This is a genomic window from Polaromonas sp. (genome assembly GCF_029945925.1).
In the GTDB taxonomy this organism is placed as follows: domain Bacteria; phylum Pseudomonadota; class Gammaproteobacteria; order Burkholderiales; family Burkholderiaceae_C; genus Polaromonas.
Window position 1 is genome coordinate 56,012 of the sequence record NZ_JAQSDN010000044.1, and the last position, 57,019, is coordinate 113,030.

The window sequence follows — 57,019 nt, forward strand, 5'->3', positions numbered from 1 at the left end:
GCAAGCTGATCCTGACCAAGTAGCCGACAAGTTTCATCGTGGGACGATCCGGGGCCGGCAACGGTCCCACAGGTCGTTTTTGCCAGCCAGCCAGCCGCTTTCGGGCCGTTGCATTAGCCAGGCTTTTTTTCTCCCATACCCCATGCAAAAAGCCGACCTGCGGGTCGGCTTTTCTTATTGAAATCGGGCTCCAGCCCTTGTTCCACGGGCGCAGACAGCTATAAATTCAATAGCGTGAATACCCCCGAAAAAGGCAGTTACAGACCGATGGCGGCCATGCCGGCACGCGCGATCTGCGCGTCTTCGCTGGACTTGACGCCGCTGACGCCGACCGCGCCCAGGCACTGGCCGTCTTTCAGGATGGGCACGCCGCCTTCGAGCAGGCCCTTGAGTTCCGGCGCGCTCAGGAAGGAGAAGCGCCCGCCGTTGATCATGTCTTCGTAAATCTTGCTCTCGCGCCGGCCCATGGCCGCCGTGTGGGCCTTGGCCGGTGCAATGTGGGCGGAAATGGGGGCGGCGCCGTCCAGCCGCTGGAGGTGCAGCAGGTGGCCACCGTCGTCAACGATGGCAATCGTCACCGCCCAGCTGTTTTTTGTCGCTTCTGCGGCAGCGGCAGCGGCCATGGCCTGCACATCGGAAAATTCCAGCACTGTTTTTGATTTCATGGTGTTCCAGGGTTTGTTTCGGGAAAAACGTCAAGCATACGCAACTTTCCGGGCCGGACCGAGTCCCATTGCGTGGCTGAAACCTTATAGAACCCTGACAAAAAGTAGGCAGTGCGCAGGGTTACTCCTTGAAAACTGCCACAGTCCCCTAAAATGATCTTGCCCGCATATGCAGGCCTCTAATGGAGAAGACCGGATGAATGACAATGTTCAAACCTTGGACCATGGCTACGTTGGCTCTGCCGAGCAGCGCAACCGGGTCTTGCGCAACACTTACTGGCTGCTGGCACTGAGCCTGCTGCCCACGGTGCTGGGTGCCTGGGTGGGCGTGGCCACGGGCATCACTGCCTCCCTGAGCGGCGGGCTGGGCCTGATCGTGTTCCTGGGCGGCGCCTTCGGCTTCATGTACGCCATTGAAAAGACCAAAAACTCTGCCGCCGGCGTGCCGGTGCTGCTGGCCTTCACGTTCTTCATGGGCCTGATGCTGTCGCGCATGATCGGCATGATTCTCGGCTTCAGGAACGGCAGCGAACTGATCATGACCGCCATGGGCGGCACCGCCGGCGTGTTTTTTGTCATGGCCACCCTGGCCAGCGTCATCAAGCGCGACATCTCCGGCATGGGCAAATGGCTGTTTGTCGGCGCCCTGGTTGTGATGGTGGGCGCCATCATCAACGTGTTTGTCGGCTCCACCGCCGGCATGATGGCCATCTCGGTCGCCGTGATCGGCATCTTCAGCGCCTACATGCTGTATGACCTCAAGCGGATCCTCGACGGCGGCGAGACCAACTACATCAGCGCCACGCTGGCCTTGTACCTGGACCTGTTCAACGTGTTCCAGGCCCTGCTGGCCCTGCTGGGCATCGCGGGTGGCGAGCGCGATTAATCCTCTTCGCTCCGGAACGAAAAAAGGGGGCCTCTGGCCCCCTTTTCCTTTTTCCTTTTTCCTTTTCAGTCCCTGTTCAGGTCAAACACTGCAATGGATTCCACATGCGCGGTGTGCGGAAACATGTTGACCACACCGGCCGCGGTGCAGCGGTAACCCGCGTCATTGACCAGCACGCCCGCGTCACGCGCCAGCGTCGCCGGGTTGCAGCTGACATACACGATGCGCTGCGGCGGCGTCCAGTCGCCGATCTGCAGGTTTTGCTGCCCGCCAGCATCGTCGCAAGGCACACCGGTCACGGTTTGCTGGTGCAGCGCGGCCAGCGCCTTGAACAGCTCGAACGCGCCTTCGCGCGGCGGATCGACCAGCCACTTGTCGGCGGCGCCGTCCTTGACCAGCATGCCAGGGTTGATCTCGAACAGGTTGCGCGCTACAAATTTGGTAGCTGCCAGCGCCCGCCCCCTCCGGGCTGATGCCTTGTTTGACGCATAGTTTTCGCGCGAACGGGCAACCAGCACCTCGCTGCCCTCGATGCCCAGCACCTCGCGCGCCTGGGTGGCCAGCGGCAAGGTGAAATTGCCGAGCCCGCAAAACCAGTCGATCACGCGCTCGTGCGCCTGCACGTCGAGCAGGCGCAACGCGCGCGACACCAGCACCTGGTTGATGTGCGGGTTGACCTGTGTGAAGTCGGTCGGCTTGAAGGGCATGGTGATGCCGTAGTCGGGCAGGCCGTAGGCCAGCTGCTGCGACGGATCGCTCACCTCATCGAGCAGCTTGACAGTCTCCAGCCCGCCGGGTTGCAGCCACCATTGCAGGCCGGGATGGGCCAGTGCAAAGGCGCGCAGCTTCGCCAGGTCGCCGCCGGACAGCGGCTCCATGTGGCGCAGCACCATGGCCGTCACCGTGTCGCCGCAGGCCAGCTCGATCTGCGGCAGGGTTTCCTTGGCGTCCATGCCGGCGATCAGCGCGCGCAGCGGCAGCAGCAGGTCGCTGACATGCCGGGGCAACACGTGGCACTCGCGCATGTCGGCGACATAACCACTCTTGCGCTCATGAAAACCCACCAGCACCTCGCCCTTCTTGCGCACAAAACGCACCGACAGGCGGGCACGGTAGCGGTAGTTCCAGGCCGGGCCTTCAATCGGCCTGAGCACCATGTCGGGCTTGAGCTTGCCGATGTGCCAGAGGTTGTCTTCGAGCACGCGCTGCTTGACGGCCACCTGGGCGCTTACCTGCAGGTGCTGCATCTTGCAGCCGCCGCAGGCGCCGGTGTGCAGGCCGAAGTGCGGGCACTGCGGACGCACGCGCTGCGAGGACTCGTGCAGCACCGCCATCAGCGTGGCTTTTTCAAAACTCGGTTTCTTGCGGTACACGCTGGCGCTGACAGTCTCGAAGGGCAAGGCGCCTTCGATGAACACCACCTTGCCGTCGTCCCGGTGCGCAATGCCCTGGGCTTCAATGTCGAGCGACTCGACGGTGAGCACATCGGGCGGGTAGTCGGTTAACGCGGGGGCCGGCTTGTGCTGCGGCTGCTGGTGTTTTCTTCTGGACATCCCCCCATTGTCTCAGGCCTGTACTGCAGCCCGGAAGTAGCGAAACAAAATGAAAGTGATGACTTCGTGCCCAGGGCAAGGCGCAAGCCGCAGCGAAGGCTGTACGCCTTCGCAAGGATTGCAACGCCGCCATGGGTGCGAAGGCGCGCTTTCATGTTTCGATATTTTCGGGTTGCAGTACTAAGCTACCATTTTCGGAACCCCAACACCCGACAACAAGGAGTCAAGCATGGACATACGTATCTGCATCGACGTGGACGACATGGAACGCGCCGTCGCGTTTTACACGGGCGGGCTGGGCCTTCGCTGCGGCCGGCGGTTCCAGAATGCCTTTGTCGAACTGCTGGGCGCCAGCAGCCCGCTGGACCTGCTTTTGAACGCACCGGGAACACACCCTGTTGCCGGCAACGCCGCGACGCGCAGTTACGACCGCCACTGGACGCCGGTGCACCTGGACTTCGTGGTCGAAAACATCGACGCGGCCGTCGCCCGCCTGGTTCGGCACGGGGCCGTGCTGGAAATGCAGGTCAACCAACGCGCCTGGGGAAAGATAGCCGGGTTGGCCGATCCTTTCGGCCACGGCATCGATCTGTTGCAGTTCACGGGCCGCGGTTACGACGAGATCCTGCAGGCAGCTGATACGCTACCAGATTGATAGCTGTCGGCTCCCGCAGAATAAGGGCTGAAGGCCTATTTGATACATCAACGGCGCCACCGGGCCATGAAAAAAGCCCTGCATGCAGGGCTTTCTGGTTCGAAGCGAAGCGCCGGTTTATTTGGCGGGCAGGTACCTGGCCGGGTCCACCGGCTTGCCCTGCTTGCGGATTTCAAAATGCAGCTTCACGCGGTCGGTGTCGCTGGCGCCCATTTCGGCAATCTTCTGGCCCCTGCGCACCGACTGGTCTTCCTTGACCAGCAGGGTCTGGTTGTGCGCGTAGGCGGTCAGGAACGTGTTGTTGTGCTTGAGGATGATCAGGTTGCCGTAACCACGCAGGCCGGCACCGGCGTACACCACGCGGCCGTCGGCAGAGGCCATCACCGGGTCACCGGTTTTTCCCGCGATGTCCATGCCCTTGTTCTTGGCTTCGTCAAAGCCCGCCAGCACCGGACCCTGCGCCGGCCAGATCCAGGCAAGATCGTCGTCGCCGCCCGGCGTGGGGGCCGATGGCGCCGATGCCGCAGGTTTGGCGGGGCTGGCGCTCGCGGTCGCCGGGGCCGGGGCGCTGCTGGCAGATGCCGGGGGGGTCGGCGTGACCGAGCCGGACGTCACGGGCCGGGACACGGCCACCGAACTCTCGACCGGCGGCGTCACGCGCAAGACCTGGCCGACTTCGATCAGGTTGGGGTTTTCAAGATTGCTCCAGCGCCCGATGTCGCGCCAGTTCTGGCCGGTGTCCAGCCCGATGCGGATCAGGGTGTCGCCCGGCTTGACCGTGTAGTAGCCGGGCTTGCCGGCGTTCTCAAAACCCGGCAACGGCTTGACGCCCGCGGTGTCGACCGCGCCCACCGGCGCCCGCCCCATGCCGGCGCCGCGGTCCTCGACCGGTGCGCGGCCCAGGCTGCGCGTTCCGCAGGCAGACAGCAGCAGGACTGCGGCGGCCAGAAAACAGGTCGTCAGCAGGCGGCCAGCACGCTGTCCGCCGGGGTGGCTTTCAGGAGCCGTGTAAAGAGACGCTGTCATGGCCGATCCGGCTTGTTCATTCATTGCTTGATTCACCCTTTTTTGCAAAGCTGCTTGTCAATTCTGCGTTCGTGACGCGGGGAGACACCATGAACGTACTTGGGTTCATGCCTGCTCAGCTGGTTCCCGATTTTAAAGGTACAAAGTGCACAGCCTCCAGAACAGTCTGTGTAACACCGTTCGCCGTCCTGTCAAGCACTACCAGCGCCTGGGCACCGCCGGCCACATGCATGGGCGCCACCAGGCGCCCGCCGACCGCGAGCTGCTCGACCCAGGCAGGAGGAATTGCCTCGCCGCCAGCCGCCGCGATGATGGCCGCGTAGGGTGCCCCCTTGGCATAACCGGCCATGCCGTCACCAAACAGCAGATGCACATTGGCCAGGCGAAAGGCCCGCAGGTTCTCGCGCGCCTTGTCGTGCAGTCCGCGCAGGCGCTCGATGCTGTAGACCTCGGTGGCGAGCTGTCCCAGCAGGGCCGCCTGGTAGCCGCAGCCGGTGCCGATTTCCAGCACGCGCCCGAGCTTGCCCCCGGTGCTGCCGGCGCCCTGGCGCAGCAGCTCCAGCATGCGGGCCACCACATTGGGCTTGGAAATCGTCTGGCCCAGCCCGATCGGCAGGCTGGTGTCCTCATAGGCTTGGTTGACCAGCGCCGTGTCGACAAAGCGGTGGCGCTCGACATGGCCCATGGCGGCGAGCACCTGGGCGTCCGAAATGCCCTGTGCCGCAAGCTTGCTGACCATGCGCGTACGCACCGCCCTGGAGTCCAGGCCGACACCGCTGGTGAGCACCGTTTTGACCGGTTTCTTGGAGTCAAAAATGCCTGTATCCCTTTCCGGATGGGCGCGACCAGCTACTTTTTTGGTAGCAGATGGGGTGCCGGCATCGGGTTCCAGACGAACCGGAAAGCCCGGCCGCCGGGCCGGCGTGGCACCGGCCGCGCTGGCCGCCGGACCGGATGGCTTGAAGGGAGGCTTCAGCGCGGACTTCATGCCGCAGCCTGGGCGGGCTCTGCCACCGCTCCGCTGCGGACGGCCTGGCTCAGTTGGGCCGCTGTCTGCGCCCAGTAGGGCAGCCGCTCATGGTCCGTCAGGTCAACCTGCAGCGGTGTGATCGAGACAAAGCCGTGCCGGGTGGCAAAAAAGTCCGTGCCCTCGCCCTCTTCCTTGGCCGCGCCGGCACCGCCTATCCAGTACATGGTTTCGCCGCGCGGACTGGTCTGCATGATGACGCGCTCTGCCGCATGGCGCCGCCCCAGGCGGCAGACCTTGAAGCCCTGGATCTGCGCGTCCGGCAGATTCGGAATGTTGACATTGAGCAGCCACGGCGCCAGCGTCGGCTGCGCGCCTTCGGCAATCTTCTCGAGCGACGGCATCAGCTGCTGCACCAGGTCGCGCGCGCGCCGCCCGGCCACGTCGATGTGGGCCCAGCCCTTCTCGGTCTGCGAAAACGCAATCGAGGGAATGCCAAACAGATAACCCTCCATGGCGGCCCCCACGGTGCCCGAATAAATCGTGTCGTCGCCCATGTTGGCGCCGTTGTTGATGCCCGAGACCACCAGGTCCGGCCGGTAGCCGAGCAGCCCGGTCAGGGCAATGTGCACACAGTCGGCCGGCGTGCCGTTGATGTAGCGAAAACCGTTGGCCGCCGTCTGCACGTACATCGGCGAATGCAGGGTCAGCGCATTCGATTTGGCGCTGTTGTTCTGCTCGGGTGCAACGACCTCCACGTCGGCAATGTCCTTCAGGGCCTCGTACAGGGCGATGATGCCGGAGGCCTGGTAGCCGTCGTCGTTGCAGATCAGGATTTTCATGGACAGATTTTAGGGCCTCAGGTCTCACGGGTGACAAACTGCCGGCCGCCCCCTTCTCTTTGCCCGCAGAACCTGCCTATGATGCAGTTGAACCCTGAACGACAACGGAGACCCCTCATGCATGCCTGGCTTTGTGAAGACCCCACCGGCGTTGACGCCCTGATCTGGAAAGAATTGCCCACGCCCGAGCCCAAGGCCGGCGAGGTGCTGATAGCAATCAAGGCCGCCAGCCTGAATTTCCCCGACCTGCTGATCGTCCAGAACAAGTACCAGATGAAACCGCCACTGCCTTTTGTGCCGGGCTCTGAATATGCGGGCATCGTGCAGGCCGTCGGCGAAGGCGTCAAACACCTGAAGGTCGGCCAGAACGTCGCCTGCCTTTCCGGCACCGGCGGTTTTGCCACCCACACCATCGCACCGGCGGCCCTGTGCATGCCGCTGCCGGACGGCTTTCCGTATGTCGATGCCGCAGCCTTCATCATGATTTACGCGACCTCGCACCATGCGCTGGTGGACCGCGCACAGCTCAAGGCCGGTGAAACCGTGCTGGTGCTGGGTGCGGCCGGCGGCGTCGGCACCTCGGCCATCCAGATCGCCAAGGCCATGGGCGCCAAAGTGATTGCAGCCGCCTCCACCGACGAAAAATGCGCGCTGTGCAAATCCATAGGTGCCGATGCCACCATCAACTACAGCACCGAGAACCTGCGCGAGGCCATCAAGACACTGACCGACGGCAAGGGCCCCGACGTGATTTACGACCCTGTGGGCGGTGATTTTGCAGAGCCGGCCTTTCGCTCCATCGCCTGGCGCGGCCGCTACCTGGTGGTGGGCTTTGCGTCCGGCCCGATTCCTTCGCTGCCGCTGAACCTGACCCTGCTCAAGGGCGCGTCCATCGTCGGCGTGTTCTGGGGTGGCTTTGCCAAGAACGAACCGAAGGCCAGCGCGGCCGCCATGGCCGAACTGGCGCAGTGGTATGCGCAAGGCAAGATCAAGCCGGTCATCGACCGCACCATGCCCATGGCCGAACTCAAGGCGGCGTACGCCCACATGGGCTCACGCGGCGTCAAGGGCAAGCTGGTGATGGTGAACTGAGGAGGGTCCAACCGGGATCCCACGGAGACCCGGGAGCCCGGGGCTTGGTACTTTTGCGCAGCCATCGACGCGGCATATCCGCTGACACCGCATACTTTGGGGGTATATTGACAGTTCCTTAGCAATCAGGGGAGCGTATGGGCATACCAACCATGCTGGTGGTGGAAGACAATCCGGACCACCTTGAACTGACCCTGACGATCCTCGAGGAAAACGGGGCATCCCACCATATCGTGGTGGCCCGTGACGGTCTGGAAGCCTTGGACTACCTGTTCTGCCAGGGCCTCTACTGCGACCGCAACCCCGACGAACAGCCCGAACTCGTCCTGCTCGACCTCGGCCTGCCCAAAATGAACGGGCTGCAGGTGCTGCGGCACATGCGCGAGGATCCCCGTACGTTTTTTGTGCCTGTGATCATGCTGACCTCGGCAAGCGAGCAGTCCGACGCCATCCTGGCCCTGAAAGGCGGGCTCAACAGCTACGTCAGCAAACCCCTCGATTTCCGCGACTTCGAAGCCAGGCTCGAGGAAATCAGGGAGTACTGGCGCCTGTCCGGTCTCGCCCCTTTGAGCGCCTGAAGCACATTTGCGTTTCGCCCAAAGAAAAAGCCCCTTTGCAGGGGCTTTTTTCTTGAAATACTGGGGTGGCTGATGGGGAGCCACTGCCCATAACCCAACCCCAGTATCCATGCGGGTTTCAAGAGGTTGTTACACGACTCTGTGTGACAAGTAGTGTATCAATTTGGACCTGATTTTCCAAGCTCTTTGGCCAAAAAATTGCGTAATCGCGCGTAGCCGAAGATGCATCGGGTTTGCCGTTGTCGAACGAGCCTCGCCCTCGAGCAAATACGGTAGACGGGGGCCCGCGGCAGAATGCAGAATTCCAACTGAAAACCATGGACACCATCGTCGAACACAAACTTTTAGCCATCGTATCTGTTGACCATGCCGACCGCATCCAGTGTGGCCAGCCAGGCTGCGGTCATTCCGTATATCGCCAGATTCATGTCGTGAAAGACGGCGAAAAGCCTTTGGTCCTGGGCTCTACCTGCTTTGCCAAGCGCTACGGCTCCGCCGCGGCATTAGGTTCCCCACGCTTTGGTGGAGGTGGCGGGAGACCTTTGACAGCAGAGGAGCGCAGTCTCCTGGTAGATAACACCGCCCTACTGTTGACCCGCTTTGAAGAAGAGCGCGCACGGACGCTCATGCCGGAGCCTTCCGAACCCCTCACATTTAAACCACGGGTCCCCCTTCTCAGCCCCGAGTCCCGCTTGTCCCCCTTACCCGCATTCACTTCAGCAAAGGCCACTCCATGGAAATGGGCGAAGCCCCTGACCTCAATGGCTTACTTCAAGCTCAAAGACGGCACGGGATGGGTGAGGATACAGCGAACCGACGGCAAGCAGCTGCTGGTGCCGTGGCCCACATTCGAAGGCTGGGATGAGGCTCTACCGGCGAACATTGGGCTCGTCGATTCGGCTTGCGGCGGGTATGTTCTAGCCAACTTAGTTGCCACAGTGAAGTACCTGCGTAGCATAGGACAATGGGACATGGTCGGTGGGGTTTGGCGGGATATCGCTGCGGAGGTCGCAAAGCGGGCCACCGGGCGCTGAATTGGCCAAGAAACTCCGTTGAAGCAACCTTTTCGCCCAGGAACGGTCGTACAAAAACCTCCTTGGCGACCGATACAAAGTTCGGACCAACTCTACTTGTCCAACGACGCAATTCCCAGTACTGTCTCCGGCTATGACGCTATGTAAGAGCAAACAGGACAAGTGGGGCCACTTTTGGCTTGATGAAGTCGCACGGTTTGAATGTGACGGCGATGACTTGGTCACGGTCGAATGCGCTGAGCTGGCCGAAGAGCTATGGCATCACCGAGCCATGGCGGAGGAAGACCCGGACTTCCAGGACGAGCTCGACGAGTGGCACGACTACATTTATGAGAAGGACATTCTGCTGCCCCTGGAGCAATCGTGCTACCAAGGGGTGCTTCTGCCCTCCGGCCAGCGGGCAATTCGACTTGAGTCTTGCCCGGAGTTGATGCTGTCGCACTTGCGGTGGTTTTTTGAACTCTGCCCCAGTCACGTCAAATCCCATCTGGCCCTGCGCATCTCTGTTCTGGTCCGGCTGGACCGGGTCAGGCGCACGGGCAACCCAGACTGGCGACCTGGGACCGCATTACCTGAGCCCAACGAGCCCACGTTCTTTCGGCCAGCAACATTGAAATTCAGGAACTACAGCCGTTGAGAGCGGCCTGGACCTTGGCATGTGGTGGAGGAAGGATGCCGCGAAGGTGTTCAATTTTTGGGGAGGCGCTATGGATTCGATGGACAGCCTAGAGTACGCGGCAAAAAGGAACGCTGAATCAATCCGGCAATCGTCGTGGGTGCTGGGGGTCGTGGTGGTCGTCAACGTCGCCTACTGGACGTGGCACTTTTGGACGCCGCAGACATACGAGAAGTGCATGGTCAAAATGGCTGAGAAGGCCCAAGGTAATAGCACCATCTTCTCTGCTCTGGCGAATTCAAATTGTCGGAGTCTTCCGCGCAAAGCTCCTGAGGGGGCCAATTAGTCCATCACTGCAGTAGCGATACGATGGGAGGCAGTTCAGCTCGCACGGCCTACAGCACTGTTGTTTCGGTTGTAAAGCAGCCCTCTGGGGGATGCACCAGATTGACTTGCGAGTGCCACAAGCCGGCCCAGTATTCCATTTCATCGCGAGACTCTGCTGCCTTTGCTGCCGCACGCGAGTACCAGGCGGTCCTGCAAAGTGCCGCCTTGAGCCTTTGAGGCCCCAGAATACTCCGCATCAACACGTCATCGTCGTCCAGCTTGTCAAAGGGCACCGTCATCAGATGCTCGACGCGCTGGGTCTGTTCCAGGGTCAGTTGGACGTGAAGAATTTTGGTCGTCCCAAACAGCTCCAAGCACCGCATCGCGCGCAAACGCAAAAACTCCCGCATTAGTTTTGCGTCCCCTCCCTTTGTCGCTTGAAACGACTGCCTCCAGGCCTTCCCGGTCAATCGCAACGCCACTACGGTCGAAGATAGCTTCGGTTCTGGGGCAAAAGGTAGAGGTGGTGCTGGCGACATTGACAAAGAAGCAAGGGGCGTTTGGATTAAGGACTTGATGATATCGATGTCCTCCCGTAGAAGACAAAGGTTGTCACCGCTAGGGTTACTGCCTGGGACTCGTATCCCAAGGATTTAGTCCGTCAAACCTCTTTTTGCATTTGAGTGACCTCTTCCCGAAGCCTTTTGGTAATCTCATCGACATCACTTAAGCATGTCGCATGACCTGAGAAAAAAATCGAATTGGAACCTCGTTTTTCAGAAACGAATTGGAACTCGAACTTTCTGCCAAAACCTTCCCTCTCCTCGCGCGACTCACACGACTCGCCCCCCACACTCTCCAAAACAGACGTGACAATTCTTCGGTGAACATCTAAGTCCGGACCAAACCAATTATCCGGGTCGCGTATTTCTTCGCCTACCCATGACTCGGCCACCCGAATACGGTGAGAGTCAGCTTCTTCGAACCGAACGGCATAGCAATACACCCCTCTTAGATTGGGCCGCCAAACCTGTACCCACGGCTCTCGATAATAAATAGACCACTTCTCGTCCTGATTTTGAGAATCGTATCCATTCCGAATTGAAGGTAGGCTGGAGGCTGGGAAGCTTAGTTCCAGGCCGAGAGGGCTTGAATTTTCAGGCAAGACAGCCGAGTCGCACAGGCTCTGTCGCATGGACATCCTTTCACTGCATCATTCGAGGTATTTCAAATAGTATGTACTCCAGTAACGATTGATGCAACGTTGTGAGGCCAGACACACTGTCCACGGTCTGCCCAGGCTGTATCGGAGGACATTCCGAATACTCGGTGTGCGGCTGTCCTTCTCTGCCTGGCAGCAATGAAGTTCAGGGCCTCTGCTCGCAGAACGGCCGTAGACGCATATCCACTGCATTGAGGCAACGGTACCCAACGGCCGAGCATTTACTGACGAAAACGAGTCCCACAATCAACGCCCTCAGTCCCCGGCTGCTTGCGCCTGCACCCTCGCCAATCCCACGGCGCAACCTGGGTTCTTTCGTGCCAAAGGCCGACACGACCCGCCCGAGCCCCTGCTTCCGCTTGCGCATAGACCCCTCGGTCATCGATAGGCTGCTCACGTTCGTATTTCTTGTAATGCCACGCGTACCCAGCCCTCACCTGCTCAAGATTGGCATCAACGCCATCAACGATGACCTTCCCTACTGTGCGCCCGTAACGGTCGAACTTACCCGCATCGACCAGCACATGCTTTCCAAAAACGAGTCTCGATAGGTTCTCTTTGGAACTCTGACCAAACGGCTGCGCCTTCTCAGGAGCATCTATGCCTGAAAGACGGATTTTGTGCTGAGTTTTGGTCGCATCCAGGACGGTCACCGTGTCGCCATCTGCGACGCCAACGACCTTGCCGACAATAGTCTCGGCAAAGGCAAAACCAAGGCATAAGTGAAGCACCAGGGTCAGAAAAATTCGTTTTTTTGCGAGGGACATACAGAGAGCATACCGAGGTATGTCTGCGCCTCGCACTGCAACTTTTGAGCGCTGAAAGTTCTGCAGAATGACCATCCTACGAGATTTTTGGTCGTCTGACCATTGCCGGCATTCCGAAAATTCGCAAGGCGTAGCCCACATCACTCCCCCTCGACACCGCCGCTCCCTAACACTGCCCTTTTCCAACTTTAGTCCACGGCAAAGCAGTCAGGATACGGCAGCGGCTTTAAACGAGTTATGTCACTTAATCCAGAAGAATAGGCCAATGTACTGGGTGGAAAACGCATAGATTTCCGAGTTGTGCGAGCATGTGCAAAAGGTCCGAGCGAAACATTCTGGCGAGTTACGAAAAGATGCGGACGAAAAATATTCCCACGCGTTCCGAACTTCGATGAGGTAACAGCACTTTGTTTAAGCACGGTCCTCGCATTGCGAAGTTCACTCAGGGATGCCATTTAGTCGTCCCACCCCTTGTTCTTCGCTGCTGCATTTTTCATGAGCTGCGCCCTTTTGTCCTGTAACTCCGTCAAACGACTGATTTCCAAGCTCAAGGAGTCCGTGTCCAGATGTTCATCCATCAAGACTTTCTTGGTCGCTTTTTCATATAGCCTGACCAAACAATATTGACTGTCCATGGCGCACTGCCGAAGCTCAAGGGTTACAAGAGGCCCCCACTCTAGGTCTTGAACGATAAATGACATGGCATGCCTAATTTGGCAGGCCTTCATTTCGTTGCGTTCGAACATGTCTGACGGCGTAATTTTTCCAGCCATCATATAAATTGTCTGCCGCGGCACGCTCAAATACATGGCACATTCGAGAGCGAAATCGTCCGAAATACTGCTGATTAAACGCAAGCCAGAGCGCAGTTGATTTATGTAGCCATAAGTCCTGCCAAGTTCATGCGCCATTGCAGTCAGCGTCTGTCCGCGTTCATTCGCGCGATGCAAGAGTGCCCCCATGAGAAGTGCCCCTGGTCTGGCCATTTCTTCGTCGCTAATTCCTCCTGACCAGGCAACGAGGTTATCTTCTCTGATAGTGCTGACCATGCAACTTGCTAAGGTTGTCATGGTTGAAGGAATGCTTTCTACATGATTCTTTTTCATAATCTATCTCATACTTTTGTTTCATCGCGCATACATATGCAGCGAATTTATCGTTAATTTTTGAATGCCACGTCTTCAATATTTATGCTCCGCCAATGCGAAAGTCACAAGATAGAGATTGACCCGTCGATATGCTTTTGCAGCATGCTCATGACACCAAAGCGGGGGAAGCCGAGTTGAGACAACCTCGTCCGCATATGGGTCATCGGTATACCCCGTGGCCATAACCGTCGTTCTATCCGGGCTCGAGCGCGAGACGGAAACCAAAGTTGGTAATGGTAAGTTTTCGACGCGGTCCAAATGATGAGGCCCTTTCAGACGCTCGGCAACCATACGGCCGAATTTATGCGGGACTTTGGTGGCATCGATAAGCGGAGGGACGCCACCAGACATGGCGCCAATAAGTGCTTGGCTCAAAAAAGCCCTCGACATATGCACAACTGGGCCCAGCGAAACCGCGCACGAACGTGCCAATGCCACGCCGAAGGTCAAAACCGGACCGCCCTGAATGGCTCAATACGTGCCATCTCGCTCTCTCAAGAAGTTACTTGCCCACCATCCAGAGTGCGAACGCGAAGGCAAGACAGCGTTCAAAATCAGCTACCCACTGCATCATCTCTAAATAGTCCAGAACTTGCCCGCCCTGGCCGCCGTTGTCCATCGGCATGGCTGCAATCCACGGTTGTGACGGCGGCTGACTGGCAGTCGTTGCAGTAAGTCCACCGGCAGCCTCATGCATGGCCCGCCAGCAGTCCTGGCCCTTGGCTGCATCCAGCGCGACGGCCATCAAGACGGCTGTCCGTGGCTTCTGGCCGGCAAGGCACGGCAAACAAAGCCGACATGTCAGGTTATTGCCTTCAATCGTCATATGGACAGGATACTTTTTGCCCTCCAACACAAGTTCTGTCCACCCAGTGAGTTGCGCGTCTTCTATCAGACGCCGGATGAATTCCCTTGCAGGTGGTTCAACCATTTCGGCACGTTGAATGCATTGGTGCCCCGTGAGCAGGGTGAAATGCGCAAATTCCCGTACAACCGCTCTTTGTTCCGGTTCATACTCTCCCGTCGCTTCCCGCATCATGGGCTCGTTGGCAGCCGGCTCATCCTCACCCCCTCGGCACCGCACCACGGCCATACGTGCCATCTGCGATGCTGTGTAGCGCGAGAATGTTCCTTGGATTCGTGATTCATAGTCTTGTCGGGTTATCGGAACCGCCGATTGCATTTTGGCGACGGCAACGAGTCGCGCGGTCATCGCTTTGCTCAGAGTCACCAGGCGTGCACCATAGGTAGCATCTGAGCTTATATCCCGGAGCGTCACAGAGAGTCCAAAATGATGTATTCCTTCGACGTAGTCGACAGGCACGCCGGTCAAATGGGGCGGATTCATGGCCGCGTGAAACGGTGCCTCCATCCAGCCGTTATCTCCAAACTTGCTCAGAAAGTAAACCAACCCGTTGTTTTCATACAGGGCAAATTTTGCAGCGCCCCGTCGATATTGGGCAATCACCTCCTCGTTAGGCTCGCAACAGTAGATGTCGAGCTGCGACCCATTGACAGTCAGATTGAATTGGGTCGCGCTGCTGTCCTTGGAAAATTTGTAATCGTCATTTTTTGAATGTTTTGTGCTCATAATTTTTATTTGATATTGAAAAAAATGTCGCGCAGGTAATTGCGCTCTCTCTTGAGCTTCCCTTGCCTTGCGCACTTTTTGAGTTAATGGGAAAGACCTGGCCCCCAGGAGCAACGGGTCCACAGGGGCCGGATAGTTACCTATATCGCTCAATTGGAGAAGTAGGCCTTCGCGTGAAAATTGCGGTGACCTATGAAGAATCATCCAGTCGCAATTGGCGCCTTGTTAATATTTCGCATCGTTCGAAACCGATGCTGCCTTGCGGCTCAGGCCAGGGAATTGAGTGTTTACGCGCAGTGCTGGAGGGATGCGTTCCAAGACGGCTGGCAACCGCTCCTGGCTCCACCACTCGAGAACCTCGGCTATATCGCTTCTCTTGTCGAAGGCGTAATTCAAGGCCGTCCATGCGCGCTTCAAATACCAACCCTCCTCCATTGCCAGAGGGTTGATATCACCAGTGAGATTCCAGATATCCCTATCCGGATTGCGACTCGCCATGAGCTTTCGCTCGCATCCTGGGAACGTCGGGGTATGCAGACGAAGCGACCCTATATTCAGGACGAAACACGCTAAGCCGAGGGCGTTGCCATCCATGTCGCTGAAGATAAAGTCGTTGACGATAACTGTGCCATGGCAATAGTCAGTGAAGCTCTGGGAACGCCTTGAACGTTGCTCGTTCGGAACTACATAGAGAATGGAGCTCTCGCGCTTCGCTTGTCGGGGAGCCGCCTGATTGGTTGAGGTTGACATATTAAGTGTGGGTGCGCGGGGCCCCGTGTCAGGACCCTGCTTTAATTAGTGAATAACGGTCAGCGTGCTGGGCGCCGCCACCAACAATGACTCTCCGTCCGCTGACAGGCCGACGTCCTGACCCGAGCGCACCGGCCTTAGGAGGTCAAGCGCCAGCAGCTTAAGAACGCTCGCTTCAATACTGAAGAAATCCAGATAAAAGCCGTGGCTGCGCTGGGCGCAGTCGAACACGAAGTACCTGCGGTCATATCGCTTCAGGACGGGCAAGCGTCGAGACGCACTTCCGATGGAGCCGAGGACGAACACGTCAGTCCACTCGAGGAATTCAAAGCCTCGAATTTTCTTACGATTGACAGCGGCGCAGGCCAGCGCTGCCGCGGCAGCCTGGAGATTTTTTGAAAGGATTTTCATCTGAGATGTTTCTCTATAGATGGTTGATGCGGCCGACACAAAAAAAGCGCGGCCCTTCACAAATACAAATCCGAGGCTCTTGGCCTCAATTGAACGGACCAATGCCGAAGTCGGATTAACTGCAGCGCTTGCGCATGAGATGCTTGCCCGCTTACCGTGCAGGCCCAGACACCCGATGGGAGCATTCGGGCTTTCGGGGCAAGCTGTCAGTCACATTCAAGGGAACATGATTTCCCGTGTAGTGCTGCACCGGTGCGAGCGTCTCCGCGGCCAGCTTGCAGCCATCCATTGAGTCAATTAGCCACTGGAGCTCCCCCAAATCGGGCCCATCAGAGCGGACGGTGAACTCGAACAACACCGCGTCCAGCATCACCAACTCTCCGTTTCGGAGAATGGTGACTTGCTCGATTTGTACGCGAAGTAGCCATGGCTGCAGTACCGTCCGAATCAGGTTGACCTGGGACAGGTTCTCGGCACATAGCTTGTATTCGATATTGCTTTTTTTCATTTCTTTCACCTTGTGATGATGCCCTGCCAAGCAGGCAGGCGTTTGCCTCACGGGTCTGACCGCGAGTAGATTTCTTGGGGTGATTGCGCACAGCTCGGCAGAACCGCAAAATGCTTGGGAGCAAAGCTCGATACGGCAGCATTTCCGGGAATTCGTGTGCGCGCGTTGCAGATGACTACTGGGGCGAACTCCTGTTATGGGAGTGCCGAAGCGCCAGAGTCGGTCACATGACAACGCGAAGGTCATGTGGTGGAAGGCGGTCCTGTTACTTCGGACCAGCTCTAACTATCAATGGAATTGCAGGCTTCTCGCTGGACTGGACTACGTGAAATCAGTTCGTCATATTGCCCGCAGCCTTCTTTTTGGCCTTCTGAGCCTTGAGGAACTTGGCTGATGGGCACATTGGTGTCAGTCCAAGCCTCAGATAAACAGCTTCCGTGTCTTCCTCAGCCTTGGCAAGGATGTCTCTATATGCCGTCATAGCGCGGTCGTAGCGCTTAATTAACTCCGCCTTCTCTTTCGCCGACTTGGCTTGCTTGATGGCCTTTCCGATAGCCGCCTCTTCAGCCTTGCGGGCATCTGCAGCAGTGCCATTTAGTTTCCTCTGTTCTGCCTTCGCTTTATCGATTAAGCCTCGCGGGTCGGCCTTCTCAACAATGACAGCGTCGCAAATCAACTTCTCGAGTGCCGCCTTACTTCTCATGAATTCTCGGTCTTCTTGCTTGGCGATTGCGTACAAACGCTGCTGCTCCTTCACACTCTTTTTCACTCTGATTGAATTTTCTGCAAGCGTCCAGAAGAGGTCACTCTCTTTCGCATGTTCTAAAACAGGGATTAAATGGGAAACCGCGCGCCAAGCGGCTTCATGCGCCCGCTTCGACACGGGCGTCTCATTCTCCTCAGATGTGTCCCCCTTCTTTGCCCATCGATAAATAATCTTGCTGGCATCCAAGAGAGCTTTTGCCGCTTCTTCGTTAATCATTTTCTTTTTCCTTGTTTTGTGAATTTCACTAGATTTACTAGTGTGCAGTCCAGGTGCAACATCAAGCTGAAGCGACTTTGAACTTATTATTTGGGACTTTTTCTACGCCATAATTTGGCGCCATTCCTTCGCTTCACTGTTTAAATTGAAGCAGGGACCGTTGGCACGAGTGCCGGCAACCTATCGAGTCCGGAAGGGTCTTCTTTCCATCGCTCAGATACAGCTCACCCTGCTCTGTTAGCAAGGAAGAATTTTGTTTTTGTTTGAGGCCTTAGCCTCTTGAGTCACTCCAAAATTGCTTTGTGCAATTCTTTTCAGGGCGGGTTGATAGCCGCTTATCCGTTCAGATGACTCTACCGAAGTTGTTAAGGAACGAGTTCGACGGTTCGACGATGCGAAACGAAGTAGCCTGAAGGCCCGAGACAAACAGCAAAAATAGAAGAATTAAAAGCCCTCTGTCGAGGAACTTTGTCGTCCCGTAGTGAGCAAGTCACTTTGGGATTAGATGCGTACCAACCCTTTCGGATTACCAGCGAGTGATGAGGTGCCCAGAAAGCTAGGCACTCATTGATTGAGAAGTTCCAATGTAAGCGAAGTCCGGTGCTTTGACAATAGGTCTTGTCGCCTTTTAAGCAAAAGTATCAAAAAAGGTCACCTGCCGGCTACCAGGTGACGTCAGAGTGTTCATTCTCGGGCTGGTGGAAATCGAAGACCAGCCCGGGCGTGTTTCCCATGAGCTCTTTCGACATGGGATGAGACCTCTGCTCGATTCGGCCATCTTGAGGTACAGAACGGGCAAATCATCTCACCGGTTTCTGTTTGCATCACCAGGCGAGTGCCTTTTTTGGCCTCATCAACATGCTTCGCCTTCTTCATGTGCTTGGCCATGTCGCTAACCAGTGAGCCGCAAATAGTGCACTTCTGAAGAGTGAACAACAGATTGATAGGCGCACCTCCGTCTTCATTGATACGTGGCAGAGACTCTTTCACTCCTTCAGCGTGAACGCCGTGCACCTTGCTACGGTGCTTTTCCAAGTTTTTTACGACTACGTCGCAATCAGCGCAGACAACCCCAGAATCTTTGGCCAAATGGGTTTCTTCGACCCGCACGTACTTGGTTTGACCCTTCCCTTCTGCTCCAAAGCTCTGCGTCGCTTGGTGGACTACCTTCACACTTGGGACAGTTTTCGTCGGCTTGGGGGGTTTTACATTGCCAGCGACCAGACAACTGAAGCAGTTTTTCTTCCCACCACAAGTGCATGAAGCTGAACTGATTGACAAATGTTTCACCTTATTGGAACAAGCTGGAAGTGAACCAAGCTTACCAGCGAGTTAGGACGACGTAGACCGTGGAGCAGTTGTTGACGCAAGTGATGAAGATACATCTGCTCAGGCCAAATGTCGTTGGATGCTCTGAATTACAAAGGCCTGAGGAGCTTGACCCGGCACTCGCAAGACAACCATTTCACCGGCATTTGCGCCAATAAGGATGGCCCCCAACGGGGTGGTCTCCGCAATCAAGCCGGACTTCGGGTCGGTTTGACGCATAGTCAGCCGAACCTGAAGCGGGGAATCGGGTTCTCCCACAGGAGCGTACGTGATTAAGTCGCCAACTTGCACCTCTAAGTCTTCCTCGTCCTCATCGAAAACAAGTTCTTCGTTCGCAGTAGTCTCGATGTTCCCTTTTGAAGGCACTGGTAGGCTGCCGTAGTCAAACGCGGGCGCCTTCACGGGCTCCTGAACTACAAGTTCATCCGCAATAGGCTTGGCTCGCAGCTCGTCAAGGAATTGCAGCAGGCGTGCAGTCTCCGCCATAGGGTTGCGGAACCAGTCTGTCGACCAGATGCGCCAAATGCGGTCCTTCCAGCCAAGACTTTCCAGGATTTCCTGGCGAATCCGGTCCCGGTCACGAACCGAGACCCCTGAGTGGTACGAAGCCCCGTCACACTCAATGGCCGCCAGGTATCCCGAGCCGTGCACGGGGTGCTTGACTGCAAGGTCTATCCGAAAGCCCGCCACGCCCAGCTGCGGCGTCACTTCATACCCCCTATTTCGAAGCACGTCCATGACAGAAATCTCGAAGTCACTGTCTGGTGGAAGGCCTGTTTCGCTGTTCATCGGCAGCACGCCGTCTCGGGCGAACTCGAGATAGTCCCTAAGCGCGCGGGTTCCTTCCGGCGTACGGTTGTCAGAAACGATATCCTCAGGCCGCATCGAGCTGAACACCGTGACGGACTTCCGCGCGCGGGTGAACAGCACATTGAGCCGGCGCCAGCCCCCTTCCCTGCTGATGGGACCAAAGTTTTGGCGAACGACGTCAGTGTCCTTGGCCTTGCCGAAGGTGGTGGAAATAAAGATGCAGTCCCGCTCGTCGCCCTGAACGTTTTCCAGGTTCTTGATGAACAGGCCCATGGCTTCTGCGTCCCACTTTTCCTTGAATTTCGCTGCCTCGGGCAAACTGGGGAGGCGCGCCTCAAGAAGCTCAGCAACCAGGTCGCGCTGCTTGATGTTCAAGGTCACTATGCCCAAGGAGTCATGAGGGCGCTGAAGAATGTGTTCTACAGCGGCGTCCACCACCCGTCGAGCCTCCACGTGGTTCATCTGGTTCTCATACACGCCGTCGGCCACGTACTGATAGTTCAGGCCCAGGGACTTGCTCTTTGGGTATGGTGACGGGAACACCACCAAGTCCCCGCGGTAGAAGCGCTGGTTGGAAAAGGCAATCAGGGAGTCGTGGCGCGACCGATAGTGCCAGCGCAGCGTTCGAACAGGCTGAAAGTGACTGATGCAGACATCCAGAATGCTTTCCGCCTCCAGCGTAGCCAGCTGGCCCAGTCCCGAGTCATCTTCCTCTGCAGAGGCCATCCTGGAAAAGAAGGAGGTTGGAGGTAACTGCTTGGGGTCCCCAACCACAACTAGCTGTGTGCCCCGGGCAATGGCTCCAATAGCCTGCTCTGGTCTTAGCTGAGACGCTTCATCCATCACAATAATGTCAAAGTGCAAAAGCCCCGGCACCAGATATTGCGCTACTGCCTGGGGGCCCATCATGAAGCAGGGCTTGAGCTCTTGAATTGCAACTCCAGCCCGCCTCATTAACTGGCGCACTGGAACTCGAGGTCTTTGCTGGGGAATAAGGTGCTCCAGCAGCTTCATCTCAGTCTTCTCGTCAACCCGAGCGCTATGCCTTCCCACCGGCGGCTTGCTTTTTGCCCGGCACTCACGTGCGACCTCCTGCCCGCGCAACTTGATAACCTGCTTGTCGAGCTCCGCATAGTCCCTGCGCACTGCGCTGTGCCTGGCCCCGCTAAACTGCTTGAGGGCAGGAACACTGTCAAAAACACCCTTGGCGAGGGTTGCGAAGAACCTGTAGATGAAGGCGTGCTCCAGTTCGGTGCCTTTGACTGCACCGCTTTCAAGCCCCTCGACAAAGCCATCGAGGCCTTGTGCCCTGACGTCTGTGCGCGCCCCAATGTATTGGGTCCAGGCCAAAAGGCCTCCCAGGCTATCTGCTGCGAGTTGGGTCTTTTTAGCCAGTTGAGCCGCATACTCAGAAGCAGGCTTGTCTGCAAGGTCGACCCAGGCTGAGGCCTCGAACCGTCCCAGTCGAGACATTGCTTCCGAAAAATCAGCCAAAGCTTGCCAGCCCTTGTTGATGCCATCGGTGTAAGTCATCAAGCGTCGATGGTTCTCGACACAGTCCCCAGAAATCAAAACACTTTCGATTCGGGGAGGCAACTTTGTCTTCTTGATGAGGGCCCCATAGGAATGAGCGCCAAATGCCGAGTCCAGCTGGGAATCCCGGCCTTTAAGCCTCTCGCCAAGCAGGGCCGCCCCATCCTCGTGCGCTGCCAATCTCTCGTCCAGCGAGGCTAGGTCCCGGCTTGCACAAAGGGCGGCCAGGCCCGAGTCGGCAGACGCCTCCGGGTGGAGGTGCTCGACCATGAACTGAAGCGCCCCTCGCATGAAAGTTACAGCGTAGTCCACGGTCTGCAGCCTGTCCGACCATAGGGAGCCCTCCGTCCGACTCCAAGGTAGCGCCCCCTGCATCTGCTCATCGTTCGTGGCCTCCAGCAGAGACAGCGCGTTAACCGCTTCGTCGACCCCCACGCTCTGGCTCGCTAACCGGGTAACTATCGCGCGCTCCACCGTCACTGGGTCAAACATGGACTTGGGTACATCCGCGCCCTCCAGCACATCACGCGACTGGCTTAACCAATCGGCGCATTCAAGAAGCGCGTCCAGCGGAGTTTCCGTGGCCTTGAAGTGGGGTCCTGCCGCCGATTGAAGCGCCATGTCCGAATTCCAGGCAACCACTGCATGATTCAACTCCAGCAGAAACTCGAGCTCACGCAACCGTTCAGCTCCCGGTTTCTTGGACTTGTTCCTTTCGAGGCGCTTATGCAGGCTCACGGCCTGTCGCCAACGGCCTTGGAAGACTCGGTACCAGGTCTCGCCTTCCCGAAGGGTCCGGATGGCTGCCGCTATTTCCCCCTCAGGGGGCATGGCGTCCAAGTAGAACAGGCCCTCCAGCTGGTTTTGCCTCTCCTGAATGTGGTTCAGTTCCGCCTTGGCCTGGCGCAGCTTTGTCTGGGCCCCTGGTTGGCACAGGCCTACGTGGCGATAGTCAAGAAGTTCCGCCCGGGCCGCGGCCGCGACCGTTACGATGGCGTGCAGGGCCTGAACATGCGCGAGGCTGGAGTCAAATGGCAATGAACTCCGACGCGCTACCGACGCCAGCCGTTCCAAGGACAAGCGCCCGTTGGCGGCAGCGCCAGACAAGGCATCCGTCAATGTCCGCAGGTCGTTCTGCCCCGTGCCGCCCACCCCTAAGGTGGCCAGCTCCTTCAACGCGCTTGAGGCCTGGTTGCAAAGCTCAGCAGAAGCTGGCGCTACGGCCAGCAGATTCGCCCGAATCAGGGCCTCGGCCTTCTCAATTTCATCAATGCAAGCCTGGACATCCTGCAATACCGCCAGACTGGCGTGGCCTTGGGGGTCCACGTCGGAAAACAGGGCTGGCAGCAATCCAAAGTCGACGTCATTGGCGTCGGCCGGCGCAATGCTGGCCAGGAGGGAGAGGAGCTGCTCCGAGCCCTGCGCGCGCAAGTTGATGGTCGAGCTGCCCAGCAAAGATGCCGCGCTGGACGCCGCTGTCGAAAACTCGGCAAAGTGCCCAGCGTAGTCCCGGAGCACTCGTTGGACGGCGATATCGTCTTCCGGTCTCAGCTCTTCAGGGAAAAACCCCCACAGCGAGTGTGCTGGCCCGTAGACGCCAATGAGCTCCTGCTGCTTGGCCAAATACCGAAGCTTGTCGCCGAGGGCAGAGAGCTGTGTCGGTGTCGTCCGGCTGGCCGCGATGTAGTCGAGGTGCTGAACCGCAGTTGCCCCCCCTTTCGCTTTGAGCCGGTGCCGCTCGGAACGCCACATTACCTGATGCAAGGAGAGGCCCAGGGCGTTGCCAATCTGGGTATTCACCAAATCCGCATAGGCCTTGAGCTCGGCCCGCTTTTCTTCCTGACGCGCCAGGAGGTCCGGTAAGTCGTAAGCACCAGAAGGCCGCATGTTGATGCGCGTAGCGATGTCCTCAAGAACACGTTTTTTGCTGGTTTTGTTGCTGTGCAGCTCCAGGACGAAAAAGTCCAAGCCGGCCAAGGTAAGCCGGGACTTCACTACTTCAAGGGCGGCCATCTTCTCGGCCACGAAGAGAATTTTCTTACCTGAGCGCAGTCCTGCAGCAATCAGATTGGTGATGGTCTGGGACTTGCCAGTGCCTGGAGGGCCCTCGATAACACGGTTTTGTCCCTCCATGACGTCGATAAGCGCGCTGTGCTGGGAGCTATCCGCGTCGTAGATGAGGGGAAGGTTGCCTTTGGGGTGTTCGTCAATCGAATACTCTTCAGCGTACTGGGACTCCCCGCTGGCCGGCTTGCCTTCGAATACTTGCTTGACCAGAGGATGGTCCAGCAGGGACGATAAGCCCTCTTTACTGGGCCAGAGCGCGGGGTCCAGGTCCCGAACAAGAAGCATGTTGGCAAACGACAGCAGTGTGAGCGACATCATCCGGCGAACATGCCACTCTGGCTGGCTGGCAAAGGCCTTGCTCACGGCTTCCAGATAGTCCACCACGGAATTGCCGGACTCTTCGTTGTACTCAGGCAGGTTGAGGCCAAAGTCTCTTTTGAGCTTTTCTCGCAGAGACAAGTTGTCAGCCAGCTCTTCCCCGGTGTAGGTCAGGTGAAAGGTCGAGTACTGCCCATCGTCCGTTCGGGACATCGCCACTGGAACGCAAAGAAGCGGCGCCAAGTACATCTTGTCGCTACCAGGGGCTTCCGGAAACTCCAGGAAACCCAACACCAGATAGAGCATGTTGGAGCCGGTCTCCTCGATGGCCAGCTTGGCCTCCCGCTCAAGCTTGCGGCAGTGTTTGCCGAGGTCTTCTGCGTAGAACAGGGTCTGCACTTCTGCAGGCGAGATGGGTGTCTTCGAGGACTCAGGGTCCTGGAGGTTCAGGGAGTAAGACGTGTTTATGCCCAACTGGACCGCAAAGTCCTTGGACTCCGGCCGGGCCGAACGGCCGTTCTTCAGGACCCATTCAACGCGACCTGGCTCAGGCACGGCCGCAATGGTGACCCGTCCGCTCTGCTCGGTGAGTCGGCGAAACACGCCCTCAATGGTGCTGTGCACAAATTGCAGGGACTTGCCGGGACTGTGCTTGAAGTTGACCAGTCGGTTACGCCCAGACAGGTCGAGCAAACGAAGACGCAACTCATTTAGTGCAACTTGAGCGGGCACCTTTCCCGAAAATAGACTGGGTGCTCCTTGGGGTTGTATGTCTTCAGTGCTCTCGTAGGTGCTGGGCATTGCTGTTCAGCTTTCTTCTTAGTTTCTTGATGATTAACCGTGGTTACCCGGCGATGCGGTACTCTGGGCGCAGCGGGGAAAGAGTCGGGCGGTAAGGCAGCGTTCGGAGTAGTCGAGTGTGGCTTCTTCTAACATGCCGCTACTAACAAGTGCAGGTCATATTGACTTGTAACACAAAGCAACTCGTGATAACGTATTTCCGTTTGGAATATAAAAATTCACCCTCCAGCATCTTTCATGCCTCGTCCAAAAAGCAAAACCGTAGCAACCACACTCAAGATGACGCCGGTGGTACGCGACCTTTGGGAGAGGTGCGCCGAAGCGGAAAGCCGAAGCCTCACCAACATGTTCGAGGTGATGGTGCGCGAGCACGCCAAAAAGCTGAAGCTCGCTCCCGCATCCATTCCTGCAGTACCAGCCAAGACCACCGACAAATCCAATCAAAAGACCTAATGGCCCAAAACTTCTCCGAACTCGCCAACTTCCTCTGGTCCGTCGCCGACCTCCTCCGTGGCGACTACAAGCAATCTGATTACGGCAAAGTCATCCTTCCCTTCACGCTCCTCAGGCGCCTTGACTGCGTGCTGGAGAACACGAAGCCGGAGGTCCTGGCTGAGTTCAAGAAACGCAAAGAGAGCGGCGTCAACCTGGACCCGTTCCTCAAGCGCAAGAGCAAGCAAGCCTTCTACAACACGAGCGAATTCACGCTCCCGGGCCTGCTGGCCGACCAGAAGCACATTCGCCAGAACTTGGTCGCCTACCTGGGTGACTTCTCTGAAGACGCCCGCGACGTGTTCGAGCGCTTCAAGTTCACCGACCGCATTGCAGAGCTTGAAGACAAGGACTTACTGTTCCAGCTTGTGCAGAAGTTCGCCAACATCGACCTGCATCCGGATGTCTTTCCCAACGAAACCATGGGTCTCGTGTTCGAGGAGCTGATTCGGAAGTTCGCAGAGGCCTCCAATGAGACCGCCGGCGAGCACTTCACCCCTCGCGAGGTCATCCAACTCATCGTGCATTGCCTGTTTGCTGGCGATGACGAGGCCCTGTCCAAGCCCGGCGTGGTCCGCTCCATGTACGACCCCACTGCCGGTACCGGCGGCATTCTGTCCGTGGGCGAAGCAGTGGCCCGGTCCATCAACAGCTCCGCGGTTATCCGCCTTTTTGGACAGGAGCTCAACGACGAGTCCTACGCCATCTGCAAGGCGGACATGCTCATCAAGGGGCAGGACCCCAAGAACATCGTGCGCGGCAATACCCTGTCCGCAGACGGCTTCCCCAATGAGAAGTTCGACTACGGGGCTTCGAATCCCCCATTCGGTGTCGACTGGAAGAAGGTCCTGGACATCGTCAAGTCCGAGCATGACAAGAAGGGCTTCGCCGGTCGCTTCGGCCCTGGCCTGCCGCGCATCTCGGACGGTTCGCTGCTGTTCCTGATGCACTTGATTTCCAAGATGCGCCCGGCAGCGGAAGGCGGCGGCCGCATCGGCATCGTCTTGAATGGCTCGCCACTGTTCACAGGTGACGCCGGCTCTGGCGAGTCGGAAATACGTCGCTGGGTGCTCGAGAACGACATGCTCGATGCCATCATCGCGCTGCCGAACGACCTGTTCTACAACACCGGCATTGCCACCTACATCTGGATTCTTGACAACGACAAGAGAGCGGACCGTAAGGGCAAGGTCCAGCTGATTGACGCCACCCGCATGTACGGCAAGATGAAAAAGTCTCTCGGCAACAAGCGCGTGCAAATCTCGGACGAGCAAATTGCCGAAATCGTCAAGGTGTATTCAACGGTTGCCGAGGACGCGACGTTCTCCCTGGAGTTCAAGGAGCCGGTCAAGAACGGTAACGGCGCAGCGCCAACGGAGGTCGAGCCGCCACGCATTGTGTCCAAGTTGTTTGAAAACAAGTTCTTTGGCTATCGCAAAGTCACCGTTGACCGCCCCTTAGCCGAAGGCAAGACTGGCAAGTTCAAGAAGGGCGAGAAGCCCTACGACAAGGACCTGCGCGACACCGAGAGCATCCCGCTCACGGAGTCCATTGACGCCTATTTCAAGCGCGAGGTGCTGCCCCACGTACCGGATGCCAGGGTAAACAAGGACATCAAGGACGAGGCCGACGGCCAAGTCGGGAAGGTCGGCTATGAAATCAACTTCAATCGGTACTTCTACGTCTACAAGGCTCCGCGCAAGCCGAAGGTGATTGCGGATGAGCTTCTGGAGATGGAGAAGCGGTTCCTGGAGCTTATGAAGGGGGTGGTGGCGTGACCCCGTCGGCGGTCCAACTGAGACATCGCGTTGTCGAATTGAAGACGGGGCCTTTTGGCTCCGCTCTTTCGGCAGATGAGTACGTGGATAACGGAATTCCGCTAGTGAACCCATCAGACCTTCGTGGTGGCAAGATTCTGACCGAAAGTGCGGTGAAGGTACCGGAGAATGTGGCGATTCGAATGGTCGCGTATCGCGCAAAAGTAGGTGACTTGATTTTGGCCCGCCGAGGGGAACTCGGGCGCTATGGTCTGGTGACTAGTGCCGAAGATGGCGTTCTTTGCGGTACCGGTAGCCTTCTCGTTCGCGTGAGTAGTGTGTTGGTAGCCAGGTTTCTTGGCTACTTTCTGCAAACCAGGGAAGCCCTTGACTGGTTGAGCCTTCACAGTGTTGGCTCAACAATGGAGAACCTTAGTGAAGCCATCCTGGCCCGCTTACCGATACCAGATATTCCTACTGCCCAGCAGGAAAGAATCGCCAACTTTCTTGACGACAAAACGGCGCGGATTGATGCGCTGATTGCGGAGAAAGAGCAGTTGGTTGAACGGCTCAAGGAGTACCAATACAGCTATTCCTCGAACTTGATGACGCGCGGGCTCGATTTCCAAGCTGAACTTGTTGAAAGCAGCTTTCCTGAAATTGGCAATATTCCAAAAAGTTGGACAGTCAAGAGGCTCAAATTCCTCGGTGAAGTACGGTCCGGAGTCGCCAAGGGCAAAGATTTAGGGGAGCGGGACACTGTCACGCTGCCTTACCTGCGTGTGGCCAATGTGCAAGACGGCTACGTGGACTTGACGGAGGTTTACGACATCGAAGTGGCGGCGAGCGAAGCTCCACGATACTTTCTTCACAAGAATGACGTCTTAATGAATGAAGGTGGCGACAACGACAAGCTCGGTCGCGGCGCAGTATGGCGAGGCCAGATAGAGCCCTGCATTCATCAGAATCACGTATTCGCCGTCCGCTTGGAGGACCCTGGCCTTGCGGAATGGGTTTCATGCTTCACTTCGACGGCCGCTGCACGAGCTTATTTTTATCTCCGCTCAAAGCAGAGTACCAACCTAGCTTCCATTAACCAGTCGAATGTGCGTGAATTGCCCATACCCATGCCTCCGGCGAATGAGCGTAAGGCACTACTTGCCGAACTGCAGAGGTCATCGATGGCCACGAGTATGCTGATTGAACACGCCGTAGAGCACATCGCCCGCCTCCGCGAGTACCGCTCCTCATTGATTTCAGCGGCCGTCACCAGTCAACTTGAACTCCAACAATAGTCAAGGTAAATATTACCAATGAGTCAAAAAACGATTAAAAGCTCAGGTGGCATTACCGTTAGGTTCGTCGAAGCGCTCAACGGTTTCAAAACCAAATTTGGCTACTGGCCCGAAGTACTCGAGGCAGAGGCTGCAACCATTGCCGTTTTAGCGACGGAATGCCTCACACCCTTGGGGTTTTTTCTGCTTCAGTCGAAAGTGGATGTGGTCGCAGGAGTCGAGGGCCGCATTCTTGCTAAAGGTAGGAATGGCGATATTTTTGACTACGGTGAAGAAGGCTGGAAAACCCCGGACGGACACAGGCAGGACGCCCGCTCCTGGCTGGGCCTCGATGACGACTGAAGGAGCGTGGAGGTCCTCGCAGCACCTATTTCTTCCACCCATCCGGAAACTCTCGAGGCCTCCGAATTGGTGCCGTACTCACTGTCGAAACCACCTACCAGAATAATTTTCAGGGACAGCAACAATGACATCGAAAACAATCAAAGGCGCCGCGGTCGCAGCTGTCCTGACCATCGCCGGCTACTGGTACTGGTCACCGTTCCTGGCCGTGCGGCAGCTCCAATCGGCCGCCCAGAAGAAGGATGCCGACGCTTTCAATGAGCGGGTGGACTATCCCAAGCTGCGCGAAAGCCTCAAAGGTCAGTTTGCAGCCATCATGGGGGAACGGCTGGTCAAGCCTGAGGATGCCGGTAATGGTTTTGCGGCGTTGGGGGCCATGTTAGGCCTGGCCATGGTGAATCAATTCGTTGACGCCATGGTTCGTCCTGAAGCAGTGATGCGGGCGATGCAAGATGGCCAACTGGCTCCGAAAGCCAACTCTCCAAGCGATTCCCCAGCCCCGACACCGCCTGCAGGCAAGCCCGACGTCACAGCCAAAGCCGAACCGCAGGAAGACAAGCCCAAGTGGGCTTACGAACGCAAAGGCGTGGACAAGCTCATCGCCTATGCCTCGGACCCCATGAAGCCAGAGGTCCCGAACCAGGAGAAGCTCGGCCTGGTGTTCCAACGCAGCGGGTTCGCAGACTGGAAACTGACCGAATTCAGGCTTCCGGCGTTGAAAGAATAGAGATTTCCGGAGCGAATAAAGCCGAGGCCTATAGAGCAACAACAAATAAAGGGAGCCATGCCAACTACTTCTAACGTGCACACCGAGCGGGTCTTCGAAGACGAGCTCTGCGCCCAACTCGAAGCCAGCGGCTGGGCCATCAAGACCCACCCTAAGAACGCCCCGAGCTACAACCGGGAGCTCGCCATTTACGGCGACGACTTGCTCGCGTTTGTGCAAGAAACTCAGCCCGTCGAATGGGCCAAGTTCAAGCGTTGGCACAACGGCCAGTCCGAGGCTATGTTCCTCAAACGTGTGGCCAAGCAGCTCGACACCCACGGCACCCTGCATGTCCTTCGGCACGGCTTCAAAGACGTTGATGCAAAGTTCTTCCTCTGCCAGTTCAAGCCCGCCCATGGCAAGAACCCGAAGCTGCTCGAGAATTACAAGAAGAACCGCCTGACGGCCATTCGCCAGCTGCACTACAGCCTGCACAACGAAAAAAGCATCGACATCGTGCTTTTCGTCAACGGGCTGCCTGTGGCCACCGCCGAGCTCAAGACCGACCTGACCCAGAGTTCGCGCGACGCCATCAACCAGTACAAGCGCGACCGTCTACCGAAGGACCCCAAGGCCAAGGAACCGGAAGCGCTCTTGCAATTCAAGACCCGGGCCCTGGTGCACTTCGCTGTGTCAACCGACCTGGTGTTCATGACCACCAAGCTGGCCGGCGACGAAACCTACTTCCTGCCCTTCAACATGGGTAAACCGGACGGCGTGGACCTGTTCAGCGCCGGTGCCGGAAACCCACCCGCGCCCCCTGGCAAGGGCTACCCCACCTACTACCTCTGGGAGTACGTCTGGAAGCCGGACGTCTGGCTCGAAATCCTGGGCGAATTCATGCACCTGGAGGTCAAGGAGGTCGAGGGGCTCGGTGGCAAAAAGGTCACCAAAGAAACCCTCATTTTCCCGCGCTTCCATCAGTTGGTAGTCGTCCAGGAGCTGGTCCGGTTTGCCGCGGCAGAGGGGCCAGGCAAGGACTACCTGATTCAGCACTCCGCGGGCTCAGGCAAATCCAACTCCATTGCCTGGACTGGTCACCGGTTGTCCAACCTGCATGACGCAAACGGTAAGAAGGTATTTGACACGGTGGTGGTAGTCACCGACCGCCGCGTCCTGGACAAGCAGTTGCAGGAGACCATCAGTCAGTTCGAGCACAAGGCCGGGGTAGTTCAGACCATTAGCGAAAACAGCGCCCAGCTGGCCAAGGCTCTGAACGACGGAGTACCCATCGTGGTGACAACCTTGCAGAAGTTCGGGTTCATCCTCAATGAGGTCGGCAACCTGGGCAAACGCAATTTCGCTCTGATAGTGGACGAAGCCCATTCCAGTCAATCCGGCACCGCTGCTCGCAAGCTCCGGGAGACCTTGACAAAGGGTAAGCCCGCGAAGATGCTTCTGGAAGTAATTGAGGGTGAGTCGATTCACGTCGAGGCGGGCGTCGAGATTGACCCGGAAGACCTCACTTCCGAAGACGTCATCAACCTTGCCATCGCGGCTCGCAAGCGCCCGGAAAACGTCAGCTACTTCGCATTCACGGCTACCCCCAAGAACAAGACCCTCGAGCTTTTCGGCCGCAAGGATGCCGACGGCAAGCCGGTACCGTTTCACGTCTATTCAATGCGCCAGGCTATCGAGGAGGAGTTCATCCTGGACGTCCTCAAACATTACGCGAGCTACGGCATGTTTTACAACCTGGGGGCCATCGCCAACGAGAAGTTGTTACCCCAGAAGAAGGCCAAGATGGCCCTTGCCCAGTACGCCAAGCTGCACCCGCACAACATCGCCCAGAAGGTGGTTGTTGTGGTGGAGCACTTCCGCGAGCACGTAGCCGCCAAGATTGGCGGCAAAGCCAAAGCCATGCTGGTTACTGACAGCCGCAAGGCCGCCGTGCGCTACAAGCTGGCCATCGACAAGTACATCAAGGACCGGAAGTACCTGGACCTGCACACCCTGGTGGCCTTCTCTGGTGCCGTCGATGACCCGGATTCTGGTCCTGATGAGTTCACGGAATCGAACCTCAACCCAGAAATCAAGGGCCAGGAGCCGTCAGAAGCATTCAAGCGAGACGAATACCGCATCCTGCTGGTGGCCAACAAGTACCAGACGGGCTTTGACCAGCCACTGCTCCACACCATGTACGTGGACAAGCGCCTCTCTGGCGTGCTAGCCGTGCAGACCCTCTCGCGCCTGAACCGGATGTACCCCGGCAAAGAGGACACCTTTGTCCTCGACTTCGTGAACAAGCCAGCTGAAATCCTGGCCAGCTTCCAGCCCTACTACCGGACTGCTCAAATCGAGGAAGTGACCGACCCGAACCTGGTGCACGAGCTGATGACCAAGCTCAACAAGGCCAGCGTGTACTTCTGGAGCGAGGTGGAGACCTTCGCTGAAGCGTTCTTCAACCCCAAGGTAAAGACCCAAGGTGCCCTGCATGGTGTACTCAAGCCGGCCTTCGACCGGTACGTCGAGCTTGAGGATGAGCCGAGGGAGTTGTTCCGAAAAGACCTGGGCTCGTTTCTCCGTCTGTACGAGTTTCTGTCCCAAATCATTCCCTACGACGACCCCGAGCTGGAAAAGCTGTTCGTCTTCGGCAAAAACCTCATGCCCCGGCTGGCCGAGGAAGGTCGCAAAGGGCAGCTGACGCTCGATTCGGACGTGAAGCTGACCCACTACCGCCTGCAGAAGCTTGGAGAGCAGCAGCTTGACTTGGAAAAGGCTGAGGTGGTGAAGCTCCCCGGCATCGGCGAGGCCGGCACGGGCTCTGCCCCGGAGGACATCCGCGTTGCGCTGAAGGAGATTGTCAACAAGATGAACGACCTGTTCTCCGGGCACATCACGGAGTCCGACTTTATCGGCGCCGTGACAACCTGGCAGGGGCGGCTGGCAACGAACGACAAGTTGGCCGCTCAGGCGCGAAACAACAGCGAAGAGCAGTTCGCAATGGGGGACTTCAAGGAGGCCTTCACCGACATCGTCATCGAGGCCCAAGATGCTCACAACACCATTGCCGACCAGCTAATGAAAGACGAGCGCATCTTCGGCGTTATGCAGAAGATGGTCGCGAAGATGGTTTGGAAGCAGTTTCAGCAGACTGCAGGCACCTCCGCGAGATGAAAGTCGTAGCTGCCACAAAGTTGCGATTCATGAAAACAGTAAGACTAGAACAATCGGGAGGAGCGGACCATGTGGCACGACAATGAAACAACGGTCGATTACTTGAACTTTGGCGTCGTTGCGGACGCTTGTGCAAACCTCCTTCAGCAAGCGAACGGCGCGCCCCTCTCCATCGGGGTTTCTGGGGGTTGGGGAATGGGCAAGTCGTCGCTTGTCAGGATGATTGCGGAGCGGCTGAGCAAGGCCGCTGTGCCGGGGGAAAACACGTATGTGGTTGTCACCTTCAATCCCTGGCTCTATCAGGATTTTGAAGGTGCCCGAAGCGCGCTTTTACAGCTCGTTGGCGATGAGGTGCTAAGTCAAACGGCCTCAAACGAAGTCCTACTAAAAAAGGCCAAGCGACTCCTGCAGCGTATCAACTTGCTTCGATTGGTGCAGATGGGTGGCGAGGCCTCTGCGACTATCGTGACCGGCATCCCGATTGGTGCCATCGGGCGGGCTATTAGTATGGCCGGGAGCCTTTTTACGCCTGACAAGGGCGACGACAAGAAGGACGATGCTGCGCTGCTCAGGCCCGCTGAGCCGGTTTCTTTGCCCAGCGAGATTCAAGCCTTTCGTAATGCTCTCGAGGAACTCCTGGACGAGTTGAAAATCACCTTGGTGGTCTTCGTAGACGACCTCGACCGGTGTTTGCCTAAGACGGCTATCTCAACCTTGGAGTCCATTCGCCTTCTGCTCTTCCTCAAGCGCAGCGCTTTTGTCGTGGCAGCAGACAACGAATTCATCCGGGGCGCTGTGCGCGTCCATTTCGAGGGAACTGGAATTACCAGCGACATAGCTACGAACTACTTCGATAAGCTCATCCAAGTTCCGCTGCATGTTCCTCGACTCGGAGTCAATGAAGCCAAGGCGTATTTGGCTCTGCTACTGATGCAGCGAGCACACGAAGACGGGCATTTTGACAAGGCCCGGTTTGAGGCCGCGTTACTGGCAGTTCCGGAGCGCCTCCGAACTAGCTGGAAGGGTGATGCCGTCACGACTGAATTCCTCCAAGCGCAGGTTGGTGTCGGCGATGCACGCATGCTCGTCTTAATGGAGCTGGCTGAGGGCTTGGCTCCGTTGCTGACCCAGTCCAGCAGTGTCAATGCGAACCCGCGTCTGATGAAGCGTTTTCTCAACACGGTATATCTCAGGTCCGCTCTCGCAAAACCCCAGGGCATCGAATTGGACATACGCGCGCTGGCCAAGTGGCACCTGGTGGAGCGCTGCGACGAACTGCTGGCCAATACCCTTGCAGCTATGGTCACCTCCGCGCTGGATGGCCGCATCGATGCCCTCCGCACGGCAGAGACCGCGGCCAGAGAAGGTACCGTTCTACCAGACCCATTCAAGGACACCGTCTTCATAAAGGAATGGCTTCAGTTGCAACCTGCGCTCGGTGAAACCGACCTCCGGCCCTTACTGCATTTAAGTCGGGATACAGCTACACGAGACTTTGGCTCCGACAACATGACTCCGGAAGGTAGAGTGCTACGCGACGCGCTTGCGATTGCCACAGGTGCAAACGAACCCCTCGCACAAGCGATTCGCTCTGCTGGCCCACTTCAAGCTGAGTCGGCCATGACTAGAGCTTGGCTGCTGAAGGCGCCGAAACGAACGTGGCGGCAATTTGAGGATGTTGTGCCCCTGGTGGAGCCGTGCAAGATTTTTCCCGAACTCGGAGCGAAGGCAGCATCGCTTCTGAGTCAAGCGCCGCTAGGAGATGTCGGACCCGGAATCGTCCCAACCTTGTATGCGCAGATTTGGGCTCGCCCGGTCCTTGACAAGTGGGAGGAGTCACCAGCCTTGGCTAAGCCTGTAAAGAACGCCATCCAACAAGCAAAAAGGAACACCCACTGATGGGAACGTCTACATCAAGCAAGGGCGGAAGGGCGGGCTCACCCTTTGACCCGGAGTGGCTCTCAGGAGAGTCCGATGCCGCCGGTGGTAACTCCAGCGCTGAGGCCTCAGGCGCCGGCGAATCCGGAGCTGCTGCGGACCAAGCGGACGGCAGCACTGAAGCGCCAGAGCCTTCCGAGCCGGGCGCAGGCTCACCTGCCGACCCAGAACTCGCCCCAGACAGGCGCTTCGCTGAAGCGCGAACCAAGATGTCTGCCTACCTTTCCGGCGGTGGACGCGACTCGTTGCGTTCTGCGACAAAGAGTATGGTCAACAAAGGCATGGGGGGACCGGCGCGTGCCGCGTCCACGATGCGTCGTACAGCTCAAGGTGCTGGTCAGTTGGGCCAGTTCCTCGCTTCGGCTCGCGATGGAACCGACCCCAAAGTTGTCGACTGGGTCGCACGAGTCAGGGCGGAGAACCTGTCTGCGAGCGACCTTGCTCTGGAGCTGGTGAAGGAGGTTCTTCCAGATACCGGCAGCATTGACGACGAGTCCCTGCGAAATGCGGCCGCTGAAGCACTAGGAAGGCTGTATGAATCCAACCCGGACATCGACATCTTCGCTCTTACAGACCAACAAATCGCAGAAGTCATAGCGTTCACCATCGCCAACGAGGTGTGCAACCGCATGGACCTGCAGCTCGGCCAAACCTACGAGCGCCTCAAGTACGACCCCCATCAAGTACAGATGTACCGCAACGACATCAAGGAGTACGTGCACGCGGAAGTCCGCGTTGTCATGGAGCGGCACAGCGCTGCACACCAGGACCCGCAGCGCCTGGCCCGCGCGGTCTTGGCCTCAGCTTTGGAGGTATTCACGGAATGATGAAAGTTATCTGTACAGGGGTTGACCACCTTCCAGCGCACCTGGCAAACGGCGAGCTGGCGTTTGCCCTATTCAAAAGCGCCAAACGGGAAGGTGTCGGCACAATCGCTAAAGGGTGGAGAGGGTCGCTTAAGCGAAAGGGTTTCGCGCCAAGCCCGCAAGCATGGGACTTCACTCAGTTCTGTCTAGCAGTTTGCGCTGCCGACCTGGCTTGTCTTCGCAGCACCAGCGCTGACGGCTGGACACGTACCATAGAGCTCACAGTCGGATTGCACGAACCCCTCCTGTGGGCACCTTGGAAGCAGCACGCCGAGAGCATGCTCAAGGTGCTTACCGGTGACTACTGGACGCTCCACTTCGTTGAGGGCGGAGTTTCGCCGCCCGACGGTAAGGCCCCGCCCCTTGAACGCGATTGTGTGTCGTTGCTTTCAGGAGGTCTAGATAGTCTCATTGGTGGAATCGACTTGTTAGCGCAGGGCCGTCGGCCGATGTTCGTGTCGCAACTTGCGCATGAGGATTCCCAGCGACAGCGCGACTACGCAGCGATGCTCGGAGGCGGCGAGACGCACCAGCAATGGAGCCACGGCATAAGTTTCAGCGGCCAGCGCGAGCCCTCGACACGCGGACGTTCTTTGGCTTTCTATGGCTTTGCGGTACTCGCCGCCTCCAGGGTCGCAGCTGTACCTGTTCAAGTATTCGTGCCAGAGAACGGCTTCATTTGCGTCAATCCCCCTTTAGTGCCGGGACGTGTTGCCAGTCTGAGCACTCGGACAGCGCACCCGCTGTTCATCGGAATGCTCCAGGAACTCCTGACAGGACTGGGCGTTCCTGTTCAGTTCGAACTGCCCTATCGCTTCAAGACAAAGGGTCAAATGCTGCAGGAGTGCCTAAACCAAGAGCTGCTTCGCACTTGGGCGGCCGACTCCACGAGCTGCGGCAGATTCCGGACCTACAACCGCGTGCACTGTGGGCGCTGTGTGCCATGCATGATTCGGAAGAGTGCGTTTCTGGCCTGGGGCCGTCAGACGGACACCACTAGGTACGTCTACCCGTCCCTCGCCCAATCTGACAAGTCCAGTGGCCCCGATGACCCGATGGCGGCTGCGCTGGCTGTCCTTACGGTTCGTACCCATGGCCTAGACAGATTCCTTGGGGCGACACTGGCTTTTGCGTCGCCTGATGACCGACGGGCGTACAGAAATATGCTTGCGGCAGGCGTCACTGAGCTTGAAACACTGCTTCACGCAGACGGGCTGTTGTGATGGACTTTCACTGCCACCTTGACCTTTATCCAAACGCCAGAGAGGTCTACAAAGAAGCGTGTCGGCGCAACGCGTTTACTTGGCTGGTAACAACCAGTCCTAAGGCCTTCGAGGCAACTTCACGTATATTGGGGTCTTCGTCAAATGTCCTTATCACTCCGGGGTTGCACCCTGAGATTGCCCATGAGAGATTCGGGGAACTAGACCTGCTGCTTAAGCAGATAGCCACCGTGCGCGCAGTCGGGGAAGTTGGACTCGACGGGTCCTCGCGGTTTCGAGCTACATACGAGGTTCAGCACAAGGTCTTCAGCGCGGTCGTCGCGAGGTGCGAGGAACTCGGAGGCCGCACGCTCAGCATCCACTCCAGACAGGCGGTCACGTATGTATTGGCAGAATTGAGCATGCACCCGCGGTTTGGTACGGCCGTCCTTCATTGGTTCTCGGGTACAGCAGCGGAGTTGAAGGCTGCCGACGCACAGGGCTGCTGGTTCAGCGTCGGGCCCGCAATGTTCAATTCGAAAAGCGGTCGAGCATTAGCGGCGAGGCTTCCGAGAGACCGAGTAGTTCCAGAGAGCGATGGCCCCTTTGCGCAGCTAGGCGGGAAGCCGATAATGCCGTGGAGTATGCCGGAAACGGCACGGTACCTCGCGGAGGCTTGGTCTGTACCTATAGATAACGCCATGCATGTTTTAGAAAATAACTCTCTTCGCCTTCTAGACCTAATGCAGCTGTCTTAGGGCACTGAACCACGCAATTGGGGCGCCGATTAACAACTGGATTTAGGGGGTAATACGTGGTTTCTGCCTTTAAAAAAAAGAACACCATTGAGGAAACTGGATTCAATCTGGCGGCTGATGGTTTTACATATCGAAATCGGCAGTACAAGTTCGAAGATGTGATTGAAACACGGATTTTTCGCAGCGTCCTTGAGCACAAAGTAGTCTTGGTGGGCTCTGATTACCATCACTCCATCTCCGTAATGTTCATTACGAAGTCAGGTGAGGAACTGCAGGTCTCTGAGCAACCCACCTGGCTCTCTAACAGCAAGATTTCTAGCGTAGAGCACGTTGAAAAAATCTTCTCGATAATCTCCCAACAGACGTGGGATGCTCGGGTCAAAAAATACACGTCACAGGTCGCAGAGTTGGGTTTCTTCGTCTATGAGGGTGGCGCATACATCCGAAAGAGAGCCGGTTAATGCTGCTGAAGAACAGTAAGCTCTTTGATTTTTCAGCGGTCAGTTTGGGGAAAAAATACGGCTTTATCACTGTCGAGGAAAAGAACCGCGGACTGGGCGCCCTGCTACTCGGCAAGCTTGTGAATACTGAAGTTGGAATTTCCACCTTAGTAGACACTGATGTCTTCTTTGGCTTGCTTAAGCACTACTTCAACATCAGTTGGAGTACCTAAGCTCTTTTAATCGACTCCATTTAAAAAGCCTTGACAGCGATGTTGCGAACCTTTGGCGATGGTGGCGGGGCCTCCTACTCAATCGCGCACCGCAAGGCCTAAACTCAACAATCGGACGCTACAACTCCGCCAGTTTCGCTCGTGCCTCACGTTTGCCGAGCTTACGAATAGCGGCAATAGCCTGAATGTGGTTATTGCGCGGAGTCGCCTTGCCGGACTCCCATTTGTAGACCGACAAGCTAGAGACGCCCAAAAGTTTGGCCATCTCTTGTGCTGACAACCCGAGCTTCTTCCGTAGAGAGCCGAAGCCCTTGGCCTGGAACCGAAGCTGGCCACCCCCATCCGTCTCCCCCTCCGGAGATGGCGTTTTTGTCTTGCTCACCTTCATGAGCTGACGGGTCAGTCGCTCCAGCTCCGCTGTCTTCCGCTTCAATGCGGCAATCTCGGAACGCTGGTGCGAGACAGCTTTTCGCAGCGAGTCCATGTCACCCCTCAACTCCTTGCGGGCTACACGGGAAATCTCAGCTTTAAGCGTTGTGGCGAGGTTGGTCATGAGTCGCATTATTACTCATACCCCAACTGCTTCATTCGATAGTTAGCAACAGCATGCGTGCGTGGCCGGTCAGGTGTATGTTTTCATTCGTACCAGCCCGTTCCGGCAGGAAGCTCAGTATTCCCGTGGCATATCCGTGCCTTTGCGCCGCCCATCCTCCGACACTGGAGCTCTTGTCGCTGCGGCTTTGGCAGGCCTGCGCTCCGTCTTTCAGCCCGGCTTCAAGCTGGCTAAGGCCGGGGTGATGTTGATGGACCTGGCGCCGGACGCGCTGCACCAACATGAGCTCGACTTTGAGAATGATGACGTTGCGCCTGACAGGCGGGGGTTGATGAGTGCGCTGGACGGCATCAATCAGAAATACGGCCGCGGCATGGTCTTGATGGCGAGCGCTGGGCTTGCGGGTGATGCGCGAGCTTGGTCAATGAAGCAGGAAAGGCGAACTCCCGCCTATATGACGTGCTGGGAAGACATGCCTGTGGCGCGAGCCTAGAAACCGCTGTTTGACGGCGCTTTCGCGCGCTCGGTAGCTGGGCGGGTTGCGACAGACACCGACCTCAACACAAAAAACAGAACCGAAAATGTAGTTTAAAGGATTGCTCAAGACCTGGAGCGATACAAATGGCAGCTACTGCCCTCGCCCAAGCAGCTTTACGAGGTGCGCGGTCTTGGGCCTCGAGCGGCTCGTCCCAGCCTTGCCTATCTGCGTTTGAAGACTGCTGGCCTGCGCTCCTTGAACGCCGTTCGACCTTCTGCAGCGTCCTCCGTTGCGAAACAAATTGTCTGCAAATCGCGCTCGTACTGAATCGCTGCTTCAAGCGGCAGGGTGTAAGCCGCACGCATGTTGGCCTTAGCAGTTTCGACCGCGATGGGTGGCCGTGACGCGATGGTCGTTGCAATCTGCTGCGCGCGCGCATGCAAATCGGCCAGTGGATGCAATTCGCTCACCAGGCCCCACTGCAGTGCCTGTTGTGCGGAAATGAAATCACCAGTCATGAGCATCATCGATGCGTTGGAAGCACCGACACTGTGCGCCAGCATATAGGCCATGCCGCCGCCGCCAATCCATCCAAGTTTTACCTCTGGTGAGCCCAGCACAGCGGTATCCGCTGCGATGCGGATATCGCAAGACATTGCGGTTTCTAGACCGCCTCCCAATGCGTAGCCGTTGATGGCGCAAACCACCGGCTTTACCAGGCTACGAATAGCGTCGCAATAGTCCGGACGATTTCGAAATTCCCACGGCGTCTTGTACTTGTCCAGTTCCTTCACGTCGCTTCCGGCACAAAAGGCCTTTGCGCCTTCGGCCACTAAAACTAGGACACGAATATCGTCGCGCCGATTCCATTCAGTTACATGCGCCACAAGGGCGTCAGACATTTCTGGGGTGACAGCGTTCAGCTTCTCTGGACGATTTAGAGTGATGGTACCGACGTGGTCTCGGACCTCAAATTTGATGTGTTCCACTTCTAGCCTCTTTAATGTTGCAAAGGGATGGGGGCGGTCAGACTTCGCTGTTTGGAGGTCGGTGTTGCTCGTATAGAGCCTGCAGGGCCCCCAGAATCTGGGCTGCCGAATGATGGTCTTCGAGCGCCTGGCGCACAAGGGCAGACGCTTGGGTCTGGAACGGCACGTACCCGGGGTGGCGCGGCCGTACAAGGGCTTTCTCCAGCGTGGCACTTGTTCCAGCGAAGAAGTCGTTCCAGGCGGTATTGACCGCCGTATCAGCCCAAGCATTTCGAGCGCTTGGCTGCCCGTCGGCAAACGGAATGTACTGAGCTTGGGTACGCAGACTCAGCAGGTCGACCAAGTGAGCCTTCAACTGGTCGTTGACTTTAGTGCGACGGCTGATGCCTATACCAGTTCCTCCCAGCGTTGACCCGAGCAGTCCGCCGGGACCCGCAGGGACGTCGACAAACTGCAGACGATGGCTCCCATCGGAGGGTGCGGCATAGGTCACATACCCAAAAACCAAGGGGCAGTAGACGGCTTCAGTGTTCTGCGACATCGCCTGCAAAAGGCCGATGGGATTTTTGCCCAGCCAGCCTTTGAAGCTCCTGCCGTACAACTCGCTCAGGACATCCCATGCTTGAACCGCGCCATCGCCGACCAACAGGGTCTCCGGCCCACGGGAGACTGGCGCTTCCCCGAAGGCTGCACTGATGCTAAACAATGTAAGAAGCGCGTGGGGCCCTGCCAGTGAAAGGCATACATCATGACGACCCGCCAACTCACCCACCTGCACCCAAGATTTCGGTGCCGGTTCCTCAATCAGGTCCGGTCGCATGACGGCGACCTGTGACGCTGCATCCAGCGGTAACGCCCAGTGCTGGCCGGCATAGCCGTAGCTGGCGAAAGCTTGGCCAATGCTCTGCGCGCGCCACTGCGCTATGTCGGTGGCATCAAAAATGGACTCCAGTGGCTGCAGGCATTGGCCGTGCACGGCGTCTCCCAGATGCGGATGGTCGAGCACGATGACGTCGTATCGCTCCGCGAGCTTTTCGATGGGATGGGATTCGAAGCCTTCCAGCGGCTGGCGCTCCCAACGCAGGCTCAGGCCTTTAGCCTGGGCTTGCGCAGCCGCGCGCTCGAGCGCCACATAGCCACGCGGATGGTCCCACGTCAGCCCGACATAGGAGTTGATTCGGCTCACAGCGTCTGTTCACCGAGCGTTTGGGATTTCAAGAGTGCGTTGACACGGTCGTCGCTCCAGCCCAACTCTCCGAGGATTTCACGGGTGTGTTGCCCTGCCAGCGGTGCGCCGCGTGTCACGCGGGATGGGGTCTTCGAGAACTTGATGGGAAAGCCCGGGGTCTTGACCTTGCCTTCGGTCGGATGCTCGTACTCTACGAATGTTCCGTTGTGCTTGATTTGGGGGTCGTTGACGACGTCTTCGTAGCCCAACACTGGACCCGCCCAGGCGTCTGTCGCACCGAATTTATCCAGCCATTGCACCGACGTTTTATGGAGAAGCTTCTCCCTAGTGGTGGCAAATATGTAATCCCGGCGGGTAAAAGTATCGACTTCGTCATCCAGTTCGGCCAGCTCCGGCGCGTCAATGACCTGTGAGAGCGTTTTCATGCTCGGGAAAGCAAGGGCGATATAACCGTCGCTGGTGGCGAAGATGCCATAAGGCGCTCGGATGTAGACGTGGGCATGCGGCTCGGCACCGCGCTGTTGCGGCTTATTGGCCACGGTGTATATGGAGAACTCCTGCATTTGCAGCGCCACGATTGCGTCGAGCATGTTGACCTGAACCAACTGACCCTCGCCGGTGCGCTCGCGGTAAAGCAAAGCGGCCAATACTGCTTCGAATGCCGTGGAGGCAGTGACGGCGTCGACCACATACTGGCCAGCGGGTACCGGAGGTTCGCCGGCTCGGCCGGTGGACAACATCGCGCCACTCATTGCCTGAAGCAGCAAGTCCTGCCCCGGTCGCTGTTTGTACGGGCCGTCTTCCCCATACCCCGACATCGACACATACACCAGCTTTGGATTGATAGCGGAGAGCGTCTCGTAGTCGACGCCCAGCCGCTTCGCTACACCTGGGCGGTAGTTCTGTAAAAATACGTCCGAGGTGCGCACCAACTCGTAAAGCGCGTCCTTGCCTTCCTCCTGCTTCAGGTCAACCGCCAAGCTGCGCTTGTTGCGGTTCAATGAGAGGAACGAGACGTTGATGCGGTTACCCTTGGCTCCTCCCGCAGAAATGTGGCGTTGCCATTCGCCGTTGACCGGCTCGACTTTGATGACATCGGCACCGAGGTCACCCAGGCGCTGAGCTGCAAACGGGCCAGCCATTGCAATCGAACAGTCGAGGACGCGGTAGCCTTGAAGGATGTTGGTAAGGGGTGCAGTCATGATGATTCTTCGTTAAGAAACGGTTTTTGGAGAAGAAGTCAGGTCCAGGTTTTCACCTGTCTTGGCCGAGAAGAGGACTGCTTCGTGAAGACTCACTTGCAGCGATACCGGCTGGCGATTTGTCAAAGGCGTGTAGCCGGGGAAGGTCACCATGACCTCGTGTGGGGTGGATGCATCTTCATCGTGCGCGGTCTTCACGCCATGAAGCGTGATTGCGACCACCGACTCGGCGCCGACATGCTCCACCAAGGACACCAGTCCGGGCATGCCGGCCGTGTCAGCAGCGATGCTGAACTGATTGGGGCGTACGCCAATCACGATGGGGCCCTCGTACGGTCCAGGTAACACGGCACGAAGATGCGAGGGCAGAGGCAAAACGTAATTCCCGATGTGCACCATGTCACTGCGGATTTCGGCATGTAACAGGTTCATCGGTGGCGTACCGATGAAGCGTGCCACATAGACATTCGTTGGTGACTCGTAGATTTCCCGCGGCGTCCCAAGTTGCTGGACAACGCCGTCCTTCAGTAGCGCAATCCGAGTGCCCATGGTCATGGCTTCGACCTGGTCATGGGTCACATAAACAAAGGTGCCGCCCACGCGTTCGTGCAGTTTGGAAATCTCCGAACGCATGGAGGTTCGCAGCTTCGCATCTAGGTTGGACAGCGGTTCATCCATCAAAAACACTTGCGGCTGGCGCACCATGGCACGGCCCAAAGCCACGCGTTGGCGTTGACCGCCCGACAAGGTCCGCGGGAACTTGTCCAGCCAATCGGTCAGCGCGAGAGTCTTGGCTGTCTTCTCCACAAGTTGAGCAACCTCCGCCGAGCGCTCAATGCGCCGCCTGGCCATACCGCCGATGATGGGCAAATGAAACCACCAACGATGTTCCCGCATGATGAGTGGAAACGAAATGTTCCGACGGACCGTCATATGGGGGTACAACGCGTACGACTGAAACACAAACGCAATGTCCCGGTCCGTCGGAGGAAGCTGGTCCACCCGGCGGTCGTTGATGTGGATTTCACCGCCGGTGATGGTTTCCAGCCCTGCGAGCATGCGCAGCAAAGTGGACTTGCCGCAGCCCGATGGGCCCAGAAGGACGAGAAACTCTCCGTCTTTCACGTCAATCGAAATATCCTTGACCACTGGCCGGTCACCAAAGGTTTTGAGGACGCTTTTGAGTTGTATCGAAGCCATTTTTCTCCTTGAATCTTTACTCGTGAGGTCAGCCCTTGACGCTGCCTGCGGTCATACCTGCGACGACGTGCTTCTGAACCATGAGGTAGAACACGACGGCGGGCAGCGTGTAAATCACTGCGACGGCCATAACGGCGTCAATTGGGGTGCTGAGTTCGCCGACAAAGCTGGCGAGGCCAACAGATGTCACATGCAACCGTTCTTCGTTGATGAAGGTTTGGGCGAAGATGTACTCGTTCCAACCATGGAAGAAGGCGATGACCGAAGCGGCAGCCAGAGTGGGTGCAATCAGCGGAACGACTACCGTCAAGATGACCCCGAGGCGGGAGCAGCCATCGATGCGCGCGGCCTCTTCGATTTCCAGTGGCACTCCATCGATGGCTCCTTTCAGAATCCAGATGATGACCGGCACGGTGAAGGCCGTGTTGGCAAGAATCAGGCCGCTCAAGGTATTGAGCAGGGCCAGCTGACCGAAGATGGCGTAAAGCGGCACCAGAAGCATGGCCTCGGGTAGCATCTGGGTCGTAAACAAGCCAAAGCTCAATGAGCCCTTCCCCTTGAAGCGAAACCGTGAAAGTGCGTATGCCGGAAAGACAGCCAGTGCAATGCTGAAGACGGTCGTGCCAAGAGCGACGATGGCACTATTTAAAAGCCAAGTCCCAACAGGCTTGATGGAGAAAACGTCTTTGTAAACATGCCACTGGGGAAACTGGGGCACCAATCGCGGACTGTCGGTGAACAGCTGACTGGAGGGCGTCAGGGATGTCACGAGCATCCAATAGATGGGGAAGGCGGCTGCACCAAGAAGTGCAATGACCAGTAGCATTCGAATTGAATGTCGGGTAGCGTAGTTCATCAGCGTTCTCCCGCCTTTTCCACATTAGCCGTATAGCGAAAGTAGATGACAGTCACCACAAGCGCAATAGCCACACCAACCATGCCAACGGTAGCTGCTTGGCCCAGTTGTTGGTTAACGAAGGCTCGCCGATACACATCAATCACCAACGTGTTGGTCGAGCCCACGGGACCACCTTGAGTTAGCAGCCAAATCAGGTCGAACCTTCGTAGCGACCAGATGGTGGAAAACAATGCCAGCAACATGACGGACGGCTTGATAGTCGGCCATACGACGGCTTTGAATACGCTCAGTCGGTCCGCGCGGTCGATGATGGCGGCCTCGCGCTGCTCATGGGACACGCCCTGTAGGGCGGCCAGCAACACGACTGACGCGAACGGAAAAATTTGCCAGACAGTTGTCAACAGAACCGCCACCAGCGCAAGCTCGGGGCTGTCCAGCCAGTTGACTGTTCCGGCTTGGATTCCGAAGAAGCGCAGGATATGGCCAAAGATGCCGTACTGGGCGTTGTAAATCCAGATTGCAACGAGCGCCACGGCAACCGGCGGGGCTGCCCAGGGAATGGTGACGACGGCCCGAGCAAATCCACGTCCGAAGAATGGCGAGTCCAGCAGCAGTGCCGATAGGAGCCCCAAAGTCACGGCGGAGAATACGCAGGTGATGGTATAGACAAGCGTAATGAGAATGGATTTTCGAAAATCCGGGTCGCTGAACAACTCCCTGTAGTTTTCGAGACCTATCCACTGGCTTTGGCTGGAATTCAACAGCGATGTCGCTGTGAAGCTGAGCCAGAGCTCCTGAAACAGGGGATAAACTTGAAAGACAATCAGGTATAGCGTCGCGGGAGCCACGAGCAAATAGGGCATCAGCGGATGTCCGTCGAGCTTCGCCTTGCTCTTTCCATGCGAAGGCTCGGTTGTGACCGGCACCGCGCCGGAGAGGGCGGATTGGTTGGTATTCATGGGAATTCCAGTGGGGACGGGCCAGCGCCTAGCCCGCCGGGGCATCGAGGTAGGGTCGCGATTCTGTTAGCGCTTGAGGACGCGAGACAGCACAATGTTCTGCGCGTCGTTCATCGCCTTTGTTGGGTCGACCCCGCCCTGAAGGACCTTGATGACCTGTTCAATCACAATCTGCTGGATTTCAGGCGCTTTTGTCTCAAGGCCTTGAGGCAGTGCTGGAACGCTATTTTCGGTCTGGTCGTCATATACCTGAATCCATGGCCATTTGGCAATTTCTTCAGGGCTGCGCTGTACAGCAACTGCCACGCTCGATGCTCCATGAATTTGCTGCAGTTCCCGTTGCGCTTCAGGCGTCAGCATCCATTTGAGGAACACCGCCGCGGCAGCCTTGTTCTTGGAGTTGGCGTTGATAGTGATTGGCGCCAGTATCATTCCCTGGGCGCGCGTCGGGAACGGTGACGGGGCTGCGGCCATCTGCATTTCCTTGCCTTGGGAAGCCAGATTCGCAGCGACACCACCGTTGTCAATTTGCATGCCAATCTTGCCTTCCGCGAACATGCGGCGGTAGGTGGATGCGTCAGCCCCCCTGGGAATCACACCGGCGTCATAAACCTTCTTGTATGCGACGACACCTTCAATGACCTTGGGGCTGTTCAGCGTTGGATTTCCCTTTGCATCGCTCCAGCGACCGCCGAACCCGTAAACGTAGTTGGTCAGGTCGTACCAGAACCCTCCCCGCTCGGCCATTGTTGCGCGGTAGGCGTAGCCGAAATTGCCATTGGCTGTCGCGGTCTTTGCCGATGCCAGGAACTCGTCAAAGTTGGCGGGCGCCTTTTTCACCAGCGCTGTGTTATACACCATCGAGTAGTTGCTGACCTCGAAAACGACGCCATAACGCTTACCGGCAATCTTCATGTACTTGTCGGGGGACGAGAACTTGAAATCACCGTCTTTGATGTATTCGTCCATAGGCGCTATGCGCTTGGCATCTGCTGCAGCGTAGAACTCAGGTAAGTCAAAACGGACCAAGTCGGGGCCAGCGTTGCCGCCCATCTGCGTGAAGATAGTGCTGACAAAGGACGAGAAGGGAATCGTCACGGGCTGTATTTCGACTTTTTCCTGACTCTGATTGAACTTCGCAATCCAGGCTCGCATTTTCTCGCCACGGGCTGGTTCAGCAAAGCTGGCTGCCGCGAACGTGACGACTTGCTTGGGGTCAGCGGCGTTGGCTGCGTTCCCAAGCGGCGCGATAGCGAGCAAGAGGAGTAGGGTCCGACGCGGCACAGGGAAGGATGTCTTCATGAGGGTTGTCTCCTATATTCGAGCGCCGTGTGAAGCAGCGCAGGTTAAGTTAGCGCTAACGATTAGCGCTAATGATAGTATCAACATGAATCCCAACAGATACAAGATGGTGAGTGCGCGTTGTTCTGATGGTTTACCCTGAAACGGCAAGAATGGCGCCTTGACCGGGCTGGAATCCGTTTTAGTAAGCGTCGAAGGAACGCTGTTGCGCCGGCCCTTCCACTAAAAATTAGCGCTAACTTTGCGTTATATTGCTGCCATGACTAGCCTTGGAAGCGCTGAGCCGAATAACACAATGAAAGTACAAGCTGTGAAACCCTACAGTCGCTCACGTCCAGGCACAAACACCGTGACCATGGCCGACGTGGCGAAGGTCGCAGGCTTTTCTGCCCAGACGGTGTCTCGCGTGCTGAGGAAGCCAGAAGGCAGCGCGCCGCATGTTCGAGAAAAAGTTCTCGAAGCTGTGCGTGCCACGAAGTATGTGCAGAACCTCGCAGCGAGCAACCTCGCTTCAAACCGCAGCATGACCATTGCTGCAGTGATACCCGTCATCTCCGCATCAATTTTTGCCGAGACCGTACAGGGGCTTTCCAACATTCTGATTCCGGCGGGCTATCAAATCATCATTGGTCACACTGATTATCAGGAGGACCGCGAGGAGGCATTGGTGCGCAGCCTGCTTGGACGCCGCCCCGACGCGTTCTTTTTTATCGGGACACGGCATACGAAGGCCACGAAAGAAATGTTGGTGCAAGCGGGTATTCCGGTAGTCGAGAGCTGGGACTGGGTGCAAAAGCCGATAGACCAGTTGGTCGGATTCTCCAATCGGCGGTCCATCACCGAGATGGTGGCCTATCTGAAAAGAGCGGGCTACCAGAGGCCGGCTTTCGTCGGCTCCATTCGCGAGGGCGACGACCGCGCCGAGAGCCGTGTGAAGGGGTACTTGGACGGAATGAAGGAGCACTTACCCTCGGAGCAGCCGAGAACATTGGTTGTGGATGACCTGCCTTACAAGATGAGTTCCGGCAGAGAGTTGCTGCGACTGGCGCGGGAGCAGTATCCAACTTGCGATGCAATGATGTTCTCAAGCGACCTTTTCGCCTCGGGAGCACTCCTTGCGTGTCAGGCTCTTGGTTTATCAGTACCGGGTGACCTTGCCATTACTGGTTTTGGAGATTACGAAATCGCCCGAGAGCTCAAGCCAGCCTTGACGACCATAAATGTTCCAAGCGTGCAAATCGGGGAAGAAGCGGCCCGCATCATCCTGCTACGCCTTAACGCCATCAGGTCAGGTACGCCAGAAACAAGAGTAAAAGCGAAGAAAGTCAAACTTTCTTATCAACTCATGGTGAGAGAAAGCACTTAAAGCCAGCTCCAACTTGCTGCGTTGCCTGTCAGCTTGTCGCCTTCGGTCTCGGCCGTTAACTCGTCCTGCTGATGTACGTGGATAAATCTTCACACTGCGGGCGCAGAAACTGGGGCGTTGCAGCGTCTGACCCAGGTTCATACTCAAATTGTGCCGTGGCCTTGCGCGGCACTTCGCAAATCGATGCGCATTTTCTCAATTGAGTGTCCATAGAACTCATGATTTCCGGCTAGGAACAGCACAGGCACAGACCAGTCCTTGAATAAGTCGATGGCCTGAGTGCCACTGCCAATATCGCCAGCCAAGACCAACAGGTCTGCACCATGTGCAGGCGATATCAAGCTCTCACCTGGAAACTCATGTTTCGCGCCAAGGCTGATGAAGAGACCGAAAACGCAGCCGCTTAAAAGTAATTTGATTCCAAAGCCCCGTTCCCGCGGGGCTTTTTCTTTGGCCGAACTAGACAACAGAGCAGCGGGGCGGAAGAACGCAATCCGCGGACAACGGCTGCAGTACCTCTGACCCCTCAATATTTCAATACAGGGAAACATCTTCTGCGTGACAACTACACCTCGTCTGGACCTTCGCCGCGGCGTCACTGAACCGGTGGTGCTGGTCATTTCGCGCCGCCAGGTCGAAACCGGTGACATCGCCTCGGTACTAACCGAACTGAAGCCGTTCCTGGCTACGCGCGAGGACGCCTGGCTGTACCGAGGCCAGATGGTGCTGGTCGTAGACGGCTACAACGAAGACACCCGGGAACTCGTCGACATTGCCGACGTGCGCGCCTTCCTTCAGGGGCTGGAGCGGGAGTGGCCCTACTGGGCTTTTTTCTTCAACCAGTTAGATGACAGCCTCATTATTTTCTTGTCCTGCTTGTGCGGAGCGCATTTCCCGGATGGCGGCGCCGTCGAGATGGACTTGGACAAACTGCAGGAAATCTTGATGCGCGGCTTCGACGGCATGAACTCGATTTTCGAGAAGCACGGTTTCCCGGAATATGAGCTCGAAGCGATGAGCCGCGGGCTGATGGAGGTCATTGAACAGGCCGGGATGGCATGACGCGCAGGCATGCAGCCAGTCCACCTTTTTGGGCTCGCGCTTCATGACGGCGACGAAGGAAGACGCAGGACGTCAGGGTCATTTTTTATTTCGGGGGGGCTATCCACTAATTCCAGCGCTTGCATTTTTTATAGCAGGTCAATCACGCAAGCCCATTGGAAGTCCTTGTTCTCAAAAACGAGTTCTTTGGCCTCTGCGGCTGAGCCCACGTTCTGAGGGTAGCCCAGCGGATTTGCCACCACTCGGCATCCGCCAACCTTGTAGTCAAAAGAGTCATGGACGTGGCCATGCAGCCAGAGGTCAGCCTTCGGCAGCAGCTCGCGGAGGTCACTGACAAATGCCGCGTTTACAGGGTCTCCAGCGTACCGCGGGTGCACCGATAGGGGATGAGGCCCGTGGTGAGATATGACCACCGTCTTGCCGTCATAGGACCGATTCAGTTCTTGGGCCAACCAAGCGCGCGCGAGTTCATGTTCGGCCAGTGCTTTCGCCGCGGTAAAGCGCCCCTCTTGGCACACTATGCGCCGATGGTCATTGATTGACAGTTCAGCCTGCTCCATCAACTGGCGCTGTGTGCGATTGAGCTCCAACCGATAGTCAGTCCACAGCGTCGTACCAAGAAACCGAACACCTCCGAAGTCAACCAAATCGTTGTCTATGAAGGTGATGCTTGTGCCTCGCGCTGCTGTACGCAAGTCAATTCGCGTCTGCTCAATTGAATGTCCATAGAATTCATGATTTCCCGCTAGGAACAGCACAGGCACCGGCCAGTCCTGAAACAAGTCGACGGCCTGAGTGCCGTTGCCAATGTCGCCAGCCAAGACCAGCAAGTCCGCGCCATACGCAGGCGATATCAGGCGCTCTCCCGGAAACTCACGCTGAAGGAATTCGAGATGGAGGTCGCTGGCAAGTTGAATTTTCAATTTTTACTTTCGGTTTCGCTATCGTCACAGGGTATTCATTCCAGCCGGAACGGGGCCCCACAAGTCCGGTGCGCCGCGGTGGGCGGAATCTAGGTGCCACGGGCTCGGGTAGTGACGCAACAAGCGGTGGGCCTCTTTGCGAACATCCTCCGGAACTCCTGGGGACTTTGTTGAGTCTTGAAGTTCAAGCAAGAACGCTTTTGTCTGCATCACGGCGCGTGAGCGCTCATCCGGCATAGTCATCGTTAGCTCCTGTGCTCAGATTTAGTGGCAAGTTCGGATGCGGGTGGCGCGAGCCAATGCAGATTGCGTCATGGAAACCGCACCGCGAGGGCAAGCGCCATTGCCAGCACTCCCGCAATAGCGGCCACTGCAGCCAATATCGTGCGGGAGCGCTCTTCGTCTTTCAGTAGGGCTGATATGAGGCGGTTCATGTGTCAGGGTCACTTCATGAAAAGAATGGCTGCGACGGCAGCTGTAAATGCGATAAGCATGCTGAGTGCTATCCCCCAAATGACGATGTTTGCCAGACGCTCTTCGCGTTGCTTCGAAATTTCTGCATCTTCTTGACCAGGCAGCTCGACATGCGAGAACGCCTTGCTCGCAGCTTCTGCAGTGAACAGATGGTCGTTCTTGGGGTCGAAGATGGGGTGGTCGTCAGGAAGGTACATGACCTCCTCTTTTTCTCCGAACTTGCCAAAGCCAAACTGGTCTCTCGGCACGCGCAGTGATAGCAGCCAGGCAGGTGAGCGAAACGGCCAAATCTGGCTGAACCATTGCTCGAATCGAAAGCGCTGGTACTGCCACAGCTCTGCCGCGTCCTCCTTAAAGTTCCGCCAGCCCTGCCATGCTTCGTAGATGCGAAAAGTGGCAATTCGCAGCACGGCTTTAATCAGCTCCTGGAGCGTCATAGCTCCACCCCAGGAACCACAACCCCGGGCAGAGTAGACAACATCGGTACCTCGCCAAGCTCCGCCGGGACGAAATCTGACGATGATGCACCGCAACGGCTGCATTTGAAATATCTGTCAATAGTCGCAATCTGACCCCGCGGTTCTTTTCCTGCGAGATACTCATTCACAGTTGCGACATGTGCCTCGGCCTCAGTGAGAGATATTGCGAAATGCACCCTACCGCAGTCATGGCATTTGTATTGCTTCATTGCGACCCCAGCACGAGACCAGCCGGGCGCACCCCAACTGAATCAGGATGGCCGACTGCAAGTTCGAACCACATCGACCCAAACTCTTCTTCGCAAAACAGTTCTACCGGCTGCACTTCCCCCCTGCCCAACTTGCTGAGTGCGGGTGTACCGTTCGCGTAGCGGTCCCACATAACCACCTGGGCATTTTGGTCCTGCGTTTGCAGGATGGAAATCAGGTCTTCGACAGTCATCTTTGGCTGTCGCTTGGCACCGCCATCAGCTGAACAACCTCGGCGGTCACGTCCAAGATGTCAGAGACCCCCTCTCTCCCGCACCAGAACACGTATTCTTGAGGGGGTACTGTGCCAGGCACGCCAGCCAGGAGGATGTGACGTCCAGCGCCGTCACATCCAATGGCTTGGGCAGGGTCAAAATTCACAATCCTGGCACTAACGTACGGAATCATTGCGCGGTCCGCATATCCGACAAAATGTCTCGTTCGGCGAGGCCGATGGGCGAGCTGCAGTTCGAACACTTGCCACGCTTTAACCACCAGCTGCGGGCGCGCATAGATTGGTTCAACACCCCACCTATCGCCGTCATTTTTCTTTCCAAACATCATCGAGCCAATGTAGCGAAATGGCACGATTCAGGCAACGGAAGCTGGCAGTGACGTGCAACCACTCTGCCAGTAGATATCGAAGGCGTACAGCGGAAAGAACTTGTTTTTTAGCGACCGTCTAAATAGCTGCGGTTTACCAATGGAACTGAGCAACACCCTGGCAATAGAGAAACAAGGGGCATTTCAAGCGCGTCCATTTCAGAGTTTTCTTGCTCCAGCCCTGCAATGCTCTGGCTCTGTTTGTTCTATTCGGGGTATCTGCGGTAACAGGTAACGCGCGGAGGATGCGCATACCCAGGCCTGTCCGCTGCATTCCCTTACCCGGTCGTTCACAGTCGTCGTCACTGGCTATTCCATTGGCAGGAAACTTCTTGACGCTTTCAAAGCGTCCCTTGCCTGAATTATTGCCTTGGCACTCCCTATCCTTGAGTCTTCCTGTTAGAGAAGGAGCGAGGGGAAGGACGCGTGCTCGCGTCCGTGCATTGGGGAAGCATTGGAGTTCCTGGGCAGACAGCGCGCCTGAAGAGCGCGCCTTCTGCTCCTCAGGCACCTGTATTCTTATTAAAGAATAGTCCAGATGCGTCAAATGTACTTATCTCATTGTTTTTATTGGGGATTTTCGCGAACGCTTGTTCGGGATATGCCATGCTTTTGTTCGCCTTAATCCTTGTCATATCGCGAACGCCAGACGGGCTACGCGCGACACGAGCTAAGCCGTCCCGCTCCCATTCAACGCTCCAATTTTCAAGGCGTCCTAATGCAGTAAGAGCAACTTTCACATCACTGCGCCGACGTCGATGCGTCCCCTCTGGAGCCCGTTCCGAACTACCAGGCCACAACCTTTCAATCAGGGTTTCAACCTTAATATTTATGTGATGCCCGCGGCTCAACGTCGTCGAAAAAAACGCATGCAAGGCCATCGGGATATCCTTGCCTAACTCAAGCCGTTCTTGTAGGGACACTTGGGCATAAGGCTGACCAAATAACGACGATGCCAGTCGACAGTTCAGAGCAAGGTTAATCCGACTGTCATCGCTGACCAGCATCACCACAAGGAAAGACTGACGTACCGTTTTATCCGTTCCCGTGGATTTTTCCCAGACCACAACTTCGCACAGTCGCCGAAGTTGCTCCATACGAAGCTCCTGGGCTGAGCCCCCAGTCTCGGTATTGCAGCGTCGATTGAGTTCGTACCAGGTCGTAGACAGCTTTACCGTTTGGCCCGGTGCTCGCTCATCGCCGTTGTTGAGAGTCCTCCAGAGAACCTGCCCCATCTCTGAATTCGCGCCTGCGTTGAGAACGACTGCGTCCTGGAATGCGGAAAATTGTTCCTGAGCCAGCTCCAGCAAGACCAAAAGCAGTGTTTGTTCTGGAATACCCAGGGCAGACTTGGCGGAAAATTTCAAAATTGGACCACCCTCCTTTGGCTGATAAGTCACCCCGAGGGTGGGACGCTCCCCCCGCTTGGGAAGCGGTTTGAACAGGGTGCTTAATCCCACTGGCGGGTGATAGCGCACAACTCTTTGTGCGGGCGGTGCCAACGCGTTCATCCTGCGGCACCAACAGCCTGTACTTTCGCTCTGCGGGTGATGCGCTTGCCTATGGAGGAGGCATGACCTCCATTACTCGCGAGCACCAGCACTCCTCCAGCACGACGCTCCAGCAGGGCTGTTCCCTGCGGTGGCAGGTAGTTTGCTTTCGCAATGTCCACCAGTACAAACCTCCCCCGCTCATCTTCATCAATCCGACGAATTCGCGCAGCCTCTTTAGTCGGCTTGGACAGATTGAGTTGCCAGCGAACACCGTCGGACAGCGCGGTAGAGCCGCGTGCAGCCCCAGCTGCATCACCGTGGCCCATTTGTGTCGACGCTCGATTAACGTGATGAGCGAAGCAAACAGCCGCCTTGGTTCTCGTCGCCAGTTCCCCGAACGTCTGAACCAGCGCCGTCATCGCTCCTGAGTCGTTTTCATCACAGATATGGAACTGCCGAATCGGGTCCAAAATCACAAGCTTCGCTCCCTCACAGGCCGCTGACAGCTGATGAAAACACTCGGTCTTTTCCAGGTCCCGAGACAACAACGAGACACGTGGCAGACCGGCGAGCGGATACAGGTGAAGATTTTCGGACCACAAGTCCATCAGCTCCGCTGCGGAGGCGTCCACACCGAGCAAGTGCCGCTGCTCAGTCAAGGTCACAACCACGGCATGAAGCCTGTGCCAAAACAAATCAACTGACTCCTCCGCCGCCACCATGACAACCCGTCCAGGCTTGCGGGATTTGGCTATATCCGCATCGCCGCCTTCAAAGAGTCCGCCGCAGATGCTCCCGCCGCATGCGACCGCCATCGCCACCTGCAGCTCAAGCATGGTTTTGCCCACGCCTCCAGGTCCCGCCAGCATGCCAACCGTGCCGGCCAGAAGGCCCGGCAGTACATGGTCTTGAGGCGGTGGGCTGGTCGACAACATATGACGAATATTGATACGCTGTGCAAACGGGTTTGGCCTGGTCATGTCGCTCATCGCGGGCCTCCCTGAATTGCCGTGACAGGAGCCACTACCAGCCGCTCGAGCCAGTGCGCTACATCATCTGGGCGCCACCGCAGCATCCTGGTGTGCGGCAATATCAGCCGGGGGGGCACTGCGGCGGGATTGCGACGGATGTCTTTTCTTATTGTTTCTGGACTACGACCAAGCAGTTCCGACAGGTCGTCAAGTGTGTAAAGGGGTTGAATAGTCATTCTTTGGTTCTTTGCCGGTTCGAAGTACACACGACTTGCGCCCGACTGCGCCCTCTCGTGCCGGCTGTTGGCCTCTAACGCCCGCAGCTGACCCGTGTAATCTCCATATTTATATTTCCCGTATTCAATCGGGCGCCAACCGACCAGACAAAGAAAAAGGGCGTGTCCGATAGACACGCCCTGACAAATCAACCAACCAGAAATCCCTACCACCTTCTCCAAAAAACTTCTTTTCTACCTTGCGTCAGTATCCCGGTGACCCGCCACCGCAGCGAACTCGTTTTCGTCATGCACGACGGCCGCCCGCTGCAACCAAAACAGAATATTCGGAAGCTGCCGTGTCCCAAATGAGTCCTGACTGCTGACTTCGCCGTACATGAGAACCAAAGCTTTCTTGGCCTCGAACGGCAGCAAGTGCAAGTCGCCCGGTATTGCTTGCCGAATTTTGTGGTCATCCTGCAGTTCACGTACTGCGCGGTCCACTGCAGCCTCTTCAGTTTCCTCCGGGAAGAGAAAGTCACTGAGCTTTATGCTGTTGGCCAACAGCTTGACTACAGCAGTGCAAGTGCCGAGGTAGCGCGCTATCGCCTCGCACACAGCTTGGCTCAGATTTTCAGTACTCCGAAAACCATTGCGAAGCTGGTTGATGTAGCCATATGTCACTCCCAGCTCTGCGGCCATATCTTGCAAGGTTGAGTTCCTCTTTCGCGCTTCATCCAAAAGCCAGCCCATAACCGGACCACCTGGCGTTTTGTAAATCCTCTCGACCCGCTGCGCCTTGGTTTCGTCAGGGAAAGGGGCGGGATTCTGTTCAAACAGCCTGGTGACCCTGTTGGGGACGGGAACTTTTGAGCCTGGAATTGTGTGCATAAATTGATGTCCTATTTGAAAGCACGAAGTGAGTGCTGCTTCCTATAGGTACCGCATTTCAATTTGCTTTTTGATGACGCTCGCTGGAGGTCTGCGGGGCCCAGGCGGAGTAAGTTACTGCTTTAATTTGGGAGGCTATGGGCGACACCTAGTACTGGCGTTCGCCTAACGCGACCTGCCGGCGCTACCGTGGGCACCTACATGTTCCGCGAGGCGATGACCGTCGTGGGAACAGCGCCTATCTCCGCCTACCTACGCGGAGCTACTGACGATGTATTGAGTAGCATCGCAGTCAACGGTGTCAACCAGCCTGGCAACTCCGGGTGAGGATTCGGGGGTGTGGTCACCTCGACCACCTTTATCCAAACCATTTCGACGGAAGCTCGTGTCCGACAAGTCGACCTTGCAACCACGAAGACCGACCTGGACGCGTTCATGGCTGCGGAGCAGCAGAGGCTTCAAGACTATTCGGCCCACCTGCAGACAGCGCAGACGAGTGTCGACCAAGCGAATCGGGTTCAAAAGGAAGCAGAGGCGCGACTGAATGCTGTTCGGGGCGCATCACGGCGTGCTGCCGGACGAAAGTCAGCGACCGAGGAGCGATTGAAAGCACTTGGCCGCTCGTTGGTCGAAGCGGGCTTTGCAGAGGACGCACGTGAGTCCGATATCGTGTCGGCACTCAAGCCACATGCGCTGGCATGGTCCCGTTGCTGTTGCTCACGTTCAATCGTGGAATGCAACGAACACACAAATGCACCCCACCCACCAATGGCATCCTTCACGCACTTCTTTATGAAGCTATTGTTAGCCGAGCCAGCTAGTTTCTTCTGTTTTGCTGGCAATCTCGCACACAGACTTTGCGACCTCTTTCTTACACTGCCGCGTCAATCGAAATTTTTGTGAATTATTGCCATTAGTGCTGGTAAGCAACATTTATGCAGCACCTTGATTATTTATGACTACTCGAGCGTTACATGCAGTAACCTTGTTCAACAATAGCAATCAAGGGTCTAAGGTGAGGGGATATATTCGCATCGTTGCGGCGTGGGCCTTATACCTTCCATCAGTCTTCTCAGGCATTTCTTATGCCCAAGTTCCCCAAGTCGTATTGGCCGGAGTCGCCTATTCAGGAGACGCGCAGACGATTGCGGCCAGGTTCCCCTATTCCCTCCGGTACGAACAAACGCTGAAATCGGCAGGCGAGTCTCCCTATTCCAAGGTTCGACAAGCCCTTACTCTGGTGCCGCCGACCAACTTGGAAGTGCTGACCTCGCAGATAGACGAGCTTAAAGGGCGTGACCAAGCACTGGTCGCTTCACTCGTTGTGAATTCCGAGACGGTGTCAGTCGAACAATTTGGACAGCTGCGCAAGCTGCTCGTGATGATTCGTGGACAGACATTGTTTTTCGACTTCAAGTCCATGACCGTGGTCCGGTCCTATCCCATCAGTTTTGCCTATATCGACACCCTTGACCGGCAGCCCACTGAAGAAGAAGTTCTTGCACGAGTCAAGCAGGTCTATGAGGGCACCGCGAGCAAGCCAGGGCTATACGCGCGCTTTGCGGGAACACTGGCCAAAGCAACATTGCCGACGAATGTGCCTCGCTACTTGCAGGTCTCCAGGGTGTCCCTGAGCCCGGACGTTCTAAACGCGCTTCCGGACTACCTCAAGAGTTCTCCCACAGTCGCTGAAACCTGGGCGGCTGACTTGGTGAGTGAAGCCCTCTCCACGCGCTTGGGAATTCCCCTCGTCCCGTACAGCAAGGGCTACGCCATAGGAAACGTCATGTCCATGCGGGTTTCGGACAGTACGGTTTTCACTCTGACTCTGCCCAAACCCGACTATGAAATCAGTGTCGACTTCACCGGCCTGAAAAA

General features: G+C 57.0%; 56 protein-coding genes (2 of these 56 cut by a window edge). 24 read left to right on the plus strand and 32 right to left on the minus strand.

The window, feature by feature from the left end; genetic code table 11:
* Positions 1-23, plus strand: the 3' portion of a protein-coding gene (locus PSV40_RS15390) for a hemin uptake protein HemP (protein ID WP_300539389.1). The gene continues 172 nt to the left of window position 1, outside the view; the window shows 23 of its 195 coding nt (coding positions 173-195); its start codon lies beyond the left edge, outside the window; it ends in the stop codon at positions 21-23.
* Positions 24-257: 234 nt separating this feature from the next.
* Here PSV40_RS15390 and PSV40_RS15395 read toward each other — a convergent pair whose 3' ends face one another.
* Positions 258-665 (minus strand): heme-binding protein, encoded by a 408-nt coding sequence (locus tag PSV40_RS15395; RefSeq protein WP_300539392.1) that lies wholly within the window; start codon positions 663-665, stop codon positions 258-260.
* A gap of 196 nt (positions 666-861) precedes the next feature.
* Here PSV40_RS15395 and PSV40_RS15400 point away from each other — a divergent pair, with 196 nt between their 5' ends.
* Entirely contained in the window at positions 862-1,551 is a 690-nt protein-coding gene (locus PSV40_RS15400) for a Bax inhibitor-1/YccA family protein (RefSeq protein ID WP_300539395.1), read from the plus strand.
* A 65-nt stretch (positions 1,552-1,616) separates the two neighbouring features.
* Here the strand turns inward: PSV40_RS15400 and rlmD are convergent, their stop codons facing one another.
* Positions 1,617-3,104: a 23S rRNA (uracil(1939)-C(5))-methyltransferase RlmD gene (gene rlmD / locus PSV40_RS15405; protein ID WP_300539398.1), complete on the minus strand. Its 1,488-nt coding sequence runs from the start codon at positions 3,102-3,104 to the stop codon at positions 1,617-1,619.
* 229 nt (positions 3,105-3,333) lie between these two features.
* Here rlmD and PSV40_RS15410 point away from each other — a divergent pair, with 229 nt between their 5' ends.
* Complete coding sequence (locus tag PSV40_RS15410) at positions 3,334-3,759, plus strand: VOC family protein (RefSeq protein WP_300539401.1); 426 nt, start codon at positions 3,334-3,336, stop codon at positions 3,757-3,759.
* Between the two features lie 117 nt (positions 3,760-3,876).
* Here the strand turns inward: PSV40_RS15410 and PSV40_RS15415 are convergent, their stop codons facing one another.
* The 3 genes from PSV40_RS15415 to surE form a co-directional block, all read right to left on the minus strand.
* Positions 3,877-4,785, minus strand: coding sequence for a peptidoglycan DD-metalloendopeptidase family protein (locus tag PSV40_RS15415; RefSeq protein ID WP_300539403.1), 909 nt, complete (start codon positions 4,783-4,785; stop codon positions 3,877-3,879).
* A gap of 115 nt (positions 4,786-4,900) precedes the next feature.
* Positions 4,901-5,773 (minus strand): protein-L-isoaspartate(D-aspartate) O-methyltransferase, encoded by an 873-nt coding sequence (locus PSV40_RS15420; RefSeq protein WP_300539405.1) that lies wholly within the window; start codon positions 5,771-5,773, stop codon positions 4,901-4,903.
* Positions 5,770-6,594, minus strand: a complete 825-nt coding sequence (gene surE, locus PSV40_RS15425) for a 5'/3'-nucleotidase SurE (RefSeq protein WP_300539407.1) — start codon at positions 6,592-6,594, stop codon at positions 5,770-5,772. The genes PSV40_RS15420 and surE overlap by 4 nt, the downstream gene beginning before the upstream one ends.
* Positions 6,595-6,711: 117 nt before the next feature.
* Here surE and PSV40_RS15430 point away from each other — a divergent pair, with 117 nt between their 5' ends.
* The 4 genes from PSV40_RS15430 to PSV40_RS15445 all read left to right on the plus strand — a co-directional run bounded on the left by PSV40_RS15430 (position 6,712) and on the right by PSV40_RS15445 (position 9,935).
* On the plus strand, positions 6,712-7,686 hold the full coding sequence (locus PSV40_RS15430) for an NADPH:quinone oxidoreductase family protein (RefSeq protein WP_300539410.1): 975 nt from the start codon (positions 6,712-6,714) through the stop codon (positions 7,684-7,686).
* 137 nt (positions 7,687-7,823) lie between these two features.
* The gene (locus PSV40_RS15435; RefSeq protein ID WP_300539411.1) at positions 7,824-8,264 is read left to right on the plus strand and encodes a response regulator; all 441 of its coding nucleotides are present in this window, start codon (positions 7,824-7,826) and stop codon (positions 8,262-8,264) included.
* A gap of 317 nt (positions 8,265-8,581) precedes the next feature.
* Positions 8,582-9,298: a hypothetical protein gene (locus PSV40_RS15440; RefSeq protein WP_300539414.1), complete on the plus strand. Its 717-nt coding sequence runs from the start codon at positions 8,582-8,584 to the stop codon at positions 9,296-9,298.
* A 217-nt stretch (positions 9,299-9,515) separates the two neighbouring features.
* A complete protein-coding gene (locus tag PSV40_RS15445; protein ID WP_300539417.1) occupies positions 9,516-9,935 on the plus strand; it encodes a hypothetical protein in 420 nt (139 codons plus the stop codon).
* Positions 9,936-10,309: 374 nt separating this feature from the next.
* On the opposite strand, the gene PSV40_RS15450 is transcribed toward PSV40_RS15445, so the two are convergent.
* From PSV40_RS15450 to PSV40_RS15500, 11 genes are all read right to left on the minus strand, one after another.
* Positions 10,310-10,651: a hypothetical protein gene (locus PSV40_RS15450; RefSeq protein ID WP_300539419.1), complete on the minus strand. Its 342-nt coding sequence runs from the start codon at positions 10,649-10,651 to the stop codon at positions 10,310-10,312.
* A gap of 251 nt (positions 10,652-10,902) precedes the next feature.
* Entirely contained in the window at positions 10,903-11,436 is a 534-nt protein-coding gene (locus tag PSV40_RS15455; RefSeq protein WP_300539421.1) for a hypothetical protein, read from the minus strand.
* Positions 11,437-11,684: 248 nt separating this feature from the next.
* Positions 11,685-12,230 carry a thermonuclease family protein gene (locus PSV40_RS15460; RefSeq protein WP_300539424.1) on the minus strand — a complete coding sequence of 182 codons (546 nt, stop codon included), beginning with the start codon at positions 12,228-12,230 and terminating at the stop codon, positions 11,685-11,687.
* A gap of 455 nt (positions 12,231-12,685) precedes the next feature.
* A complete protein-coding gene (locus PSV40_RS15465) occupies positions 12,686-13,336 on the minus strand; it encodes a DNA-binding protein (protein ID WP_300539425.1) in 651 nt (216 codons plus the stop codon).
* 544 nt (positions 13,337-13,880) lie between these two features.
* Complete coding sequence (locus PSV40_RS15470; protein WP_300539427.1) at positions 13,881-15,122, minus strand: hypothetical protein; 1,242 nt, start codon at positions 15,120-15,122, stop codon at positions 13,881-13,883.
* 72 nt (positions 15,123-15,194) lie between these two features.
* On the minus strand, positions 15,195-15,719 hold the full coding sequence (locus PSV40_RS15475) for a hypothetical protein (RefSeq protein ID WP_300539430.1): 525 nt from the start codon (positions 15,717-15,719) through the stop codon (positions 15,195-15,197).
* A gap of 45 nt (positions 15,720-15,764) precedes the next feature.
* Positions 15,765-16,130 carry a hypothetical protein gene (locus tag PSV40_RS15480; protein ID WP_300539433.1) on the minus strand — a complete coding sequence of 122 codons (366 nt, stop codon included), beginning with the start codon at positions 16,128-16,130 and terminating at the stop codon, positions 15,765-15,767.
* A 151-nt stretch (positions 16,131-16,281) separates the two neighbouring features.
* Positions 16,282-16,638, minus strand: coding sequence for a hypothetical protein (locus PSV40_RS15485; protein ID WP_300539436.1), 357 nt, complete (start codon positions 16,636-16,638; stop codon positions 16,282-16,284).
* A gap of 331 nt (positions 16,639-16,969) precedes the next feature.
* Entirely contained in the window at positions 16,970-17,620 is a 651-nt protein-coding gene (locus PSV40_RS15490) for a hypothetical protein (RefSeq protein WP_300539438.1), read from the minus strand.
* A gap of 684 nt (positions 17,621-18,304) precedes the next feature.
* Positions 18,305-18,793, minus strand: coding sequence for a hypothetical protein (locus PSV40_RS15495; RefSeq protein ID WP_300539441.1), 489 nt, complete (start codon positions 18,791-18,793; stop codon positions 18,305-18,307).
* A gap of 216 nt (positions 18,794-19,009) precedes the next feature.
* On the minus strand, positions 19,010-24,478 hold the full coding sequence (locus PSV40_RS15500; protein ID WP_300539444.1) for a DUF4011 domain-containing protein: 5,469 nt from the start codon (positions 24,476-24,478) through the stop codon (positions 19,010-19,012).
* Positions 24,479-24,715: 237 nt separating this feature from the next.
* Between PSV40_RS15500 and PSV40_RS15505 the strand changes: the two genes are divergently transcribed.
* The 12 genes from PSV40_RS15505 (at position 24,716) to PSV40_RS15555 (ending at position 37,684) form a co-directional block, all read left to right on the plus strand.
* The gene (locus tag PSV40_RS15505; RefSeq protein WP_300539446.1) at positions 24,716-24,931 is read left to right on the plus strand and encodes a hypothetical protein; all 216 of its coding nucleotides are present in this window, start codon (positions 24,716-24,718) and stop codon (positions 24,929-24,931) included.
* Positions 24,931-26,748: a class I SAM-dependent DNA methyltransferase gene (locus PSV40_RS15510; protein ID WP_300539449.1), complete on the plus strand. Its 1,818-nt coding sequence runs from the start codon at positions 24,931-24,933 to the stop codon at positions 26,746-26,748. Before PSV40_RS15505 ends, PSV40_RS15510 begins: the two co-directional genes overlap by 1 nt.
* Before the next feature lie 83 nt (positions 26,749-26,831).
* Entirely contained in the window at positions 26,832-28,022 is a 1,191-nt protein-coding gene (locus PSV40_RS15515) for a restriction endonuclease subunit S (protein WP_300539452.1), read from the plus strand.
* Positions 28,023-28,040: 18 nt separating this feature from the next.
* Positions 28,041-28,364 (plus strand): hypothetical protein, encoded by a 324-nt coding sequence (locus tag PSV40_RS15520; protein WP_300539454.1) that lies wholly within the window; start codon positions 28,041-28,043, stop codon positions 28,362-28,364.
* 124 nt (positions 28,365-28,488) lie between these two features.
* The gene (locus PSV40_RS15525) at positions 28,489-29,091 is read left to right on the plus strand and encodes a DUF2939 domain-containing protein (protein ID WP_300539457.1); all 603 of its coding nucleotides are present in this window, start codon (positions 28,489-28,491) and stop codon (positions 29,089-29,091) included.
* A gap of 57 nt (positions 29,092-29,148) precedes the next feature.
* A complete protein-coding gene (locus PSV40_RS15530) occupies positions 29,149-32,247 on the plus strand; it encodes a type I restriction endonuclease (RefSeq protein ID WP_300539460.1) in 3,099 nt (1,032 codons plus the stop codon).
* A gap of 69 nt (positions 32,248-32,316) precedes the next feature.
* Positions 32,317-34,146, plus strand: a complete 1,830-nt coding sequence (locus PSV40_RS15535) for a P-loop NTPase fold protein (RefSeq protein ID WP_300539463.1) — start codon at positions 32,317-32,319, stop codon at positions 34,144-34,146.
* A 305-nt stretch (positions 34,147-34,451) separates the two neighbouring features.
* A complete protein-coding gene (qatB, locus tag PSV40_RS15540; protein ID WP_300539465.1) occupies positions 34,452-35,012 on the plus strand; it encodes a Qat anti-phage system associated protein QatB in 561 nt (186 codons plus the stop codon).
* Positions 35,012-36,274 carry a Qat anti-phage system QueC-like protein QatC gene (qatC, locus tag PSV40_RS22860; protein WP_366915033.1) on the plus strand — a complete coding sequence of 421 codons (1,263 nt, stop codon included), beginning with the start codon at positions 35,012-35,014 and terminating at the stop codon, positions 36,272-36,274. Before qatB ends, qatC begins: the two co-directional genes overlap by 1 nt.
* Positions 36,274-37,011: a Qat anti-phage system TatD family nuclease QatD gene (gene qatD / locus PSV40_RS15545; protein ID WP_300539467.1), complete on the plus strand. Its 738-nt coding sequence runs from the start codon at positions 36,274-36,276 to the stop codon at positions 37,009-37,011. Before qatC ends, qatD begins: the two co-directional genes overlap by 1 nt.
* Before the next feature lie 56 nt (positions 37,012-37,067).
* Positions 37,068-37,472, plus strand: a complete 405-nt coding sequence (locus PSV40_RS15550; protein ID WP_300539469.1) for a hypothetical protein — start codon at positions 37,068-37,070, stop codon at positions 37,470-37,472.
* Complete coding sequence (locus tag PSV40_RS15555; RefSeq protein ID WP_300539471.1) at positions 37,472-37,684, plus strand: hypothetical protein; 213 nt, start codon at positions 37,472-37,474, stop codon at positions 37,682-37,684. Before PSV40_RS15550 ends, PSV40_RS15555 begins: the two co-directional genes overlap by 1 nt.
* Before the next feature lie 118 nt (positions 37,685-37,802).
* On the opposite strand, the gene PSV40_RS15560 is transcribed toward PSV40_RS15555, so the two are convergent.
* Positions 37,803-38,237, minus strand: coding sequence for a helix-turn-helix domain-containing protein (locus tag PSV40_RS15560; protein ID WP_300539473.1), 435 nt, complete (start codon positions 38,235-38,237; stop codon positions 37,803-37,805).
* 61 nt (positions 38,238-38,298) lie between these two features.
* Between PSV40_RS15560 and PSV40_RS15565 the strand changes: the two genes are divergently transcribed.
* Entirely contained in the window at positions 38,299-38,730 is a 432-nt protein-coding gene (locus PSV40_RS15565; RefSeq protein WP_300539476.1) for a DUF4113 domain-containing protein, read from the plus strand.
* A 206-nt stretch (positions 38,731-38,936) separates the two neighbouring features.
* On the opposite strand, the gene PSV40_RS15570 is transcribed toward PSV40_RS15565, so the two are convergent.
* From PSV40_RS15570 to PSV40_RS15600, 7 genes are all read right to left on the minus strand, one after another.
* The gene (locus PSV40_RS15570) at positions 38,937-39,704 is read right to left on the minus strand and encodes an enoyl-CoA hydratase/isomerase family protein (protein WP_300539479.1); all 768 of its coding nucleotides are present in this window, start codon (positions 39,702-39,704) and stop codon (positions 38,937-38,939) included.
* Between the two features lie 37 nt (positions 39,705-39,741).
* Complete coding sequence (locus PSV40_RS15575) at positions 39,742-40,890, minus strand: extracellular solute-binding protein (protein ID WP_300539482.1); 1,149 nt, start codon at positions 40,888-40,890, stop codon at positions 39,742-39,744.
* Complete coding sequence (locus PSV40_RS15580; protein ID WP_300539485.1) at positions 40,887-42,095, minus strand: CoA transferase; 1,209 nt, start codon at positions 42,093-42,095, stop codon at positions 40,887-40,889. Before PSV40_RS15580 ends, PSV40_RS15575 begins: the two co-directional genes overlap by 4 nt.
* A 12-nt stretch (positions 42,096-42,107) precedes the next feature.
* On the minus strand, positions 42,108-43,295 hold the full coding sequence (locus PSV40_RS15585; RefSeq protein WP_300539488.1) for an ABC transporter ATP-binding protein: 1,188 nt from the start codon (positions 43,293-43,295) through the stop codon (positions 42,108-42,110).
* A 28-nt stretch (positions 43,296-43,323) separates the two neighbouring features.
* On the minus strand, positions 43,324-44,151 hold the full coding sequence (locus PSV40_RS15590) for a carbohydrate ABC transporter permease (protein WP_300539490.1): 828 nt from the start codon (positions 44,149-44,151) through the stop codon (positions 43,324-43,326).
* Positions 44,151-45,113: a sugar ABC transporter permease gene (locus PSV40_RS15595; protein ID WP_300539493.1), complete on the minus strand. Its 963-nt coding sequence runs from the start codon at positions 45,111-45,113 to the stop codon at positions 44,151-44,153. The genes PSV40_RS15590 and PSV40_RS15595 overlap by 1 nt, the downstream gene beginning before the upstream one ends.
* Positions 45,114-45,179: 66 nt before the next feature.
* Positions 45,180-46,415, minus strand: a complete 1,236-nt coding sequence (locus tag PSV40_RS15600; protein ID WP_300539495.1) for an extracellular solute-binding protein — start codon at positions 46,413-46,415, stop codon at positions 45,180-45,182.
* A 355-nt stretch (positions 46,416-46,770) separates the two neighbouring features.
* On the opposite strand from PSV40_RS15600, the gene PSV40_RS15605 reads away from it, so the two are divergent.
* Entirely contained in the window at positions 46,771-47,781 is a 1,011-nt protein-coding gene (locus PSV40_RS15605; RefSeq protein ID WP_300539668.1) for a LacI family DNA-binding transcriptional regulator, read from the plus strand.
* 143 nt (positions 47,782-47,924) lie between these two features.
* On the opposite strand, the gene PSV40_RS15610 is transcribed toward PSV40_RS15605, so the two are convergent.
* Positions 47,925-48,248, minus strand: coding sequence for a metallophosphoesterase (locus PSV40_RS15610; protein WP_300539498.1), 324 nt, complete (start codon positions 48,246-48,248; stop codon positions 47,925-47,927).
* Positions 48,249-48,339: 91 nt separating this feature from the next.
* Between PSV40_RS15610 and PSV40_RS15615 the strand changes: the two genes are divergently transcribed.
* A complete protein-coding gene (locus tag PSV40_RS15615) occupies positions 48,340-48,843 on the plus strand; it encodes a hypothetical protein (RefSeq protein ID WP_300539501.1) in 504 nt (167 codons plus the stop codon).
* Positions 48,844-48,971: 128 nt separating this feature from the next.
* Here the strand turns inward: PSV40_RS15615 and PSV40_RS15620 are convergent, their stop codons facing one another.
* The 7 genes from PSV40_RS15620 to PSV40_RS15645 form a co-directional block, all read right to left on the minus strand.
* Positions 48,972-49,766 (minus strand): metallophosphoesterase, encoded by a 795-nt coding sequence (locus tag PSV40_RS15620; RefSeq protein WP_300539503.1) that lies wholly within the window; start codon positions 49,764-49,766, stop codon positions 48,972-48,974.
* 24 nt (positions 49,767-49,790) lie between these two features.
* Positions 49,791-50,009 carry a BPSL0761 family protein gene (locus PSV40_RS22865; protein ID WP_366915027.1) on the minus strand — a complete coding sequence of 73 codons (219 nt, stop codon included), beginning with the start codon at positions 50,007-50,009 and terminating at the stop codon, positions 49,791-49,793.
* A 200-nt stretch (positions 50,010-50,209) separates the two neighbouring features.
* Positions 50,210-50,677: a hypothetical protein gene (locus PSV40_RS15625; RefSeq protein ID WP_300539507.1), complete on the minus strand. Its 468-nt coding sequence runs from the start codon at positions 50,675-50,677 to the stop codon at positions 50,210-50,212.
* Between the two features lie 247 nt (positions 50,678-50,924).
* Positions 50,925-51,161, minus strand: coding sequence for a hypothetical protein (locus PSV40_RS15630; protein WP_300539509.1), 237 nt, complete (start codon positions 51,159-51,161; stop codon positions 50,925-50,927).
* A 913-nt stretch (positions 51,162-52,074) separates the two neighbouring features.
* Positions 52,075-53,082, minus strand: coding sequence for a replication protein C, IncQ-type (repC, locus tag PSV40_RS15635; RefSeq protein ID WP_300539511.1), 1,008 nt, complete (start codon positions 53,080-53,082; stop codon positions 52,075-52,077).
* Positions 53,079-54,053 (minus strand): helicase RepA family protein, encoded by a 975-nt coding sequence (locus PSV40_RS15640; RefSeq protein ID WP_300539514.1) that lies wholly within the window; start codon positions 54,051-54,053, stop codon positions 53,079-53,081. Before PSV40_RS15640 ends, repC begins: the two co-directional genes overlap by 4 nt.
* A gap of 452 nt (positions 54,054-54,505) precedes the next feature.
* Positions 54,506-55,141 carry a helix-turn-helix transcriptional regulator gene (locus tag PSV40_RS15645; protein WP_300539517.1) on the minus strand — a complete coding sequence of 212 codons (636 nt, stop codon included), beginning with the start codon at positions 55,139-55,141 and terminating at the stop codon, positions 54,506-54,508.
* 339 nt (positions 55,142-55,480) lie between these two features.
* Here PSV40_RS15645 and PSV40_RS15650 point away from each other — a divergent pair, with 339 nt between their 5' ends.
* Together PSV40_RS15650 and PSV40_RS15655 are read left to right on the plus strand one after the other, a co-directional pair.
* Entirely contained in the window at positions 55,481-56,044 is a 564-nt protein-coding gene (locus PSV40_RS15650) for a hypothetical protein (RefSeq protein ID WP_300539520.1), read from the plus strand.
* An 82-nt stretch (positions 56,045-56,126) separates the two neighbouring features.
* A protein-coding gene (locus PSV40_RS15655) for a hypothetical protein (RefSeq protein WP_300539523.1) crosses the window boundary here: on the plus strand, positions 56,127-57,019 show its 5' portion. It continues 316 nt past the right edge of the window; 893 of the gene's 1,209 nt are visible here — the first part of the coding sequence; it begins with the start codon at positions 56,127-56,129; its stop codon lies off the right edge, out of view.

Bases quoted from the DNA above. Each gene is read 5' to 3' on its own strand.
- PSV40_RS15490 (WP_300539438.1), bottom strand. From the start codon at position 17,620: ATGATTAACGAAGAAGCGGCAAAAGCTCTCTTGGATGCCAGCAAGATT.
- PSV40_RS15430 (WP_300539410.1), top strand. From the start codon at position 6,712: ATGCATGCCTGGCTTTGTGAAGACCCCACCGGCGTTGACGCCCTGATC.
- PSV40_RS15460 (WP_300539424.1), bottom strand. From the start codon at position 12,230: ATGTCCCTCGCAAAAAAACGAATTTTTCTGACCCTGGTGCTTCACTTA.
- qatC (WP_366915033.1), top strand. From the start codon at position 35,012: ATGAAAGTTATCTGTACAGGGGTTGACCACCTTCCAGCGCACCTGGCA.
- PSV40_RS15415 (WP_300539403.1), bottom strand. From the start codon at position 4,785: ATGACAGCGTCTCTTTACACGGCTCCTGAAAGCCACCCCGGCGGACAG.
- PSV40_RS15480 (WP_300539433.1), bottom strand. From the start codon at position 16,130: ATGAAAATCCTTTCAAAAAATCTCCAGGCTGCCGCGGCAGCGCTGGCC.
- PSV40_RS15560 (WP_300539473.1), bottom strand. From the start codon at position 38,237: ATGACCAACCTCGCCACAACGCTTAAAGCTGAGATTTCCCGTGTAGCC.
- surE (WP_300539407.1), bottom strand. From the start codon at position 6,594: ATGAAAATCCTGATCTGCAACGACGACGGCTACCAGGCCTCCGGCATC.
- PSV40_RS15605 (WP_300539668.1), top strand. From the start codon at position 46,771: ATGGCCGACGTGGCGAAGGTCGCAGGCTTTTCTGCCCAGACGGTGTCT.
- PSV40_RS15535 (WP_300539463.1), top strand. From the start codon at position 32,317: ATGTGGCACGACAATGAAACAACGGTCGATTACTTGAACTTTGGCGTC.
- PSV40_RS15455 (WP_300539421.1), bottom strand. From the start codon at position 11,436: ATGCGACAGAGCCTGTGCGACTCGGCTGTCTTGCCTGAAAATTCAAGC.
- PSV40_RS15410 (WP_300539401.1), top strand. From the start codon at position 3,334: ATGGACATACGTATCTGCATCGACGTGGACGACATGGAACGCGCCGTC.
- repC (WP_300539511.1), bottom strand. From the start codon at position 53,082: ATGAACGCGTTGGCACCGCCCGCACAAAGAGTTGTGCGCTATCACCCG.
- PSV40_RS15640 (WP_300539514.1), bottom strand. From the start codon at position 54,053: ATGAGCGACATGACCAGGCCAAACCCGTTTGCACAGCGTATCAATATT.
- PSV40_RS15440 (WP_300539414.1), top strand. From the start codon at position 8,582: ATGGACACCATCGTCGAACACAAACTTTTAGCCATCGTATCTGTTGAC.
- PSV40_RS15645 (WP_300539517.1), bottom strand. From the start codon at position 55,141: ATGCACACAATTCCAGGCTCAAAAGTTCCCGTCCCCAACAGGGTCACC.
- PSV40_RS15625 (WP_300539507.1), bottom strand. From the start codon at position 50,677: ATGACGCTCCAGGAGCTGATTAAAGCCGTGCTGCGAATTGCCACTTTT.
- rlmD (WP_300539398.1), bottom strand. From the start codon at position 3,104: ATGTCCAGAAGAAAACACCAGCAGCCGCAGCACAAGCCGGCCCCCGCG.
- PSV40_RS15475 (WP_300539430.1), bottom strand. From the start codon at position 15,719: ATGTCAACCTCAACCAATCAGGCGGCTCCCCGACAAGCGAAGCGCGAG.
- PSV40_RS15395 (WP_300539392.1), bottom strand. From the start codon at position 665: ATGAAATCAAAAACAGTGCTGGAATTTTCCGATGTGCAGGCCATGGCC.
- PSV40_RS15465 (WP_300539425.1), bottom strand. From the start codon at position 13,336: ATGAAAAAGAATCATGTAGAAAGCATTCCTTCAACCATGACAACCTTA.
- PSV40_RS15435 (WP_300539411.1), top strand. From the start codon at position 7,824: ATGGGCATACCAACCATGCTGGTGGTGGAAGACAATCCGGACCACCTT.
- PSV40_RS15500 (WP_300539444.1), bottom strand. From the start codon at position 24,478: ATGCCCAGCACCTACGAGAGCACTGAAGACATACAACCCCAAGGAGCA.
- PSV40_RS15555 (WP_300539471.1), top strand. From the start codon at position 37,472: ATGCTGCTGAAGAACAGTAAGCTCTTTGATTTTTCAGCGGTCAGTTTG.
- PSV40_RS15420 (WP_300539405.1), bottom strand. From the start codon at position 5,773: ATGAAGTCCGCGCTGAAGCCTCCCTTCAAGCCATCCGGTCCGGCGGCC.
- PSV40_RS15400 (WP_300539395.1), top strand. From the start codon at position 862: ATGAATGACAATGTTCAAACCTTGGACCATGGCTACGTTGGCTCTGCC.
- PSV40_RS15530 (WP_300539460.1), top strand. From the start codon at position 29,149: ATGCCAACTACTTCTAACGTGCACACCGAGCGGGTCTTCGAAGACGAG.
- PSV40_RS15510 (WP_300539449.1), top strand. From the start codon at position 24,931: ATGGCCCAAAACTTCTCCGAACTCGCCAACTTCCTCTGGTCCGTCGCC.
- PSV40_RS22865 (WP_366915027.1), bottom strand. From the start codon at position 50,009: ATGACTATGCCGGATGAGCGCTCACGCGCCGTGATGCAGACAAAAGCG.
- PSV40_RS15525 (WP_300539457.1), top strand. From the start codon at position 28,489: ATGACATCGAAAACAATCAAAGGCGCCGCGGTCGCAGCTGTCCTGACC.
- PSV40_RS15580 (WP_300539485.1), bottom strand. From the start codon at position 42,095: ATGACTGCACCCCTTACCAACATCCTTCAAGGCTACCGCGTCCTCGAC.
- PSV40_RS15520 (WP_300539454.1), top strand. From the start codon at position 28,041: ATGAGTCAAAAAACGATTAAAAGCTCAGGTGGCATTACCGTTAGGTTC.
- PSV40_RS15630 (WP_300539509.1), bottom strand. From the start codon at position 51,161: ATGACTGTCGAAGACCTGATTTCCATCCTGCAAACGCAGGACCAAAAT.
- PSV40_RS15600 (WP_300539495.1), bottom strand. From the start codon at position 46,415: ATGAAGACATCCTTCCCTGTGCCGCGTCGGACCCTACTCCTCTTGCTC.
- PSV40_RS15485 (WP_300539436.1), bottom strand. From the start codon at position 16,638: ATGAAAAAAAGCAATATCGAATACAAGCTATGTGCCGAGAACCTGTCC.
- PSV40_RS15595 (WP_300539493.1), bottom strand. From the start codon at position 45,113: ATGAATACCAACCAATCCGCCCTCTCCGGCGCGGTGCCGGTCACAACC.
- PSV40_RS15505 (WP_300539446.1), top strand. From the start codon at position 24,716: ATGCCTCGTCCAAAAAGCAAAACCGTAGCAACCACACTCAAGATGACG.
- PSV40_RS15450 (WP_300539419.1), bottom strand. From the start codon at position 10,651: ATGCGGGAGTTTTTGCGTTTGCGCGCGATGCGGTGCTTGGAGCTGTTT.
- PSV40_RS15590 (WP_300539490.1), bottom strand. From the start codon at position 44,151: ATGAACTACGCTACCCGACATTCAATTCGAATGCTACTGGTCATTGCA.
- qatB (WP_300539465.1), top strand. From the start codon at position 34,452: ATGGTCAACAAAGGCATGGGGGGACCGGCGCGTGCCGCGTCCACGATG.
- PSV40_RS15585 (WP_300539488.1), bottom strand. From the start codon at position 43,295: ATGGCTTCGATACAACTCAAAAGCGTCCTCAAAACCTTTGGTGACCGG.
- qatD (WP_300539467.1), top strand. From the start codon at position 36,274: ATGGACTTTCACTGCCACCTTGACCTTTATCCAAACGCCAGAGAGGTC.